This window comes from Azohydromonas aeria, assembly GCF_009760915.1.
Taxonomy (GTDB): domain Bacteria; phylum Pseudomonadota; class Gammaproteobacteria; order Burkholderiales; family Burkholderiaceae_C; genus Azohydromonas; species Azohydromonas aeria.
Window position 1 is genome coordinate 1 of record NZ_VIDQ01000026.1, and the last position, 54,329, is coordinate 54,329.

Genomic DNA, 54,329 nt, shown 5'->3' on the forward strand with positions numbered 1-54,329 from the left:
GCCGCAGCGCAGGACGGCGCCGCCGAGCGGCCGCGGGAGGGCGCCGAGCCGGCCGAGGCCGGCCCCGCGCTGCCGCCGCCGCCCGCGCCGGCGCCGCTGTTCTCGCACCTGCCCGAAGGCTGGGTGCTGGAGCTCTCCAGCTTCCAGCTCGACGGCGTGCAGGGCTTCGAGCCCGACGCGGCGGTGGTGCTCAACGTCACGCAGGACCACCTCGACTGGCACGGCGACATGGAGTCCTACGCCCGCGCCAAGGCCGCCATCTACGGCCGCCAGGCGGTGATGGTCGTCAACCGCGACGATCCCACCGTGCTGGCCATGGTGCCGCCGCCGACCGTGGTCAAGGCCAGCGTGCGCGGCGGTCGCCCGCGCGTGGTCTCGCGCGAGGTGGTGCGCTTCGGCCTGGACGAGCCGCGCGCGCCCAACGACTTCGGCCTGATCGAAGAGCGCGGCGTGGCCTGGCTGGTGCGCGCGCTGGGCGACGACGACCCGGGCCCGCGCCGGCGCCGCGACGAGCAGCCGCAGGTGCGGCTGCAGCGCCTGATGCCGGCGGACGCGCTGCGCATCCGCGGCCGCCACAACGCCGCCAACGCGCTGGCGGCGCTGGCGCTGGCCAGCGCCATCGGCTGCCCGATGGGCACCATGCTGCACGGGCTGCGCGAGTACCGCGGCGAGCCGCACCGCGTCGAGCCCGTGGGCCTGCTCGGCGGCGTCGAGGCCTTCGACGACAGCAAGGGCACCAACGTCGGCGCCACGGTGGCCGCGCTCAACGGCCTGGGCTCGGACCGCGACCCGGCCCGGCTGGTCGTGATCCTGGGCGGCGACGGCAAGGGCCAGGACTTCAGCCCGCTGGCCGAACCGGTGGCGCGCTACGCGCGCGCCATCGCCCTGATCGGCCGCGACGCGCCCGCGATCCAGGAGGCGCTGGCCGGCACCGACGTGCCGATGCAGGGCTTCGGCACGCTCGAAGCCGCCACTGCCTGGTGCTTCGGCCAGGCGCGCGCGGGCGACGCCGTGCTGCTGAGCCCGGCCTGCGCCAGCCTCGACATGTTCCGCAACTACGCGCACCGGGCCGAGGTGTTCGTGTCGGCCGTGGCCGCGCTGGCGGCCGAGCGGGGAGAGACGCTGTGAAGGCCGCCGCCTGGCTGCGCAAGTTCCTGCCCACGCGAGCCGCGGCGCGTGCCTACGCGCTGCCGGTGCGCGACTTCGTGCGCACCGCGCCGGCGCAGCCCGCGCGGCTGTCGGGCTTCGACCAGGGGCTGCTGTGGGTCACGGTGGGGCTGCTGGCGCTGGGGCTGGTGATGGTCTATTCGGCCTCGCTGGCGCTGCCCGACAACCCGCGCTTCGCGCGCTACGCGCCCACGCACTTCCTGGTGCGGCACGTGTTCGCGCTGGCCATCGCCTTCGTCGCGGCGCTGCTGACGGTGCAGGTGCCGGTGGCGCAGTGGGAGAAATGGGCGCCATACCTGTTCCTGGGCTCGCTGGCCGGGCTGGTGCTGGTGCTCATCCCGCACGTGGGCCTGTCGGTCAACGGCGCGCGGCGCTGGCTGCCGCTGGGCGTCATGAACTTCCAGCCCAGCGAGGCCGCCAAGCTCGGCATCGCCATGTACGCCGCGAGCTACATGGTGCGCAAGATGGACATCAAGGAGCGCTTCTTCAAGGCGGTGCTGCCGATGGCCGCGGCGCTGGCCGTGATCGGGCTGCTGCTGCTGGCCGAGCCCGACATGGGCGCCTTCATCGTCATCGCGGCGGTGGCGCTGGGCATCCTGTTCCTGGGCGGCGTCAACGGCCGCATGTTCTTCCTGAGCGTGGCGGTCCTGGTGGGCGCGTTCGTGCTGATGATCGTGTTCAGCGACTTCCGCCGCGAGCGCATCTTCGCCTACCTCGACCCCTGGGACGAGAAGTACGCGCAGGGCAAGGCCTACCAGCTCACGCACTCGCTCATCGCGCTGGGCCGCGGCGAGATCACCGGCCAGGGGCTGGGCAACAGCGTGGAGAAGCTGCACTACCTGCCCGAGGCGCACACCGACTTCCTGCTGGCCGTCATCGGCGAGGAACTGGGCTTCGTCGGCGTGGCCGCGGTGATCGTGGCGTTCTTCTGGCTGACGCGGCGCATCTTCCACATCGGGCGCCAGGCCATCGCGCTGGACCGCGTCTTTGCCGGGCTCATGACGCAGGGCATCGGCATCTGGATGGGCGGCCAGGCCTTCATCAACATGGGCGTGAACCTGGGCCTGCTGCCGACCAAGGGCCTGACGCTGCCGCTGATGAGCTACGGCGGCTCGGCCATCCTGATGAACCTGGTGGCGCTGGCCATCGTGCTGCGCGTGGACATCGAGAACCGCCAGCTCATGCGCGGAGGCCGCCCATGAGCCGCCACCTGGTGATCATGGCCGCGGGCACCGGCGGGCACGTCATTCCCGGCCTGGCCGTGGCGCGCGAGATGCAGCAGCGCGGCTGGAGCGTGAGCTGGCTGGGCACGCCTTCGGGCATGGAAAACCGGCTCGTGCCGCCCGAGGCCGAGTCGGGCATCGCGCTGGACCGCATCGGCTTTTCCGGGCTGCGCGGCAAGGGCTTGGTGCACACGCTCACCGGTGGCATGCGGCTGTTGAAGGCCTTTGCCGAGTGCCTGGGCATCCTGCGCCGCCGGCGCGCCGATGCCGTGCTGGGCATGGGCGGCTACGTCTGCTTTCCCGGCGGGATGATGGCCGCGGCGCTCGGAAAGCCGCTGGTGCTGGTCAATGCCGACGCGGCGCTGCTGCTGAGCAACAAGGCGCTGCTGCCGGTGGCCGACGGCGTGGCCTTCGGCTTCGACGGCCAGGCCGCCGCGCGGGTCAAGCACGCCACCGTCACCGGCAACCCGGTGCGCGCCGAGATCGAGGCGCTGCCCGCGCCCGAGGCGCGCTTCGCCGGGCGGCAAGGGCCGCTGAAGCTGCTGGTCGTGGGCGGCAGCCTGGGTGCGAAGGTGCTCAACGAGACGCTGCCCGCGGCGCTGGCGCTGCTGCCGCCGCAGCAGCGTCCGCAGGTCACGCACCAGACCGGCACGGCGCACATCGAGGCCGTGCGCGCGGCCTATGGCCAGGCCGGCGTGCAGGCCGAGCTGCTGCCCTTCATCGACGACATGGCGCGGCGCCTGGCCGATTGCGACGTGGTGCTGTGCCGCGCCGGCGCCGTGACCGTGAGCGAGCTGTGCGCCGCCGGCGTGGCCAGCATCCTCGTGCCGCTGATCGTCAGCACCACCTCCCACCAGCGCGACAACGCCGCCTACATGGCGCAGCACGGCGCCGCCGTCCACCTGCCGCAGGCCGAGCTCACGCCGGCCGCGCTGGCGCAGCGCCTGTCCGTGCTTGCGCGCCCGCAGCTGCTGGACATGGCGACCCGGGCCCGCGCGCTGGCCCGCCCGCGCGCCGCCGCGCGCGTGGCCGACACCATCGAAGAACTCGTCAAGACATGAAGCACGCGGTCAAGCACATCCATTTCGTCGGCATCGGCGGCGCCGGCATGAGCGGCATCGCCGAGATCCTGCACAACCTGGGCTACGTGGTCTCGGGCTCGGACCAGTCCGAGAGCGCCACCACGCGGCGGCTGCGCGAGCTGGGCATCCGGGTGCACATCGGCCACGAGGCCACGCAGGTCGAGGGCGCGCAGGCGGTGGTCACCTCCACCGCGGTGCGCGGCGACAACCCCGAGGTCATCGCCGCGCGCGCGAAGCGCGTCCCGGTGGTGCCGCGCGCGATCATGCTGGCCGAGCTGATGCGGCTCAAGGCCGGCATCGCCATCGCCGGCACGCACGGCAAGACCACCACCACGTCGCTGGTGACCAGCGTGCTGGCCGAGGCCGGGCTCGACCCCACCTTCGTCATCGGCGGCAAGCTCAACAGCGCCGGCGCCAACTCCGCGCTGGGCAAGGGCGAGCACATCGTGGTCGAGGCCGACGAGAGCGACGCCTCGTTCCTCAACCTCAGCCCGGTGCTGTCGGTGGTCACGAACATCGACGCCGACCACATGGACACCTACGGCCACGACTTCGCGCGGCTCAAGGGCGCCTTCGTCGAGTTCCTGCACCGCATGCCCTTCTACGGCGCGGCAGTCCTCTGTGGCGACGACCCCGGCGTGCGCTCGATCATGCCGATGGTGTCGCGCCCGATCGTGAGCTACGGCCTGGGCGAGGACGTGCAGGTGCGCGCCGTGGACGTGCAGGCGCTGCCCGGCGGGCAGATGCGCTTCACGGTGCGCCGGCGCAACGGCCGGCCGCTGCCGGACCTGCGCATCACGCTCAACCTGCCCGGCGAGCACAACGTGCGCAACGCGCTGGCGGCGATCGCCGTGGCCACCGAGCTGGAGATCCCGGACGAGCCCATCGTCGCGGCGCTGGCGAAGTTCGGCGGCGTGGGCCGGCGCTTCCAGCGCTGGGGCGAGCTGCAGGCGGCGCAGGGCCGCTTCACGCTCATCGACGACTACGGCCACCACCCGGTGGAGATGGCGGCGGTGCTGTCCGCGGCGCGCGGCGCCTTTCCGGGGCGGCGCCTGGTGCTGGCCTTCCAGCCGCACCGCTACACCCGCACGCGCGACTGCTTCGAGGATTTCGTGAAGGTCATGGGCCAGGCCGACGCGGTGCTGCTGACCGAGGTCTACGCCGCCGGCGAGAGCCCGATCGTGGCTGCCGACGGCCGCAGCCTGGCGCGCGCGCTGCGCGTGGCGGGCAAGGCCGACCCGGTGTTCGTGGACGACGTGGCGGCGCTGCCGCAGGCGATTGCCGACTTCGCGCGCGAGGGCGACGTCGTGATCGCCATGGGCGCGGGCTCCATCGGCGCAGTGCCGGCGCGGCTGGCCGAGCTGCTGCCGCGCGGCGAGTGAGGCGGGGGAATCAGGCGTGCAAACCGACGTGGGGATCGACGTGAGGATCGACGTGAAGGCGCTGGGCAAGGTGGCGGTGCTGATGGGCGGCAGCTCGGCCGAGCGCGAGATCTCGCTGCTGTCGGGCGGCGGGGTGCTGCAGGCGCTGCAGGCGCAGGGCGTGGACGCGCACGCCTTCGACCCGGCGCAGCGGCCCCTGGGCGAGCTCAAGGCCGAGGGCTTCGAGCGCTGCTTCATCGCGCTGCACGGCCGCCACGGCGAGGACGGCACGGTGCAGGGCGCGCTGGAGCTGCTGGGCATCCCCTACACCGGCTCGGGCGTGATGGCCAGCGCCGTCGCCATGGACAAGGTCATGACCAAGCGGGTGTGGGCCGCGGAAGGGCTGCCCATGCCGCGCCAGGCGCTGCTGCGCCGCCCGGAGTGCAGCCCCGAGCGGCTGGCCGCGGTGGTGGCGGAGCTGGGCCTGCCGCTGATCGTCAAGCCGCCGCACGAGGGCAGCTCCATCGGCATGACCAAGGTCGAGGAGGCCTCGCAGCTGGCCGCGGCGGTGGAGCTGGCCTCGCGCCACGACAGCGTGGTGCTGTGCGAGGAGTTCATCGACGGCGCGGAGCTGACCTGCCCGGTGCTGGGCGAGGGCGAGGCGGCGCAGGCGCTGCCCGTGATCCGCATCGTGCCGCCGGCCGCGGGCTACGACTACAACAACAAGTACTTCACCGACGAAGTGAAGTACCTGGTGCCCAGCGGCCTGGACGCCGCGCTGGAGGCGCGCGTGCAGCGGATCGTGCTGCAGGCCTACCGCACCCTGGGCTGCCGCGGCTGGGGCCGCGCCGACCTGATGCTGCGCCAGCGCGACAGCGAGCCGTTCCTGCTGGAGATGAACACCTCGCCGGGCATGACGGGGCACTCGCTGGTGCCGATGTCGGCGCGCGCGGCGGGCATCAGCTACGAGGCGCTGTGCCTGCGGCTGCTGGCGCAGGCGCAGCTCGACGGCGGCGCGCGGGGCTGAAGGGGCAAGGGCAGCAGACACCATGGTTGCGCGCGCAATGCCCCCGATGCCGCCGGACGTGCGGCTCACCAACGCGGTGGCTACGCTCATCTACCTGGCCGTGGCGCTGGCGCTGCTGGGCGCGGCCGTGCAGTGGGCGGCGCGGCTGCCCCTGTTCGCGCTGCGCGTGGTCAGCGTGGACGGCGAGATCGAGCGCAGCAACCCGGTGCAGATGCGCAACGAGGCCGTGCCGCAGCTCAAGGGCAACTTCTTCACGCTGGACCTGCAGGCCGCGCGCGAGGCCTTCGAGGCGCTGCCCTGGGTGCGCCAGGCGGTGCTGCACCGCGTCTTCCCGAACCGGCTGGAGGTGCGGCTGGTGGAGCACCGCGCCGCGGCGATCTGGAACAGCGACGACGAGGGCGGCGAGCCGCAGCTGGTGAACACGCAGGGCCAGATCTTCGAGGCCAACGTCGGCGACGTGGAAGACGAGGGGCTGCCGGTGTTCCAGGGCAGCGACGAGGCCAGCGCCGGCCGCATGCTGGGCCTGTACGAGCGGCTCAAGCCGGTGTTCGAGCCGCTGGGCGGCATCCGCTGCCTGCGCCTGAGCCCGGGCAACTCCTGGAGCGTGATGCTGGGCGGCACGGGCGACGCCAGGCAATGCAGGGTCAAGGGCAGCGCGCGCGTGGAGCTGGGGCGCGGCACGGACGTGGACCTGGCCGCGCGCGGCGAGCGTTTCGTGCGCACGCTGCCGCAGGTCACGGCGTTCTACGGGCGGCCGCTGCAGTATGCCGACCTGCGCCACAGGGACGCCTACGCGGTGCAGCTGCAGGGCGTCTCGACGACAACACCGGCCCCGGGGCCGGCAAAGAAAACGAAACCGGTCAGGTAGAGGGCGGGCAATGGCCAAGGAATACAAGGATCTTGTCGTCGGGCTGGACATCGGCACGGCCAAGGTGATGGCGGTGGTGGCCGAGGTGCTGCCCGGCGGGGAGCTGCGCGTGGCGGGGCTGGGCGTGGCCTCCTCGCACGGGCTCAAGCGCGGCGTGGTGGTCAACATCGACGCCACGGTGCAGAGCATCCAGCAGGCGCTCAAGGAGGCCGAGATGATGGCCGACTGCAAGATCGCGCGCGTCTACACCGGCATCACCGGCAGCCACATCCGCGGGCAGAACTCCACCGGCATGGTCATCGTGCGCGACAAGGAGGTCACGCCGGTGGACGTGTCGCGCGTGGTGGAGACGGCCAAGGCGATCAACATCCCCAACGACCAGAAGGTGCTGCTGGTCGAGCCGCAGGAGTTCGTGATCGACGGCCACGAGGTCAAGGAGCCCATCGGCATGAGCGGCGGGCGCCTGGAGGTGAAGGTGCACATCGTCACCGGCGCGCAGAGCGCGGCGGAGAACATCGTCAAGTGCGTGCGCCGCTGCGGGCTCGAAGTCGAGCAGCTGCAGCTCAACCCCAGCGCCTCCAGCGCCGCGGTGCTCACGGAGGACGAGCGCGCGCTGGGCGTGGCGCTGGTGGACATCGGCGCGGGCACCACCGACGTGGCCATCTTCACCGGCGGCTCGATCCGCCACACGGCCGTGATCCCGATCGCGGGCGACCTCATCACCAGCGACATCGCCATGGCGCTGCGCACCCCGACCAAGGACGCCGAGGAGATCAAGGTCGAGTTCGGCGTGGCCAAGCAGCTGCTGGCCGACCCGGCCGAGCAGGTCGAGGTGCCGGGGCTGGGCGACCGCGGCCCGCGCATGCTCAGCCGCCAGGCGCTGGCCGGCGTGATCGAGCCGCGCGTGGAGGAGATCTTCTCGCTGGTGCACCAGGTCATCCGCGACAGCGGCTACGAGGAATTGCTCTCCAGCGGCATCGTCATCACCGGCGGCAGCGCCGTGATGCCGGGCATGGTGGAGTTGGGCGAAGACATCTTTCTGAAACCCGTGCGCAAGGGGCTGCCGACCTATCACGGCGCCCTGCACGACATGGTGGCCAACCCGCGGTCGGCCACCGTGATGGGTTTGCTGGAGGAGGCACGGCTGGCCCGTGCGCGCGGTCTCAAGGCCGCTGCGCAGGCCGGCAGCGTGAAGACGATGTTCGGTCGCGCGCGCGACTGGTTTCTTGGGAATTTTTGACACCGGGCAGCAGTGCAGGGCTCCCGGCTGAGTCAACCTACAGACCATTGCACATCAGGAGGTGCAAACCATGGCTATCGAGATGATCGAGGAATTCGACCAGGGCACCCAGATCCGCGTGATCGGGGTCGGCGGCGGCGGCGGCAACGCCGTGGACCACATGATTGCCTGCGGCGTCCAGGGCGTTGAGTTCATCGTCGCCAACACCGACGCGCAGGCCCTCAACCGCTCGGCGGCGCAGCAGACGATCCAGCTGGGCGTCAGCGGCCTGGGCGCGGGCGGGCGGCCCGAGAAGGGCCAGGCTGCCGCGGAAGAGGCGGTGGAGACGATCAAGCAGCGCCTCGAAGGCGCGCACATGGTCTTCATCACCGCCGGCATGGGCGGCGGCACGGGCACCGGGGCCGCCCCGGTGATCGCGCGCGCGGCCAAGGAGATGGGCATCCTCACCGTGGGCGTGGTGACCAAGCCCTTCGAGTTCGAGGGCGCGCGCCGCATGAAGCAGGCCGACGCCGGCGTCGGCGAGCTCGAAGCCAACGTGGACAGCCTCATCGTCGTGCTCAACGAGAAGCTGCTGGAGACGCTGGGCGACGACGTGACGCAGGACGAGGCCTTCGCGCAGGCCAACGACGTGCTGCGCAACGCCGTGGGCGGCATCAGCGACATCATCCACATCCCCGGCCTGGTCAACGTCGACTTCGAGGACGTCAAGACCGTCATGAGCGAGCCGGGCAAGGCCATGATGGGCACGGCCACGGCCAGCGGCCCGGACCGCGCCAACAAGGCCGCCGACGCCGCGGTGGCCTGCCCGCTGCTCGAAGGCATCGACCTCTCCGGCGCGCGCGGCGTGCTGGTGCTCATCGCCGCGAGCAAGGCCACCTTCAAGCTGGCCGAGTCGCGCAACGCCATGAACACCATCCGCCGCTATGCCGCGGAGGACGCGCACGTGATCTACGGCACCGCCTACGACGAGAGCCTGGGCGACAAGCTGCGCGTGACCGTGATCGCCACCGGCCTGAGCCCGAGCAAGCGCGCCGCCGCCTCGATCAGCGTGGTGCACACCAACCAGCGCACCGGCACCGACAACCTGCCCGTGCTCAACACCGTGGCGGCCCCGGGCGGCGCCGCGGGCGCGGCCGACTACAGCGTGCCCAGCGTCTGGCGCCACGGCCGCAGCGCCGCGGCCAAGGTCGATGCGCTGGCCAGCAACGGCATGGACGAGATCGAGATCCCGGCCTACCTGCGCAAGCAGGCGGACTGAAACCGGGCCGCGGGCGTGCCGCCGCCGCCGTGGCGGCGCGCGCGCCTGGTCCCGGTCTCTCCTCCTGATGCCTGACACCTGCAAGCCGGGCCGCCGCGAGGCGGCCCTTTGCATTGCTTGACACGGCTTTGCGTTTCTTTGCGCGGCCCCACGCCGGCGCCGCCCCCCGGGTTCGGGGACAATCCGTGACATGGCCATGCTCAAGCAACGCACCCTCAAGTCGCTCACCCGGGCCGTCGGCGTGGGCCTGCACGGCGGCCACAAGGTGGAGCTGACGCTGCGCCCGGCGGCGCCCGACACGGGCATCGTGTTCCGCCGCATCGACCTGCCGGTGCCGGTGGACATCCCCGTCAATGCGCAGGCGGTGTGCGACACGCGGCTGGCCTCGACCATCTCGCCCGGCGGCGACCCCGGCGCCCCCAAGGTGCACACCATCGAGCACGTGATGTCGGCCTGCTGCGGGCTGGGCATCGACAACCTGCAGATCGACATCACCAACGAGGAAGTGCCGATCCTCGACGGCTCGGCCGCGAGCTTCGTGTTCCTGCTGCAAAGCGCCGGCATGGTCGAGCAGGACGCGCCCAAGCGCTTCATCCGCGTGCTCAAGCCGGTGGAGGTGCGCGAGGGCGAGGGCGCGGCGCTGAAGTGGGCGCGGCTGGAGCCCTACCACGGCTACAAGCTGAGCTTCGAGATCGAGTTCCGGCACCCGGCCGTGGACTCCACCGGGCAGCGCGTGGAGTTCGACCTGAGCTCCGGGCGCTACCAGCGCGACATCGCGCGCGCGCGCACCTTCGGCTTCACCAAGGACGTGGACGCCATGCGCGCGCGCGGCCTGAGCCTGGGCGGGAGCATGGACAACGCCATCGTCGTGGACGACACCCGCGTGCTCAATGCCGGCGGCCTGCGCTACGACGACGAGTTCGTCAAGCACAAGATCCTCGACGCCATGGGCGACCTCTACATCGCCGGCCACGCGCTGCTGGCTTCCTACAGCGCCTACAAGAGCGGCCACGCCCTCAACAACAAGCTGCTGCGCGCGCTGCTCGACGACGAGTCGGCCTGGGACATCGTCACCTTCCCCGACATGCGCCAGGCGCCGCAGGGCTTCGCGCAGCCCGTGCCGGCATGGTGACGGGGCAGCGCTGACGGCTTCGCGATGCTGATCTTCCGCCTCGTCTTCGGGCTGCTGCTGGTGGCCGGACTGCTGTGCTTCGCGATGTACATCGGCACGCGCGACCCGCGCTGGCGCCGGCGCGGCCTGGTCATCGTCAAGTGGACGGTGATCGCCGGCCTGGGCTTCTTCGGCGTCATCGCGCTGGAGCGGCTGACGCTGCTGCTGTAGCGCCCCGGGGCGCAGCGCGGCGCGGTGGCCATAGTTCACGCCGCGCCACGTTTCAAGCGCCGGAGTGTGCCGGGAGGTATCGGCACGGGCGCCGGCGTTTCATCCTGAAGCCGGCACCGGGCCGGCATGCCGATGCTGCCGGCATGACGATTTCCACCACCCCTCGATCCCCGCTTTCCCTGCCGTTCACCGGAGCGCTGACGCTGGTGCTGGCCGCCGCGCTCAGCGCCTGCGGCGGCGGCAGCGACGCCGACACCGACACCGCCGCCATCGAGGCCGCCTCCACGGTGGCCGCCGCCACCTCCGCCGAGGCGCTGGGCGAGACGGCGCCCGTGTTCATCGCCTCCGCCGGGATGGATGCGGCCGCCGCCACCGAGCAGGCGCAGGCCGTGGTCGCCGGCAGCGACTGCGCGCTGGCCAACTTCCAGGCCGAGCTGATGCAGCGCATCAACGCGTACCGCGCCAAGGGCGCGAGCTGCGGCAGCTACGGCAGCTTCGCGCCCACCACGGCGCTGGCCTGGAACGACCTGCTGCAGTCGGCCGCGGCGCGCCACTCGCGCGACATGGCCGGCAGGAACTTCTTCAGCCACACCGGCAGCGACGGCAGCAGCGCCGGCACGCGCATCACGCAGGCCGGCTACGCCTGGCGCACCTGGGGCGAGAACATCGCCGCCGGCCAGGGCACGGTGCAGGCGGTGGTGGACGGCTGGATGGCCAGCCCCGGCCACTGCGCCAACCTGATGAAGCCCGCCTTCAGGCACGTGGGCGTGGCCTGCGTCAGCAACAGCGCCAGCACCTACCGGAAGTACTGGACCATGGACCTGGCCGCGCCGCGCTGATCTCGGCCCTGCGCACCGCGCCCGGCGGGTGAGGGCGCAACCGCCGGCGTCCCGGCGCGCCGCGCATCGCCTACGATGGCTCCCGACACCGACACGCAAGGGGAGGGAGCCCGCCATGACATCGCCCGCATCCGGCGACCGGCGCGAGCTGCGCGTGCGCGGCGCGGCCTGGGCGCAGGCCGCCGCGCGCTGGCTGGCCGCGCGCGGCATCAGCCCCAACCAGATCTCCGTGCTGAGCATCGCCTTCGCCGCGGCCGGCGCGCTGGCGCTGTGGGCCGGCGGCGGGTGGTGGCTGCTCGTGGTGGCGGCCTGCATCCAGGGCCGGCTGCTGTGCAACCTGTTCGACGGCATGGTGGCCGTGGAGCACGGGCGGCAGACGGCGCTGGGCGCGCTCTACAACGAGTTCCCGGACCGCATCGCGGATTCGCTGCTGATCGTGGCCGCGGGCTACGCCGCCGGCTGGCCGGCGCTGGGCTGGTTCGGCGCGCTGGCCGCGGCGCTCACCGCCTACGTGCGCGTGTTCGGCGCGGCCTGCGGCTATGGCCACGACTTCCGCGGCCCCATGGCCAAGCAGCACCGCATGGCGCTGCTCACCGCGGCCTGCGTGCTGCAGCCCCTCGTGCCGGCAGCGTGGCCGCTGCAGGGCGCCGTGGCGCTGATCGCGCTGGGCAGTGTGCTGACCTGCATCACGCGCACCCGCGCCCTGGCGCGGCGGCTGCGCGGGCCGGGAGCCGCGCCATGAAGGCCTGGTATCGCCTGCAGCGCGACGCGCTGCTGACGCTGGTGCGCTGGATCGTGGGCGGGCGCGCCGCCTTCGACGCGCCGCTGCCGCTGCCCTGCGTCGTCTTCGCCAACCACAGCAGCCACCTCGACACGCTGATCCTGCTGGCGGCGCTCCCGCCACACCAGCGCGAGCACGTGCGCCCGGTGGCCGGCGCCGACTACTGGGACGCCACGCCCGCGCGCCGCTACGTCGCGCACCGCCTGCTGCGCGTGGTGCTGATCGACCGCGTGGCCGGCGGCGCGCAGGCGCTGGAGCCGCTGCACGCGGCGCTGGCCGCCGGGGACTCGCTGATCGTCTTTCCCGAGGGCACGCGCGGCACGCAGGCGCTGCCCGCGGCCTTCAAGTCGGGCCTCTACCACCTGGCGCAGGCGCACCCGGGCGTGGCGCTGGTGCCGGCCTACCTGCACAACCTCTACCGCACCTGGCCCAAGGGCGCACCGGTGCCGCTGCCGCTGCTGTGCCGGGTGCATTTCGGCGCGCCGCTCACGCCGGACGCGGGCGAGGCCAAGGAGGGTTTCCTGGCGCGCATGCGCGACGCGGTGTGCGCGCTGGCCCGGGACTGACACGCCATGCCGAACTTCAACCTCAGTCCCCAGTTCCTCAACACCGGCGCGCTGCTGCTGGCCATCCTGGTGCTGGCCTCCGTTGTCGGCGGCGTGCTGCACGCGCGCAGCGGCGGGCGCAGCGAGACGGTGCACAACCTCAATGCCCGCATCCGCGCCTGGTGGGTGATGGTGGCGGTGCTGTTCGTGGCGCTGGCGCTGGGCCGCGTGGCCACGGTGGTGGTGTTCGCCTTCTCCTCGTTCATGGCGCTGCGCGAGTTCCTCACGCTCACGCCCACGAAGCCCTCGGACTACTGGGCGCTGTTCCTGGCCTTCTTCGTGGCGCTGCCCATCCAGTACGTGCTGCTGGGGGTGCAGTGGTACGGGCTCTTCGCCGTGTTCATCCCGGTCTACATGTTCGGGCTGATTTCCTCCGCCTCGGCGCTGGCGCAGGACACGGAGGATTTCCTCTCGCGCAACGCGCGCATCGTGTTCGCGCTGATGGCCTGCGTCTACGGCGTGAGCCACGCGCCGGCGCTGCTGATGCTCGACACCCCGGGCTTCGAAGGGCGCGCGGTGGAGTTGCTGTTCTTCTTCACCTTCACGGTTCAGATCAGCGACGTGCTGCAGTACGTGTTCGGCAAGCTCTTCGGGCGGCGCAAGCTGGCGCCCAGGCTGAGCCCTTCGAAGACCTGGGAAGGCTTGATCGGCGGCGCGCTGGCGACCGTCGCGCTGGGCGCGGCGCTGCACGGCGTCACGCCCTTCGGCCCCGCGCTGGCGGCGCTGCTGGCGGCGCAGATCGTGGCCTGCGGCGTGCTGGGCGGGCTGGTGATGTCGGCGGTGAAGCGCTCGCTGGGTGCCAAGGACTGGGGCAGCGCCATCTCCGGCCACGGCGGCTACATGGACCGCCTGGACTCCATCACCTTCGCCGCGCCGGTGTTCTTCCACGTGGTGCGGTATTGGTGGACGGCGTAGCGGCGCCGGGTGCCGCGCCTCAGTACGCCCGCCCCTTGCGGTACATCGCGTGCTGGCGCCGCTCCAGCGCGCCGGCCGCCGTGGCCATGGCGGCCAGCGAGGTGCCGGCGTGCGCGTGCGCGATGGCGATGCCCAGCGCGTCGGCGGCGTCGGGCCCCGGCGGCGCGGGCAGCGCCAGCAGCCGCATCACCATGTGCTGCACCTGCTCCTTGCGCGCGTGGCCGCTGCCGACGATGGCCTTCTTCATCTGCAGCGCGGTGTACTCCGACACCGGCAGGCCGCCCGCCACCAGCGCCGCCAGCGCCGCGCCGCGCGCCTGGCCCAGCAGCAGCGTGCTCTGCGGGTTGACGTTGACGAACACGATCTCCACGGCCGCGCAGGTCGGCACGTAGCGGGCCTGAACCTCCTGGACCCCTTCGAAGATGATCTTCAGCCGCCCGGGCAGGTCGCCGCGCGCGGCGTCCTTGGTGCGGATGGTGCCGCTGGCGACATAGCTCAGGTGCGGCCCGTCGGCCTCGATGACGCCGAAGCCCGTGGTCTGCAGGCCGGGGTCGATGCCGAGGATGCGCATGAGGTCAGGTAAATGGAAGAGGAAGAAGGGGACGTGAAAACGCCGCCGCCCGGGGCCGCCTGGGGCCCGGCGCGGCGGCGTGGCTGTCAGCCTATCAGTGGCGGAAGTGGCGCGTGCCGGTGAACACCATGGCGATGCCGCGCTCGTCGGCCGCGGCGATCACCTCGTCGTCACGCACGCTGCCGCCGGGCTGGATCACGCAGGCCGCGCCGGCGTCCACCACCACGTCCAGGCCGTCGCGGAACGGGAAGAAGGCGTCGCTGGCCACGGCCGAGCCCTGCAGCGTGAGGCTCGCGTTCTCAGCCTTGATGCTGGCGATGCGCGCGCTGTCGATGCGGCTCATCTGGCCCGCGCCCACGCCCAGCGTCATGCCGCCGCCGCAGAAGACGATGGCGTTGCTCTTGACGAACTTGGCCACCTTCCAGGCGAAGAGCAGGTCCTGCATCTGCGCTTCAGAGGGCTGCAGCTTCGTGACGACCTTGAGGTCGGCCGGGTCGAAATCGCGGTTGTCGGCGGTCTGCAGCAGCAGCCCGCTGCCCACGCGCTTGGCGTCCATCAGGTTCAGGCCCTGTTCCCAGGCCGTGGCGCCGCCCGGGGGCAGGTCGATGTGCAGCAGCCGCGCATTGGCCTTGCTGGCGAACACGGCGCGGGCCTCGTCGGTGAAGCCCGGGGCGATCAGCACTTCCACGAACTGCCTGGCCACCAGCTCCGCGCCGGCTTTGTCCAGGGGGCGGTTGAAGGCGATGATGCCGCCGAAGGCCGAGGTCGGGTCGGTCTTGAAGGCCTTGCCGTAGGCCTCGGCGGGCGACGCGCCCACGGCCACGCCGCAGGGGTTGGCGTGCTTGACGATGACGCAGGCCGGCACGTCGAAGGACTTGACGCACTCCCAGGCCGCGTCGGCGTCGGCGATGTTGTTGTAGGACAGCTCCTTGCCCTGCAGCTGCTTCGCAGTGGCCAGCGAGCCGGGCGCGGGATGCAGGTCGCGGTAGAAGGCGGCCTGCTGGTGCGAGTTCTCGCCGTAGCGCAGGTCCTGGATCTTGACGAAGCGGCCGTTGCTCTGGCCCGGGAACGGGCTCTGCACGGGCTGCTGGCCTTCCTCGCCCAGGGTCAGCGAGGACAGGTAGTCGCTGATGGCGCCGTCGTACTGCGAGATGCGGTTGAAGGCGTCCACGGACAGCTTGAAGCGCGTGGCGCGGCTGACCTTGCCGTCGGCCTTGAGCTCGGCGAGCACTTGCGCGTACTGGCTGGCGTCGGTGAGCACGGCCACGTCGTTCCAGTTCTTGGCCGCGGAGCGCACCATGGCCGGGCCGCCGATGTCGATGTTCTCGATCGCGTCCTCCAGCGTGCAGCCGGGCTTGGCCACGGTGGCCTCGAACGGGTACAGGTTCACGACCAGCAGCTCGATGGTGTCGATGCCGTGCTCCTGGAGTGCGGCCATGTGCGCCGGCACGTCGCGCCGGGCCAGCAGGCCGCCGTGCACGCGCGGGTGCAGCGTCTTGACGCGGCCGTCGAGCATCTCGGGGAAGCCCGTGACCTCGGCCACCTCGGTGACGGGCAGGCCGGCGTCGGCCAGCAGCCTGGCGGTGCCGCCGGTGGACAGCAGCTTCACGCCCAGGGTGTTGAGCTGCTGCGCGAATTCGACGATGCCGGTCTTGTCGGAGACGGAAATCAGTGCGGTGGTCATGGGCGGGAGGTCGTTGTGAATCTGGTGACGGTGTCGGTGGCGGGGCGCCGCGCCGGCGCGCCGCGCGGCGCCGGGCTCGGCCGGGGACTCAGCCGGAGAGGGTCGTGGACGGGGCCGGGACGGCGTCGGAACCGGCGGCCACGGCGCCGTTGCCGCCGAGCAGCTTGTGCTCGACGAGCTTGCGCCGCAGGGTGTTGCGGTTGATGCCCAGCCATTCGGCGGCCTTGCTCTGGTTGCCGGCGGCGTGCTGCATCACCACCTCCAGCAGCGGCTTCTCGACGATGGTGATGATCATCTCGTGGACGGAGTGGGGCTGAGCGCCGTCGAGGTCCCGGAAATATTCCTCCAGGCTCTCGCGCACGCAGGCCTCGATCTGTTGCTTGCTCATGCGGTGAGTTCGAGTGTTTCTTCGTTGGCCGCCGCCAGCGGCAGGCGCTCGTGGCGCTGGGCGAGCGCGTCGAACCACTCGCCCACGGCCTGGAGCTGCGTTTCGCAGCTCTCGATGAGATTCATGCGGGCGCGGAAGTCCTCGCCGCCGGGCAGGGCGCGCACGGCCCAGCCGATGTGCTTGCGCGCGCTGCGCACGCCGCTGTACTCGCCGTAGAGGCCGTAGTGGTCCTGCAGGTGCTCCAGCAGCCAGCCGCGCGCCTCGGCCACCGTCGGCGGCGCCAGCAGCTCGCCGGTGGCGAGGAAGTGCGCCACCTCGCGGAAGATCCACGGTCGGCCCTGCGCGGCGCGGCCGATCATCAGCGCGTCGGCCTTCGTGTAGTCCAGCACCTGCTTCGCCTTCTGCGGCGAGTCGATGTCGCCGTTGGCGACCACGGGGATGTTCAGTGCCGCCTTGACCGCGGCGACGGTGTCGTACTCGGCCTGGCCCTTGTAGCCCTGCTCGCGGGTGCGGCCGTGCACGGTGAGCATGGCGATGCCCGCAGCTTCGGCCGCGCGCGCCAGCCGCAGCGCGTTCTTCTCGGCGGCGCACCAGCCGGTGCGCATCTTCAGCGTCACGGGCACGCCCAGCGGGGCGCAGGCCGCGACCACCGCCTCGACGATGGCAATGGCCAGCGGCTCGTCCTGCATCAGCGCGGAGCCGGCCCAGACGTTGCAGACTTTCTTGGCCGGGCAGCCCATGTTGATGTCGATGACCTGCGCGCCGCGGTCGATGTTGTAGCGCGCGGCCTCGGCCATCTCGGCCGGATCGACGCCGGCGATCTGCACCGCGATGGGCTCGACCTCGCCGGCATGGTCGGCGCGGCGCGAGGTCTTGAGCGAGTTCCACAGCTCCCGCTTGGAGGTGACCATCTCCGAGACCGCGTAGCCCGCCCCCAGCCGCTTGCACAGCTGGCGAAAAGGGCGGTCCGTCACACCCGCCATGGGGGCGACGAACAGCGTATTCGGCAGCGTGAGCGCTCCGAGTCTCATGGTCAGGCGGGGGGGAGGTGCTGAAAAAGGAGGCAGGAGTATAGCGGCGGCGCCGGGCGCGCCCGCCCGGGCGGCAGCCGTGCCCGGCATCGGGCGTGACGTGGAGCGCGGCCGTGCGCGGGAGTCCCGGGCCCGTCCCGGGGCTGGGCCGGGCGCAGCCCATAAGATGGGCCGATGGAAGCGTGGATGCAGTCCCTTTTGGCCGCCCTGGCCTTGCCCGAGTTCGGGCTGAGCACGGTGTTCGTCGTGGCGCTGGTGTCGGCCACGCTGCTGCCCATGGGCTCGGAGCCCGCGGTGTTCGGGCTGGTCAAGCTCGATCCAACGCTGTTCTGGCCCGCGGTGCTGGTGGCCACCGCCGGCAACACGCTGGGCGGGGCCATCAGCTGGTGGATGGGCTACGGCGCGGAGATCGTGGTCGAGCACGCGCGCCACAAGCCCACCGAGCACCGGGTGCTGGGCTGGCTGGAGCGCTTCGGCCCCAAGGCCTGCCTGCTGAGCTGGCTGCCCATCGTGGGCGACCCGCTGTGCGCCGTGGCCGGCTGGCTCAAGCTGCCGTTCTGGCCCTGCATGCTCTACATGGCCATCGGCAAGTTCGGCCGCTACCTGGTGATGACGGCGGCGCTGCTGTGGTGGTTTCCGGGGCGGTTCACGCCCTGACCGCGCCGGTGGGCGTGCTGCGCGCCACCAACCGTTGCGCCAGCAGGCTTCGTGGCCGCAGCGCCGCGCGCTCGACGGCCAGGCCCCGCGCCAGGGCCCGGTCGCCGGCACGCAGCGCGGCCTCGATCAGCGTCAGGTCCAGCAGGTCGCGCTGCGCATGGCTGCCGCCGAAGCGGTGCGCGCGGTGGCGGATCGGGCGCAGCAGCGCCACGCAGCGCGCGTGGTCGCCGTCGCCGAAGGCCATCACGGCCCGCGTCGCCGCGCCGCCGACCTCGCGGATGAAGCCCGCGTTGTCGTCGCCCGCCTCCAGCGCAGCAGCCTGCGCCTGCAGCAGCCGCTGCTGCTCGTCCACGCGGCCGGCGCCCGTGAACGCCAACATGGCGTGTAAATCGTTGAAGGCGTAGCGGCTCTCGCGCACCAGCGGCGCCCAGCGCTCGGCCAGCGGCTGCCAGCGCGCGCCCACGTCCAGGCCACGCAGCTGCAGCCGCCACAGCATGGCGCTGGCGTCGATCAGGTCCAGCAGCTGCGGCAGCCCCGAGCCGGCGATGGCCTCGTCGTAGAGCCGCAGCACCTCGTCGTGGTGGTCCAGCTCCAGGTGGAAGAGGGCCAGGTGCCACCAGTTGTGCACGCCCAGGAAGCTCCCTGGCGCCCAGCTCGCGGCGTTGGGCTCCAGCCAGGCGATGCCGTCGGCCGGCTGGTTGCGCATCTCCAGCGTGTGCGCCACGGCGTGCCAGGCCCAGCTGTCGCGCGGCTCCAGCGCCACGGCGCGCCTTCCCTGCGCCTCGGCCTGGGTGTAGTCGCCGGTCTCCTCCAGCCCGAAGGCGTGCATGCCCAGCACGGCGTGGAAGCCGGGCGTGGCCGCGTCCCAGGCGGGCAGGGCGCGGGCGATGCGGTCGCGCAGCATGCGCGAGTCGCCGGTGAAGAAGTCCACCTGGTGCCCGGCCTGCAGCGCCAGCGCGTCGCGCGGGTATTGCAGGGACAAGTCCTCCAGCGCGCGGGCGGCCTCGAACCAGCGCCCCTGCGCCAGCAACCCGGCGGCATGCAGGTGGGCGCGCTCGCGATCGTTGGCCGGCAGCGCCGTGCCCGCTGCCACGGCGGCGCGGGCCACGGGCAGGCCCTCGGGCTCGGTGCCGAGCAGGAACAGCCAGGCCTTGAAGGCGTGCGCCATGGGCATGTCCGGCGCGGCTTCCAGCGCGCGGTCGATGCTGGCGGCCGGGTCGCCGGCGAGGCAGCGCAGCTCGTGCGCGGCCTGCTCGAAGGCATCCAGGGCGGCGGGGGTGGCGCCGGTGAGGGCGTGGCCGGCGGCGTCGTGCAGCGTGGTCATGGCGTCGTCTCCTGTGGTTTCAGACTGCGCGTACCGTGCGCCCGGGGCGGGCACACAATCGCGAGGCGCCACTGTGGGCCGGGAGGCTCCCGGACACCGCAGCCATTCGTGCAAGAAAACGGACGTTTCTGCCATGGCCGAATCCGCCGCTTCGCCGATCACCGTGGCCCTGCTGGCCACGCCCGACAGCACCGCCTCGACGCTGTACGGCTTCCTCGACTGCCTGGCCAGCACCCGGCGCGACTGGAGCCTGCTGCACGGGCAGCCGCTGGTCGCCTCCCCGTTCCGGCCGCTGCTGGTGGGCCGCGGCCGGGACACCTTCACGGCGGCCAACGGCGTGCGCATCACGCCCGACGCGACGCTGGCCGAGTGCCCGGCGCCGCAGGTGCTGTGCATCACCGACCTGGTGGTGGCGCCGGGCGAGCCGATCGCCGATCGCTACGCCGAGGAGGTGCGCTGGGTGCGCGAGGCGCACGGCCGCGGCGCGCTGGTGTGCAGCGCCTGCTCCGGCGCGGTGCTGCTGGCCTGCACCGGGCTGCTCGACGGCCTGGACGCCACCTCGCACTGGGCCTACTGCGACGCGCTGCGGCGGCTGCACCCGCGCACGCGCTGGCACCCCGAGCGCGGCCTGGTGACGGCGGGCGAGCGGCTGCTGATGGCCGGCAGCGGCGTGGCCTGGCACCTGCTGGCGCTGGCGCTGATCGCGCGCTTCGCCGGCCCGCAGGAGGCCATGCAGGTGGCGCGCATCTACCTGATGGACCCGGCCGAGACGGCGGCCACGGCCTACGCCTCGCTCACGCACGGCGGACGCGCGGCCGACCCGCTGGTGGCGCGCTGCCAGGCCTGGGCGGCGCAGCACTACCCGAGCGAGTCACCGGTGGCGCAGATGGTGGCGCTCTCGGGCCTGGCCGAGCGCACCTTCAAGCGCCGCTTCACGCAGGCCACCGGCATGACGCCGCTGGAGTACGTGCACACGCTGCGGCTGGAGGAGGCCAAGCAGATGCTGGAGTCCGGCGACGCGCCGGTGGAGGCGGTGGCGCAGGAGGTGGGCTACCAGGACGCCGGCTTCTTCGGCCGGCTGTTCCGCCGCCACGTCGGCCTGACGCCGGCGCAGTACCGGCGCCGCTTCGGCCAGCTCTCGCGCCGGCTGCACGATTTACAGGGCTCGCCCCGCCTGGCGGCTCCGTCCCGCCACTTCGATACCCTGGCGCCATGAACACCAAGACCCCCGCCTACGACGACCTCGCCGCCGCCAACCGGCGCATCCACCGCCTGGAGCACCTGCAGTCCATCGCCTACTGGGACCAGGCCGCCGTGATGCCGCCCAAGGGCAGCGAGGCGCGCGCCGCGGCGCTGGCCGAGCTGGGCGTGCTGATCCACGGCCAGCGCTGCGAACCGGCGCGGCGCGACCTGATCGGGCGCGCCGCGCAGGAGCCGCTGGACGACGACCAGCAGGCCAACCTGCGCGAGACGCGGCGCGAGTTCGAGATGGCGACCGCGCTGCCCGCGGCGCTGGTGGAGGCGAAGCAGATCGCCGGCTCGCGCTGCGAGCACGCCTGGCGCCGCCAGCGCCCGGCCAACGACTGGCCCGGCTTCGCCGAGAACCTGCGCGAAGTCGTGAGCCTCGCGCGCCAGGAGGCCGAGCTGCTGTCGCAGCACTTCGGCTGCTCGCGTTACGACGCGATGCTGCAGCGCTACGAGCCGGGCATGAGCAACGCCGAGCTGGAGCGGCTGTTCGGCGACCTGGCGTCGTGGCTGCCGGGCCTCGTCACGCAGGTGCGCGAGAAGCAGTCGCGCGAGGACGTGATCGAGCCGCAAGGGCCCTTCGACATCGGCGCGCAGCGCGCGCTGTGCGAGCGGGTGATGCGGCGCCTGGGCTTCGACTTCGAGGCCGGGCGGCTGGACGTGAGCGCCCACCCGTTCTCCGGCGGCGTGCCCGAGGACGTGCGGCTGACCACGCGCTACCGCGAGGACGAGTTCATCACCAGCCTGATGGGCACGATCCACGAGACCGGTCACGGCCGCTACGAGCAGAACCTGCCGCGCCCGTGGCTGGGCCAGCCCATGGCGCAGGCGCGCTCGATGGCGATCCACGAAAGCCAGAGCCTGAGTTTCGAAATGCAGCTGGGCCAGCACCCGGGATTCGTCGCCCAATTGGCGCCGCTGCTGGTGGAAACCTTCGGCGACCAGCCGGCATTCGAAACGGAAAACCTGCAGCGGCTGCTCACGCGCGTGAAGCCGGGTTTCATCCGCGTCGATGCCGACGAATTGACCTACCCGGCGCACGTGCTGCTGCGCTGGGGCATCGAGCGCGCGCTGATCGAGGGCGACATCGAGGTCGCCGACATCCCGGCGCTGTGGGACGAGCAGATGATGAAACTCCTGGGCGTCGATACGCGCGGCAATTACCGCGACGGCCCGATGCAGGACATCCACTGGACCGACGGCAGTTTCGGCTATTTTCCTTGCTACACCCTGGGCGCGATGTACGCGGCGCAGTGGTTCGCGGCGATGCGCCGGGCGCGGCCGGCGCTGGACGAGGACATTGCCCAGGGCAATTTCACGCCGATATTCGACTGGCTGCGCGAAAACATCTGGCAATCGGCCAGCCGCTGGACCACCGCCGAGTTGACGCAGCGCGCCAGCGGCGGGGCGCTGGATACCGTGCATTTGAGGCGGCATCTGGAGTCGAGGTATCTGGGTGAATGATCATGGAATTGATTTCTGAATACTACATTTTCAGATTCTCAGAATGGGCCTGAAATGAATTCGCAAGCTCCCGATCGTGCGCAGGTGATGGCGCTGTTGCGTCAGGCGGAACCTCGAATTCGCGGATTCGGTGTGTCCCGGTTGGCCCTGTTCGGCTCCGTGGCCCGCGGCGAGGCCCGGCCCGGGAGCGACGTGGACCTGCTCGTGGAATTTGGGCCCGGACAAAAATCCTTTGACCGGTTCATGGCGCTGACCGATTTCCTGGAAGACCTGTTGGGACACCCGGTGGAAGCGGTCACCACCGAGGCGTTGAGTCCGTACATCGGGCCGCACATTCTCTCGGAGGCCGCGGATGTCCTTCGAGCCGCTTGAATACTTGCGCCATATTCTCATCGAGGCGGCGTACCTTGATGCTCAAAGCTCGAAAACGGATCGGGATTCCTTTCTTGCCGACCTTACGCTGCAACGTGCATTCGTTCGCAGTCTGGAAATCATCGGGGAAGCCTCAAAAAAAATTCCGGATGAATGGCGGTCTCGTCATTCGGAAATAGAGTGGCGTGCCATGGCCCGCATGAGAGATCGTCTGATTCATGCCTATTTCGGCGTTGACCATGAGTTGATCTGGGATGTGGTCATCAACAAGATCCCCACACTGAGAATGCAAGTCGAGCGCATTCTCGATGAAAATAATGGTGCTGCGGCCAAGGCTCCTGAGTGAGTGCGGGTGTAATAAAACATTTCACAAACCTGAAACCATCTTTTCAGCGGCCTGCTTTCCAATGACGCTGGGTGGTGCTGCGCGGTGGGTGTGCAGGGGCCTTGAGGGTTCCTGCATTTTCCGCCGGCAGCCAGTTTGTTTGCGTCATGAACCCGGTTCGCAGCCGAACCGGCAAAACGGAAGGTTGGCAAGGATGTTCGCCATCGACCTGAGCCTGGAAGAGCAACTGCACGTCGAGCACGGCGGGCGCGTCTTCATCGTCGAGGAGATTCCCGGCCCGCTGTGGCGGGTGGTGTCGGTATCGAAGCACGGGCCCGAGATCGTCGTGAAACCCGACGACGCCGAAGGTTTCAATTTTCAGCGCGAAGCGCACATGAATGCCGTGGCCGCGGCCCGCGCCAGCCATGGCCCGGTCCTGCTGCGGGAAAGCCGGCTCAGCTACGAGATCGATTTCAAGTGCGTCAACACCGGCGTGGCCTGGCGGCTGCGCATGCTCGAAGACCACCAGGCGGTGGGCGAGGAATTGTTCCCGCTGAATTACGAGCTCAAGGATTCCCAGGAAGCCTTCTATGCGGCGCACGAGGCGGCACTGATGGCAGGGGAGAGCTGGATGGCGGCGCAGGCCTGATCTCTTGTTCGTGATCCATGGGCCCAGCGGCTGATGGCGTCGGCCGCTGGGCCCATTTCATTGCCGGTGGTAATGATCGAACCAGTGATTCAAGCCGCGCCCCGGCACCGGTGCACCTCCACCGTCACGTGCCGCAGTGACTGCAGATGCTCCAGCCGCGCCCGGTATACCGCCGGCGCCAGCGGCGCGTCGGCCACCACCGACGCCACCACCGACCACGCATCCGGCCCCACCTGCCACACGTGCAGGTCGGCCAGTTTCGCGTCGCCGTCGCTTTCGATGGACTGGCGCACCTGGGTGCGCAGTTCGGTGCTGGCGGTGGCGTCCACCAGGGCGTGCGCCGACACCTTCAGCACCCCGACCGCCCAGCGCGAGATGACGGCCGCGCCCAGCAGCGCCACCAGCGGGTCCAGCCAGCGCCAGCCGTAGAGCAGCCCGCCGGCCAGCGCCGCGATCGCCAGCACCGAGGTCACCGCGTCGGCCAGCACGTGCAGGTAGGCGGCGTTGAAGTTGTGGTCGTGGTGGCCGTGGCCGTGGCCGTGGCCGTGTGCATGGCCGTGTCCGTGCGAGTGCCCGTGGGAGTGGGCGTGGCCATGGTGGTCATGGCCGTGGTGTTCGTGCTCGTGGCCGTGGTGCTCGTGGTCGTGATCGTGGCCATGCCCGCCGTGCGCGCCGCGGTGCAGCAGCCAGGCGCTGCCCAGGTTCACCAGCAGGCCCAGCACGGCCACGGCCATGGCCTCGCCGTAGGCGATGGGGTGCGGATGGAGCAGGGTGCTGATGCCGTCCACCACCAGCCAGGCCGACACGGCCAGCAGCAGCAGCCCGCTGGTGTAGGCGGCCAGCACCTCGATCTTCCAGCCGCCGAAGGCGTAGCGCTCGTTGCGGTGCGCGCGCTGCGCCAGCCGCGCGGCCAGCAGCGCGCCGCCCAGTGCCAGGGCGTGCGTGCCCATGTGCCAGCCGTCGGCCAGCAGCGCCAGCGACCCGCTCCAGGCGCCGGCGATCAGCTCGGCGGCCATGGTGGCCAGGGTCAGCACCGTCACCGCCAGCAGGGCGCGGGATCGGCTCTCGGCGCCGGCGTCCTGCCAGTCGTGGCTGTGGTGGAACGGGGAGAGGTCGTGGGTGTGCTGCCGGGACATTCCGCCATCGTAGGCGGGCGCACTGACCCCGCCGGCAGCGGCGGCTTGGAGCGGCGTCTCAGGCGTTGTGCGTGGCCCAGACGCGGCTGCTGCCGTCGCGCCGGACCAGCAGCACGTCGAAGCGGTCGCGGCGGCCGCCGTACTCGGGGCCGTCCATGCCGGGCGAGCCCACCACCATGCCCGGCACGGTCAGCGCCAGCGCGTCGGCCGGGCGCTCGCGCAGCAGGCGGCGCACGTCGGCGGCGGGCACGTGGCCCTCCAGCACGTAGCCCTCGACCACGGCGGTGTGGCAGGAGGCGAACTTCGCGTCCAGCCCCAGCTTCGTGCGCTGCACGCCGGGGTCGGGCACCTCGGTCACGCGCAGCTCGAAGCCGGCGCCCTGCATGTGCGCCACCCAGTCCTTGCAGCAGCCGCAGGTGGGCGATTTCCAGACCTGCACCGGCGTCGCGGCCGCAGCGGGCGTGGCGGCGCGCGCGCCGCGGCTGGCGCAGGCGGCAGCCAGCAGGAGGAAACCGCTGCCGTGCAGGAAGCGGCGGCGGGCGGCGTGGACGGTGTCGGCGGGAGCGGCGAGGTGCTTCATGGAGGCCAGTGTGGGGGAGGGGGTGCCGCGGCGTCCTTGACGTTTTTCAAGGCCGCCGGGCTTGCGCCGCAGCACGGGCGCGAAGCTTGCCGCAGCGCGGCGAACGCGTGCAGCACCCGCAGTCAAGACCTCGGTCGGGGGCCGGAAGTTCCCCACCTACAATGCGCGCCGCCCGACGGCGCCCCGGCGGCGCTTCTTCCTTGTCTCTGCGGACCCAGCATCCAGGACCGAACCCCCATGAGCACTTCCGACCCGAGCACCCCCGACCTGTCGCACGTCGCCCCGCGCGAGAAGGCCGAGATCCTGGCGCAGGCGCTGCCCTACATCCGCCAGTTCCACGGCAAGACCATCGTCATCAAGTACGGCGGCAACGCCATGACGGACCCGGCGCTGCAGCAGGACTTCGCCGAGGACGTGGTGCTGCTGAAGCTCGTCGGCCTGAACCCGGTGGTGGTGCACGGCGGCGGCCCGCAGATCGACGAGGCGCTCACGCGCGTGGGCAAGAAGGGCCAGTTCATTCAGGGCATGCGCGTCACCGACGAGGAGACCATGGAGGTCGTCGAGTGGGTGCTGGCCGGCCAGGTGCAGCAGGACATCGTCGGCCTGATCAACGCCGCCGGCGGCAAGGCCGTGGGCCTGACCGGGCGCGACGGCGGGATGATCCGCGCGCGCAAGCTCAAGATGGTGGACCTCAACGACCCCGAGAAGCTGCACGACGTGGGCCAGGTCGGCGAGATCGAGAGCATCGACCCCAGCGTGGTCAAGGCGCTGCAGGACGACCAGTTCATCCCCGTCATCAGCCCCATCGGCTTCGGCAAGGACAACGAGTCCTACAACATCAACGCTGACCTGGTCGCCGGCAAGCTCGCCGAGGTGCTGCGCGCCGAGAAGCTCGTCCTGCTGACCAACATCAAGGGCGTGCTCGACAAGCAGGGCCAGCTGCTGACCGACCTCACCGCCAGGCGCATCGACGAGCTCTTCGCCGACGGCACCATCTCCGGCGGCATGCTGCCCAAGATCGCCTCGGCGCTGGACGCCGCCAAGAACGGCGTGCATGCCGTGCACATCATCGACGGGCGCGTGCCGCACGCCATGCTGCTGGAGATCCTGACCGACCAGGCCTACGGCACCATGATCCGCTCGCATTGATGGCGGCCAGGTCGGGCGCGGCGCCGCGCGCCGCGCCGCGGGTCTGGCTGTTCGACCTGGACAACACGCTGCACGACGCCTCGGCGGCGGTGTTCGGCGTGCTCAGCCCGGCCATGACGGACTACATCGCGCGCGAGCTCGCCCTCACGCACGCGGAGGCCGACGCGCTGCGCCGGCGCTACTGGCAGCGCTACGGCGCGACGCTGCTGGGGCTGATCCGGCACCACGCCGTGAAGCCCGCGCATTTCCTGCACGACACGCATCAGCTGCCCGGGCTGGAAGAGCGGCTGCGCAAGCACGCGCACGACGCGGCGGCGCTGCGGCGGCTGCGGGGCCGCAAGTACATCCTGACCAACGCGCCGCGCGCCTACGCGCTGCGGGTGCTGGGCGCGCTGGGCCTGCGCGACCTGTTCGACGGCGTGCTCAGCATCGAGGACATGCGCGTCTTCGGCCAGTGGCGGCCCAAGCCGGACACGCGCATGCTGCGCCGCGTCTGCGTGCGCCTGGGCGTGGCGCCACGGCACTGCGCGCTGGTGGAGGACACGCTGGAACACCAGAAGGGCGCGCGGCGCATCGGCATGCGCACGGTGTGGATGCAGCGCTGGCTGCACCGCGCCGGCGCGCCGTGCTCGGCACGCCCGCCCTACGTGGACAGGCGCGTGCGGCGGCTGTCGGCGCTGTGTCGCTGAAACCACACCGCGCGGCGCCGTAAACCTGCGGCGCCGCCTCGGCAACCCGTTGTTCCGATGGATTTCCCGGACGGCCCGGCCGGCGCCGGGCTGCACAGAATGGCCCGATCACCACTTGTCGGGGGATCGCCACCATGTCGGAACCGAGTCCAGCCGCCATCGCGGGCGACCGCCTTCCCCTGGCCCTGGTGGCGCGCAAGCCGCGTCCGCGCCCGGGCGAGCGGCGCACGCAGATCCTGCAGGCGCTGGCCGCCATGCTGGAGCAGCCCGGCAGCGAGCGCATCACCACCGCGGCGCTGGCGGCGCGGCTGGAGATCAGCGAGGCGGCGCTGTACCGCCACTTCGTGAGCAAGGCGCAGATGCTGGAGGCGCTGATCGAGTTCATCGAGACCAGCGTTTTCACATTGCTGAACCAGGTCGCGGAGCGCGAGAGCGCCGGCCTGCCGCAGGCGCGGCGCTCGCTGGCGGTGGTGCTGCAGTTCGCCGAGCGCAACCCGGGCATGGCGCGGCTGATGGCCGGCGACGCGCTGGCCTACGAGGACGAGCGGCTCAACGCCCGCATGAACCAGTTCTTCGAGCGGCTGGAAAGTCAATTGCGCCAGAGCCTGCGCCAATCAGGCGCGCCCGGCGCCGCGGCCGACGCGCAGGTGCAGGCCTCGCTGCTGTGCGCCTTCGCGCTGGGGCGGCTGCAGCGCTTCGCGCGCTCGGGCTTCAACCGCGCGCCCACCGAGCACCTGGAAGCCGCGCTGGCGCTGGTGCTGCGCTGAGGGACGCACACTGCTGCCGCGATGAGTGGCGGTGAAGGAAGCATCGAAGAAGGCATCGAGCGCGGCGGCGAGCGGTTGATGCCGCTGGCCGAGCGCGCGCTGTGGTGGCCGGCGCGGCAGGCGCTGCTGGTGGCCGACGCGCATTTCGGCAAGGCCGCCGCGTTCCGGCAGCTGGGCGTGCCGGTGCCGCAGGGCACCACGGCGCGCAACCTGGAAGTCCTTTCAACATTGATTGAGCGCCACGGCGCGCGGCGGCTGCTGGTGCTGGGCGACTTCCTGCACTCGGCGCATGCGCACGACGCGCCGGACACGCTGGCGGCGCTGGCCGCCTGGCGCGCGGCGCACACCGACCTGGCCATCACGCTGGTGCGCGGCAACCACGACGACCGGGCCGGCGACCCGCCGCTGTCACTGGCCATCGAGGTGGTGGACGAGCCGCTGCGCCTGGGCGGCCTGGCGCTGTGCCACCACCCGCGCGCCGTGCCCGGCGCGTACGCGCTGGCCGGGCACCTGCACCCGTGCGTGACGGTGGGCCGCGGCTTCGAGCGGCTGCGGCTGCCGTGCTTCCATTTCGGGCCGAAGGTCGGCGTGCTGCCGGCCTTTGGTGCCTTCACCGGCATGCACCCGGTGCGGCCCGCGCGCGGCGACGCGGTGTTCGCGGTGGCGGGGGAAGTGGTGCGGCGGGTGTAGGCGGCGCCACCGGAGCGGGCCGCGGCCTTGCTGCGCCTTGCCCGGCGCGCCGAAGGCGGCCGGCGAGCGCTGGCTACACTGCGCAGCCCTCCCGGGGAAACCGCTTTCAGACCCGCTTTCAACTCCGTTTCACGACCCGTTCGCCATGTCCAACCTCGACACCCTGATCGCGCGCGCCGAGGCGCTGCTGAACCGCCTGGAGGCCGTGCTGCCGCAGCCGCTGGGCGCGCCGGACTGGGACGCCTCGGTGGCGTTCCGCTACCGCCGCCGCCGCGGCGCGGGGGTGCTGGAGCCGGTGCGGCACGTGGCGACGATCCGGCTGTCGGATCTCAAGGAAGTCGAGCCGCAAAAGGAGCGGCTGCTGCGCAACACGATGCAGTTCGTGGCCGGCAAGCCCGCCAACAACGCGCTGCTCACCGGCGCGCGCGGCACGGGCAAGAGCTCCCTGGTGAAGGCCTGCCTCAACGAGCTGTCGCCGCAGGGCTTGCGGCTGATCGAGGTGGACAAGGCCGACATGGTGGACCTGCCCGACTTGGTCGAGCTGATCGCCACGCGCCCCGAGCGCTTCATCGTCTATTGCGACGACCTGAGCTTCGACGAGGGCGAGCCGGGCTACAAGGCGCTGAAGTCGATCCTGGACGGCTCCGTGGCGCAGGCCAGCGACAACGTGCTGATCTACGCCACCAGCAACCGCCGCCACCTGCTGCCCGAGTACATGAAGGAGAACCTGACCTACAAGCACACCGCCGACGGCGAGGTGCATCCGGGCGAGGTGGTGGAGGAAAAGATTTCCCTCTCCGAGCGCTTCGGGCTGTGGGTCAGCTTCTACCCGTTCAGCCAGGGCGAGTACCAGGCGATCGTGGCGCAATGGCTGCGCAACCTGGAGGTGCCCGAAGACCAGATCCCGGCCGCGCAGAAGGCCTCCCTGGTCTGGGCGCTGGAGCGCGGCTCGCGCTCGGGCCGGGTCGCCTACCAGTTCGCGCGCGACTGGGCCGGGCGCTCGCATGAGGGCGACGCGGCCGCGCCGGCACCGGCGCCGGCCGCCGGCGACGACGACGCGCCGCAGGGGCTGGACCATGTCTGAGGCGGCGAATGCCGGCGGCCAGGCCGTCGTGCAGGGCGCGGCGCTGAACGGGCGCACGCCGGTGGACGTGGCCGTGGGCGTGCTCATCGAGCGCGACGCCGCGGGCAGCGAGGGGCGCTTCCTGCTCACGAGCCGGCCCGAAGGCAAGGTCTACGCCGGGCACTGGGAGTTTCCGGGCGGCAAGCTCGAAGCCGGCGAGACGGTGGAGGAGGCGCTGCGCCGGGAACTCCACGAGGAGCTGGGCATCGACATCGACGTGGGCTCGGTGCGGCGCTGGCACGAGGAAATCTTTGATTACCCGCACGCGCTGGTGCGGCTGCACTTTTGCAAGGTGTTTGCCTGGCGCGGCGAGTTCGAGATGCGCGAGGCGCAGCAGATGGCGTGGCAGACGCTGCCGGTGCAGGTGCGGCCGGTACTGCCGGGCACCATCCCGGTGCTGCGCTGGTTCGCGCAGGAGCGCGGCCACGCCGGGCCGACCCATACCGACTGAGTACACTGAAACGATGGATTGGCTGGACGAAGTGAAGTGGGATCGCGACGGCCTGGTGCCGGCGATCGCGCAGGAGGCCGGCAGCGGCGACGTGCTGATGGTGGCGTGGATGAACCGCGAGTCCCTGGCGCTGACCCTGGAGCGCGGCGAGGCGGTGTACTGGAGCCGCTCGCGGCAGCGGCTGTGGCACAAGGGGGAGGAATCGGGCCACGTGCAGCAGGTGCACGAGATCCGCCTGGACTGCGACGCCGACGTGGTGCTGCTGAAGGTGACGCAGCGCGGGCACGAGCCCGGCATCGCCTGCCACACCGGGCGCCATTCCTGCTTCTACCGGCGCCTGGAAGACGGCGCCTGGAGCGCCGTGGACCCGGTGCTCAAGGACCCGGAGCGCATCTACAAATGAGCGAAGAACAACAGCAAAGCCCCTTCAACGACGCGGTGCTGGCGCGGCTGGCCGAGGTGATCGAGTCGCGGCTGCCGGCCAACGGCGGCGACCCGGCCAAGAGCTACGTCGCCAAGCTCTCGGCCAAGGGCCTGGACGCGGTGCTGAAGAAGGTGGGCGAGGAGGCGGTCGAGGTCGTGATGGCGGCCAAGGACGGCGCCCGCGACAAGGTGATCTACGAGGTGGCGGACCTGTGGTTCCACAGCCTGGTGGCGCTGGCGCAGTTCGGGCTGCGTCCGTCGGACGTGCTGGCCGAGCTGGCGCGGCGCGAGGGGCTGTCGGGGCTGGAGGAGTTCGCCAGCCGCCCGGGCTGACACGGCGCCGGGTCTCTTTCATCCATTCACAGGAGATCCGCCATGGCGCTGCCGCCGGAGCTTTCACCGCAGACCGTGCCCGACTGGGAGCGCGACCGGCACCTGCGCACCGTGGGCCAGATCAGCTACGCGCTGCACGCCATCGTGGCCGTGGGCGCGGTGCTGCCGGCCTTCCAGCCCAGCGTGCTGCTGCTGGTGGCGGCCTTCATCCTGGACCTGGTGAAGAAGGACGACGCGGCGGGCACCTGGCAGCAGTCGCACTTTCGCTGGCGCATCCGCAGCGTGCTGTGGGCCGCGGGGCTGTACCTGTTGACGTCGCCGCTGTGGCTGCTGTTCCTGGCGCCGGGCTGGGTGGCCTGGGGCGTCATTTCCATCTGGTTCCTCTACCGCGTGGTGCGTGGCTGGCTCGCCCTCAACGAGCGCCGGCCCATGCCCGACTGAAGACAACAAACGAAGCGACACGCCGACCATGAGCACCGATCCGAACTGCATCTTCTGCAAGATCGCCGCGGGACAGATCCCGTCGAAGAAGGCCTACGAGGACGAGGAGATCCTGGCCTTCCACGACATCCAGCCCTGGGCGCCGGTGCACCTGCTGCTGGTGCCCAAGGCGCACATCGCGTCGATGGTCGAGGTCGGGCCGGAGCACGCGCCGCTGCTGGGCAGGATGATGGCGCTGGGCCCGCGGCTCATGCGCGAGCAGGGCGTGACCAACGGCTTCCGCACCATCGTCAACACCGGCGCCGACGGCGGGCAGGAGGTACCGCACCTGCACATCCACTTCATCGGCGGCCCCAGGCCGTGGAACAAGGGCTGAGCCGGCGGCTCCAACTGCACGCAAGCGTGATTTCAGGCAAGCCCGGGCGGGCGGGGCAGGCATGCGCCGCCGCCTAGAATCTCGGGATTGAACAAGGAGTTCCGGACATGGGTTCTTTCAGCATCTGGCATTGGCTGATCGTGCTGCTGGTGGTGGTGCTGATCTTTGGCACCAAGAAGCTCAAGAATTTGGGCGGCGACCTCGGCGGCGCGGTCAAGGGTTTCAAAGACGGCATGAAGGGCGCGATGGATTCGGAGACGCCCGCGCCTCCGCAGCAGGTGACGATCAACAAGTCCACCGACCCCAACACGGTGGACGTCGAGGCCAAGACCAAGTCTTGAGCCCCGGGCGGCGCGGCCGCGGCTCCCGTGCCTGGCGCGGGGCGCCGGCCGCGCTTCTTCTTTGTCCCCCTGCGGCGCCGCGGCGCCGCATACTGTTTTCAGCCGGATGATTGATCTTGGAATCGACAAGCTGGCGCTCATCGGCGCGGTGGCGCTGATCGTCATCGGCCCGGAGAAGCTGCCGAAGGTCGCGCGCACGCTGGGCCACCTCGTGGGCAAGGCGCAGCGCTACGTGGCCGACGTCAAGGCCGAGGTCAACCGCTCCATCGAGCTCGATGAACTCAAGAAGATGAAGACGCAGTTCGAGGATGCGGCGCGCAACGTCGAACAGAACGTGAGCCAGGAACTGCACGACACCACGCGTGACCTGGAGCAGAGCTGGAAGCAGGCCACCACGGGCCTGGAAGGCGGCGCCGGCGATACCGGTTCCAGCTACGAGCCCCCGCCGCCGCAGTACCAGCATCCGCGCAAGAACTGGCGGCTCAAGCGTGGCGCCATGCCGCAGTGGTACAAGCAGCGCAACGGCGTGCGCACGCGCGCGCAGTCGGGCGCGGCACGGGTGGCGCGCTTTCGCCCGCCGCGTGCGTCCTCATGAGCAGCCCGAGCCCCAACAAGGACGAACTGGAAGGCACCGAGCAGCCGTTCGTCGAACACCTGGTCGAGCTGCGCGACCGCCTGATCAAGGCGCTGCTGGCCGTGGGCATCGTCTTCGGCGTGCTGGCCCTCTATCCGGGCCCCGGCGCGCTGTACGACCTGCTGGCCCAGCCGCTGGTGGCCAACCTGCCGGAGGGCGCGACGCTGATCGCCACCAGCGTCATCTCGCCGTTCCTGGTGCCGCTCAAGATCACGATGATGGCGGCGTTCCTGATCGCGCTGCCGGTGGTGCTCTACCAGGTCTGGGCCTTCGTGGCGCCGGGCCTGTACTCGCACGAAAAGCGGCTGGTGCTGCCGCTGGTGCTGGCCAGCACGGTGCTGTTCGCCATCGGGGTGGCGTTCTGCTACTTCTTCGTGTTCGGGCAGCTGTTCAAGTTCATCCAGAGCTTCGCGCCCAAGAGCATCACCGCGGCGCCGGACATCGAGGCCTACCTCAGCTTCGTGCTGACCATGTTCCTGGCCTTCGGCGTGGCCTTCGAGGTGCCGGTGGCGGTGGTGGTGCTGGCGCGCGTGGGCGTGGTGAGCCTGGATCAGCTCAGGGCCTGGCGCGGCTACTTCATCGTGCTGGCCTTCGTCATCGCCGCCATCGTGACGCCGCCGGACGTGGTGTCGCAGCTGGCGCTGGCGGTGCCGATGTGCCTGCTCTACGAGCTGGGGATATGGGCGGCGAAGCTGTTCATCAAGGCCACCAAGGCGCCCGACGAGGAGGAAGCCGGCAACGGCAGCGACAAGGCAGCCTGAAGCGGTGCACTCCCCAACGAAAAGGCGGCCCCGACCGGGCCGCCTTTTTCATGGCCATGGGCCCTGAGCCGCTTGCGGATCAGGGCTCCCGCTGGCCCGGCCTGGGCCGCTGGCCCACGGTCAGCTTGAGCTCCAGCGCCTGGTTGCCGCGCTGCACGCCGATGACGGCGTCGCTGCGCGGCTTGAGCGCGGCCACGGCGCCGAGCAGCTGCGCGGTATTGGCCACCGGCCGCTCGCCGACCTTGGTGACCACGTCGCCGGGCTTCATGCCGGCCTTGCCGGCCGGGCCGTTCTGCAGCACGCCGGAGATGAGCACGCCCTCGCGCACGGGCAGGTTGAAGCTCTGGACGAACTCGGGCGTGAGGTTCTGCGGCTCCACGCCGATCCAGCCGCGCGTGACCTGGCCGTCGCGGATGAGGCTCTCCATCACCTGGCGCGCGGTGTCGGAGGGAATGGCGAAGCCGATGCCCAGGTTGCCGCCGCTGCGCGAGAAGATGGCGGTGTTGATGCCCACGAGCTGCCCGCGCGTGTCCACCAGCGCGCCGCCGGAATTGCCGGGGTTGATGGCGGCATCGGTCTGGATGAAGTTCTCGAAGGTGTTGATGCCCAGCTGGTTGCGCCCCAGGGCGCTGACGATGCCCGAGGTCACCGTCTGCCCGACGCCGAAGGGGTTGCCGATGGCCAGCACCACGTCGCCGACCTGCAGCGCCTCGGTGGCGCCGAAGGTGATGGCGGGCAGCCGCGGCAGGTCGATCTTGAGCACGGCCAGGTCGGTTTCGGGGTCGGCGCCCACGAGCCGCGCCTGCGCCTGGCGGCCGTCGGGGAGCTGTACCTCGATGTCGTCGGCATCGTCGATGACGTGGTTGTTGGTCAGCAGGTAGCCGGCGCTGGAGACGATCACCGCCGAGCCCAGCCCCTTTTGCTGCGGCATCGGGCCCTGGCCGTCGCGGAAGAAGAAGCGGAACCAGGGGTCTTCGCCGTGCGGATTCGGCTGCCGGCCGCCCTGGCGCGTGGCGGCGCTCTTGCGCGCCACGACGCTGGCCACCGTGGGCGCGGCCACGCGCGCCGCGGCGCTGTAGCCGGCACCGCCCGGCACCGAGGCGCCCGGCGCCGGCGGCGTGGCGCTGGCAATCGCCACGACTTCGGGCGCGACCTGGCCCGGCGCATGCTGCAGCCATTGCGGCTTGAGCGTGTTCACGACGAACAGCGCCGCGACGGCCACGGTGGTGGCCTGCGAGAAAATCAGCCAGGTTCTGCGCAGCATTGAAAGGAAGCGGGCAATGGGCAGCGTGCAGCGTGCCGAGATGGAGCAATACCTGAACCAGGCACTGGCGGCGGACCGCTTCAAGGATTATGGGCCGAACGGGTTGCAGGTCGAGGGCCGGGCCGAGGTGCGCCGACTGGTGTCGGGCGTGACCGCCAGCCGCGCCCTGATCGAGGCGGCGATTGCCGACGGCGCCGACGCGATCCTGGTGCACCACGGCCTGTTCTGGCGCGGCCAGGACGGCCGGCTCACCGGCTGGCTGGCCGAGCGCGTGCGGCTGCTGATGGCGCACGGCATCAACCTCTTCGCCTTCCACCTGCCGCTGGACGCGCATGCCGAGTGGGGCAACAACGCGCAGCTCGGCCTGCAACTGGGCCTGGCGGCCGACGCGCGTTTCGGCGAGCAGGACCTGGGTTTCATCGGCGACGGCGGTGGCGTGCCGCTGCAGGCGCTGGCTCGGCGTGTCCAGGACCGGCTGGGCCGCGCGCCGCTGGTGCTGCCCGGCGACGGGCGGCCGCTGCGGCGCATCGCCTGGTGCACGGGCGGGGCGCAGGGCTGGTTCGAGGCGGCCATCGCCGCCGGCGCCGACGCCTTCCTCACCGGCGAGGTGTCGGAGCCACAGGCGCACCTGGCACGCGAGACGGGCGTGGCCTTCCTGGCCTGCGGCCACCACGCCACCGAGCGCTACGGCGCGCCGGCGCTGGCCGCGCACGTGGCCGAGCGCTTCGGCTTGCAGCACCGCTTCATCGACATCGACAACCCGGCCTGACACCCATGCCCATCGACGACACGAGGGAGCAGCAGCCGCTGCTCGTGACCATGGGCGACGCGGCCGGCATCGGCCCGGAGATCGTGCTGCGCGCACTCATGCGCGAGGACGCGCCCGCGGCGCTGGTGCTGGGCTGCCCGCAGGCGCTGCGCCGCGCCGCGGCGCTGCTGGCGCCGGGCTCCGCCTGGCCGATCGCGGTGCTGGAGTCGCCCGCCGACTTCGCCGCCTGCCCGCCGCGCTGCATTCCGGTCTGGGCGCCGCCGGGCCTGCCCGGAGGGTTGGAGGCGCTGCCCTGGGGTCAGATCGACGAGCGCGCGGGCCGGGCGGCGGCCGCGTGCATCGAGGCCGCGGTGCGGCTGCTGCAGGCGGGCACGGGACGCGCCATCGTCACCGCGCCGATCCACAAGGAGGCGCTCTCGGCCGCCGGCGTGCCCTATCCCGGCCACACCGAGATGCTGCAGGCGCTGGCCGCGCCCGCGGGCGGCGCGGCGCCGCCGGTGCGCATGATGCTGGCCAACGAGGAGCTGCGGGTGGTGCTGGTCACCATCCACATGGCGCTGCGCCGGGCGCTGGAGGTGCTCGACTTCGACGCGGTGCTCTCGACCATCCGCATCGCGCATGGCGCCGCTGCGGCCTGGGGCCAGGCGGCGCCGCGCATCGCGGTGGCGGGCTTGAACCCGCATGCCGGCGAGGGCGGGCTGTTCGGCGACGAGGAAGTGCGCTTCATCGCGCCGGCGGTGCAGGCGGCGCGCGCGGAAGGCATCGACGCGCGCGGGCCCTACGCCCCTGACACCGTGTTCATGCGCGCGCGCCACGCGCCGCCGCGGCACCCGGGCGAGTTCGACCTGGTGGTGGCGATGACGCACGACCACGGCCTGATCCCGGTGAAGTACCTGGGCGTGGAGGAGGGCGTCAACGTCACGCTGGGGTTGCCCTTCGTGCGCACCAGCCCGGACCACGGCACGGCCTTCGACATCGCCGGGCGCGGCGTGGCCGACGACGCCAGCCTGCGCGCGGCGCTGCGCATGGCGCTGGCGCTGAGCGCCGGCGGCTGAAGCCGGCGGCGTTCCTTCAGCTTCAGCGCGGCGTCTCAGGCGCGGCGGGCCGCTGCAGCGCGTCGCGGATCTCGCGCAGCAGCACGATGTCCTCGGGCGCGGCGTCGGGCGTGGCGGCCGGCGGCGGGGCGGGCTCCTCGCGGCGCAGCCGGTTGATCTGCTTGACCATCAGGAAGATCACGAAGGCCAGGATCAGGAAGTTCAGCGCCACCGTGATGAAGCTGCCGTAGGCGAACAGCGGCACGCCGGCCTTGGTCAGCGCCTCGTAGGTCATGGGGCCGCTGTAGCCGGGCGGCGGGTCGCCCAGCCGGATGAAGTAGTTCGTGAAGTCCAGCCCGCCGACCAGGCGGCCGACGATGGGCATGAACAGGTCCTTGACCGCCGAGTCGACGATGCGCTGGAACGACGCGCCGATGATCACGCCGACCGCCAGGTCGACCACGTTGCCCTTCATGGCAAAGGCGCGGAACTCGGAAACGAAACTCATCGGCTGGCCCTTTCTTGTTGCCCACGTTGTAGCGCCGGGGCGACGCCCGGCGGCAGGGAGTTTGGCCCGGGGTTGACGCGCGTCAAAGCGCCCGTCGCGAAACGTGACAGATGTCGGGCGCGTCAGCCATCCGAAAGGCTTTGTGTCAATCCTCGCCCGCTAGAATCTAGGGTTGCCCCTGAAAGTCCGGACAAGTTCCCGAGGAAGCTATGACAAAGCCTGAAGTCGACCAAGGCCGCCGCACGTGGGTGGCGATTGCCTGTGGCGCGGGTGCTGTTGGCGGTGTGGCCGCAGCCGTGCCGTTCGTCAGCACCTTCGCGCCCTCCGAGCGTGCCAAGGCCGCTGGTGCCGCCGTCGAGGTGGACATCAGCGCGCTCAAGCCCGGCGAGAAGATGACCGTGGAGTGGCGCGGCAAGCCGGTGTGGATCGTCAAGCGCACGCCGGAGCAACTCGCGGGCCTGAAGAAGGTCGAGGCGCAGGTGGCGGACCCGAAGTCCCAGCGCAACCCGGCGGAACTCACGCCCGAGTACGCGCGCAACGAGCACCGCTCGATCAAGCCGGAGATCCTGGTGGCCGTGGGCATCTGCTCGCACCTGGGCTGCTCGCCCAGCGACAAGTTCCAGCCCGGCGCGCAGCCCTCGCTGCCCGACGACTGGCTGGGCGGCTTCCTGTGCCCCTGCCACGGCTCGACCTTCGACATGGCCGGACGCGTCTTCAAGAACAAGCCGGCGCCCGACAACCTGGAGGTGCCGCCGCACATGTACCTGTCGGACACCAAGCTGTTGATCGGCGAGGACAAGAAGGCCTGACGCTCAGGCTCCCGGAGAACACCTCATGGCTGAATTCAAGACCGTTCCCGCCGACGCGCCGGCCGCCCAGAAGCTGTTGAACTGGGTGGACAACCGCTTCCCGGCCTCCAAGCTCTACAAGGAGCACCTGGCGGAGTACTACGCTCCCAAGAGCCTGAACTTCTGGTACATCTTCGGCTCGCTGGCGCTGCTGGTGCTGGTGATCCAGATCGTCACCGGCATCTTCCTGGTGATGCACTACAAGCCCGATGCGAACGTTGCCTTCGCATCGGTCGAGTACATCATGCGCGACGTGCCCTGGGGCTGGCTGGTGCGCTACATGCACTCCACCGGCGCCTCGGCCTTCTTCGTGGTGGTGTACCTGCACATGTTCCGCGGGCTGCTCTACGGCAGCTACCGCAAGCCGCGCGAGCTGGTGTGGATCTTCGGCTGCGCCATCTTCCTGGCGCTGATGGCCGAGGCCTTCATGGGCTACCTGCTGCCCTGGGGCCAGATGAGCTACTGGGGCGCGCAGGTGATCGTGAACCTGTTCGCCGCCGTGCCCTTCGTCGGCCCGGACCTGGCGCTGCTGATCCGCGGCGACTACGTCGTGTCGGACGCCACGCTCAACCGCTTCTTCAGCTTCCACGTCATTGCCGTGCCGCTGGTGCTGCTGGGCCTGGTGGTGGCGCACATCATCGCGCTGCACGAGGTGGGCTCCAACAACCCCGACGGCGTGGAGATCAAGGCCAAGAAGGACGCGCTGGGCCGCCCGCTCGACGGCATCCCGTTCCACCCGTACTACACGGTGCACGACATCTTCGGCGTGAGCGTGTTCCTGATGGCCTTCAGCGCGGTGGTGTTCTTCGCGCCCGAGTTCGGCGGCTACTTCCTGGAGTACAACAACTTCATCCCGGCCGACCCGCTGAAGACGCCTGCGCACATCGCGCCGGTGTGGTACTTCACGCCGTTCTACTCGATGCTGCGCGCAACCACCGACCCGATGGTCAACGTGCTGGCCGTGATCATCGCCGCGGCCGCGGTGCTGGCCGTGCTCAAGGGCCGTCTGCCGGGCAAGGCCAAGGTCGGCGTGCTCGTGGGCGCCCTGGTGGCCGTGGCCCTGCTCAAGACCTTCGACGCCAAGTTCTGGGGCGTGGTGGTGATGGGCGGCGCCGTGATCATCCTGTTCTTCCTGCCGTGGCTGGACTACAGCCCGGTCAAGTCGATCCGCTACCGCCCGACCTGGCACAAGGCGCTGTACGCCGTGTTCGTGGTCTTCTTCGTGGTGCTGGCCTACCTGGGCATCCAGCCGCCGTCGGACCTGGGCACCCTGGTGGCGCAGGTCGGCACGCTGTTCTACTTCGGCTTCTTCCTGCTGATGCCGTGGTGGAGCCGTATCGGTGAATTCAAGCCGGTGCCCGAGCGCGTCGTGTTCAAGGCGCATTGAGGCGGCAAGCCGGAGAAGCTCGAATGAAAAAGTTCATCCTTTCCCTCCTGGCCTCGCTGGCCATGGCCTCCTCGGCCTTTGCCGCCGGCGGCGGCATCGCCTGGGACAAGTTCCCGGCCGAGAAGGTCAACGACGTGGCGGCGCTGCAAAACGGCGCCAAGCTCTTCGTCAACTACTGCCTCAACTGCCACTCGGCGGCGTTCATGCGCTACAACCGCATGCGCGACATCGGGCTGACCGACGAGCAGATCAAGGGCAACCTGATGTTCGCCTCCGACAAGGTGGGCGACCTGATGAAGGTGTCGCTCGACGCGCGCCAGGCCAAGGAGTGGTTCGGCGCCACGCCGCCGGACCTGACCGTCATCGCGCGCTCGCGCGCCGACGGCTCCAAGGGCAGCGGCGCGGACTACCTCTACACCTACCTGCGCACCTTCTACCGCGACGACACCAAGGCCACCGGCTGGAACAACCTGGCGTTCCCCAGCGTGGGCATGCCCCACGTGCTGTGGGAGCTGCAGGGCCAGCGCGTGGCCAAGTACGCCGACGAGAAGGACCCGCACGACGCGACCAAGACCGTGCACGTGTTCAAGGGCTTCGAGCAGGTCACCCCGGGCAAGATGAGCGCCACCGAGTTCGACAGCGCCATGGGCGACCTGGTGGCCTACCTGCAGTGGATGGGCGAGCCGGTGCAGAAGCAGCGCGTGCGCCTGGGCGTGGTGGTGCTGCTGTTCCTGGGCCTGTTCACCTTCATCGCCTGGCGCCTGAACGCCGCTTACTGGAAGGACATCAAGTAAGTCCGCCGCGGTAGCGAATAATCCGGCCCTCGCAAGCCGAACCAGTCCGCGCAGTGGGTGGCGTCGCCGCCCACTGCGCTTCATCATTTTCTGAAGAGCCAAACCTAGGAGCCGCTAGCCATGATGGTGCTCTACTCCGGAACGACCTGCCCCTACTCGCACCGCTGCCGTTTCGTGCTGTTCGAGAAGGGCATGGACTTCGAGATCCGCGACGTCGACCTCTTCGCCAAGCCCGAAGACATCGCGCTGATGAACCCGTACAACGAGGTGCCGATCCTGGTCGAGCGCGACCTCATCCTGTACGAGTCGCACATCATCAACGAGTACATCGACGAGCGCTTCCCGCACCCGCAGCTCATGCCCGGCGACCCGGTGGCGCGTGCGCGCGTGCGGCTGTTCCTGCTCAACTTCGAGAAGGAGCTGTTCACGCACGTCAACGTGCTGGAGGGCCGCGGCCAGGCCGTCAAGCCCACCGACAAGCAGCTGGAGAAGGCGCGTGCGCAGATCAAGGACCGGCTCACGCAGCTGGCCCCGATCTTCGTGAAGAACAAGTACATGCTCGGCGACGACTTCTCGATGCTCGACGTGGCCATCGCGCCGCTGCTGTGGCGCCTGGACTACTACGGCATCGACATGTCCAAGAACGCCGCGCCGCTGCTGAAGTACGCCGAGCGCATCTTCTCGCGCCCGGCCTACATCGAGGCGCTGACGCCGTCCGAGAAGGTGATGCGCAAGTAACGCCATGAGCGAGACGGCCTCCACCGACCAGGGCTCCAGCACGCGCCCGTACCTGATCCGGGCGCTGCACGACTGGTGCACCGACAACGGCTTCACGCCCTACCTGGCGGTCTTCGTCGATCGCAGCGTGCAGGTGCCGCTGGAGTACGTGAAGAACAACGAGATCGTGCTCAACATCGGCTTCGAGGCCACCTCGGGGCTGAAGCTGGGCAACGAGTTCATCGAGTTCAAGGCCCGCTTCGGCGGGCGCGCGCGCGAGATCGTGGTGCCGGTGGACCACGTGGTGGCCATCTACGCCCGCGAGAACGGGCAGGGCATGGCCTTCCCGGCGCCGACCGCTTCGGCCGACATCGCGCCGGTGCCGCCGGCCGAAGCCGGCACGCCGGCGGCCGCGCCGGCGCAGGGCCTGCGCCTGGCCTCGACCGAGGCTGCCGAGGAGCCGGCCGCTCCGGCAGCGCCCGAAGGCGAGGCGAGCGCCCCCGAGACGCCGCCGGAGCCGCCGGCGCCGGGCCGGCCGTCGCTCAAGCGCATCAAGTGATCGCGTGAAGGCCCGGCGGCTAGAATGGCCGCCGGTGCCCGTGCCGGCTTAGCTCAGTTGGTAGAGCAGCTGCCTTGTAAACAGCAGGTCATCCGTTCGATTCGGATAGCCGGCACCAACAGATCCGCAACGACGGCGCGTGCTCGCGAGAGCACGCGCCGTTTCCCTTTCACGGCGCGCGCGGCTCCCGGCGCCGGCGCCTCGGGGCGGGGCTTCAGGGCCGCAAGTGGATCCGCACCCGCTTGTCGCCGTAGCCCGCGTCGCGCAGCTGCTGCTCGATGCGCGGCAGCAGCTGGCGCAGCTTGGCGGCCACCGCCGCGCTGGACACCAGCAGCGTCCAGCCTTCCTCGTCCACGGGGCCGGCGCGCAGCTGCTGGCGCAGCGCCAGCGGCAGCGCGCGCGTGGCGACCTCGAAGCGCTGGTTCGACTCGCGCAGCCGCTGCGCCAGGCGCTGCAGCGCGGCGTTCTCGTTGAGCACCTGCGACAGCGGCAGGGCGGGCGGCAGGGTGGTGGCCATAGGCCGCCGAGTGTAGCCAGCGCCATGCCGGCTCCCCCTTCGGGGTGCGGCAAAGCCACCTTCGGGGGCCTTGACATCCCGGCCGGCGCGGGGCTTGCCGGCACCGGGCGCCCTGGACCCGGGTGATAAACTGCCCGGCTTGCCCGCCGCGGCGATTCGCGGCTCATTTCCCCAATTTCCAGCGCATGTTGCCCAAGCTCCTGACCCAGATTTTCGGCAGTCGCAACGACCGCCTCCTGAAGCAGTACCGGCGCGTGGTGGAGCAGATCAACGCCCTGGAGCCCCAGTTCGAGAAGCTCGACGACGCGGCGCTGCAGGCCAAGACGGGCGAGTTCCGCCAGCGCCTGGCCCAGGGCGAGACGCTGGACGCGCTGCTGCCCGAGGCCTTTGCCACCGTGCGCGAAGCCGGCAAGCGCGTGCTCAAGATGCGCCACTTCGACGTGCAGCTCATCGGCGGCATGACGCTGCACGCGGGCAAGATCGCCGAGATGCGCACCGGCGAGGGCAAGACGCTCATGGCCACGCTGCCGGTGTACCTCAATGCGCTGCCCGGCAAGGGCGTGCACGTGGTCACGGTCAACGACTACCTCGCGCGCCGCGACGCGGAGTGGATGGGGCGGCTCTACAACTGGCTGGGCCTGAGCGTGGGCGTGAACGTCCCGGGCCTGGGCCGCGAGGAGAAGCAGGCCGCCTACGCCGCCGACGTTACCTACGGCACCAACAACGAGTTCGGCTTCGACCTGCTGCGCGACAACATGGTCTACGAGGTCGCCGACCGCAGCCAGCGCGGGCTGAACTACGCCATCGTCGACGAGGTGGACTCGATCCTCATCGACGAGGCGCGCACGCCGCTGATCATCAGCGGCCAGGCCGAGGACCACACCGAGCTGTACGTGCGCATCAACGCCGTGGTCCCGAAGCTCAAGAAGCAGATCGGCGAGGCCGACCCGCGCACCGGCGAGGGCGTGATCGAGCCCGGCGACTTCACGGTGGACGAGAAGACGCACCAGGTGTACCTGACCGAGGACGGCCACGAGCATGCCGAGGCCATCCTCACCGAGGCCGGGCTGCTGGCCGAGGGCGCGAGCCTCTACGACCCGGCCAACATCACGCTGATGCACCACGTGTACGCGGCGCTGCGGGCGCGCCACCTCTACAACCGCGACCAGCACTACGTGGTGCAGAACGGCGAGGTGGTGATCGTCGACGAGTTCACCGGCCGCCTCATGACCGGGCGGCGCTGGAGCGACGGCCTGCACCAGGCGGTGGAGGCCAAGGAAGGCGTGCAGATCCAGAGCGAGAACCAGACGCTCGCCTCGATCACGTTCCAGAACTACTTCCGCATGTACGCCAAGCTCGGCGGCATGACCGGCACGGCCGACACCGAGGCCTACGAGTTCCAGGAGATCTACGGCCTGGAGACCGTGGTGATCCCGCCCAACAAGCCCACCATCCGCAAGGACGAGCTCGACCTGGTCTACAAGACCACGCCCGAGAAGTACAACGCGGTCATCGAGGACATCAAGGACTGCCACCAGCGCGGCCAGCCGGTGCTCGTGGGCACGACCTCGATCGAGAACTCCGAGATCGTCTCCAGCCTGCTGCAAAAGGCCCAGCTGCCGCACCAGGTGCTCAACGCCAAGCAGCACGCCAAGGAGGCCGAGATCGTGGCCCAGGCCGGCCGCCCGGGCGTGATCACGATCGCCACCAACATGGCCGGCCGCGGCACCGACATCGTGCTCGGCGGCAACGTCGAGAAGCAGGTGCAGTTCCTCGAAGCCGACGACAGCGTCCCGGCCGACGAGAAGGCGCGCCGCATCCAGCAGCTGCGCGACGAGTGGGCGGGGCTCAACGCCCAGGTCAAGGCCGCCGGGGGCTTGCGCATCATCGCCACCGAGCGCCACGAGAGCCGGCGCATCGACAACCAGCTGCGCGGGCGCTCCGGCCGCCAGGGCGACCCGGGCAGCTCGCGCTTCTACCTGAGCCTCGATGACTCCCTGATGCGCATCTTCGCGGGCGACCGCGTGCGCGCCATCATGGACCGGCTGAAGATGCCCGAAGGCGAGGCGATCGAGGCCGGCATCGTCACCCGCTCCATCGAGAGCGCGCAGCGCAAGGTCGAGGCCCGCAACTTCGATGTGCGCAAGCAGCTGCTGGAGTACGACGACGTCGCCAACGACCAGCGCAAGGTCATCTACCAGCAGCGCAACGACATCCTCGAAGCGCAGAACCTGGACGACCAGATCGCCAACCTGCGCCGCAGCACCATGACGTCGCTGGTGCGCGAGCACGTGCCGCCGGAGAGCCTGGAAGAGCAGTGGGACCTGGCCGCCCTGGAGCGCGCGCTGCGCGACGAGTGGCAGATCGAGCTGCCGCTCAAGTCCATGGTCGAGGGCAGCCAGTCCGTCACCGACGAGGACATCGTCGAGAAGGTGGTGGTCGCCGCCGACCAGGCCTTTGCCGCCAAGGTGGCGCTGGTGGGTGCGGAGCAGTTCACGCCCTTCATGCGCATGGTGCTGCTGCAGTCCATCGACACGCACTGGCGCGAGCACCTCGCGGCGCTGGACTACCTGCGCCAGGGCATCCACCTGCGCGGCTACGCGCAGAAGAACCCCAAGCAGGAATATAAGCGCGAGGCCTTCGAGCTCTTCAGCCAGCTGCTCGACGTGGTCAAGACCGAGGTCACGCGCGTGCTCATGACGGTGCGCATCCAGTCGCAGGAGCAGGTCGCGCAGGCGGCCGAGGCCATCGAGGAGCGTGCCGGCCACGTCGGCAACGTGACCTACACGCACCCCAACGACGACGGCTCGGTGTCGCAGGACACGGCCGTGGCCGAGGTGCCCAAGGTCGGCCGCAACGATCCCTGCCCCTGCGGCAGCGGCAAGAAGTACAAGCAGTGCCACGGCAAGCTCAACTGAGCCGGGCCGCCCCCTGAAGGAATCGAACCCATGCCCGTGAACCTGACCGCGCCCGATCCCGCCACGCTCGCGCCCGTGCCGGGGGTGCGCATCGGCACCGCCATGGCCGGCGTGCGCAAGGCCAATCGCCGCGACCTGACCGTGATGACGCTGGCCGAGGGCTCGGCCGTGGCCGGCGTGTTCACCAGCAACCGCTTCTGCGCCGCGCCGGTGCAGGTCTGCCGCGAGCATCTGGCCGCGGGCAGCGGCGTGCGCGCCATCGTCATCAACACCGGCAACGCCAACGCCGGCACCGGCGAGGACGGCCTGGTGCGCGCGCGGCGCAGCTGCATCGCGCTGGCGCGCCAGCTCAGCCTGGCGCCCGAGCAGGTGCTGCCGTTCTCCACCGGCGTGATCATGGAGACGCTGCCGGTGGAGCGCATCGAGGCCGGGCTGCCGGCGGCGCTGGACGCTCTGCAGGAGGACGCCTGGGCGCTGGCGGCCGAGGGCATCATGACCACCGACACGCTGCCCAAGGCCGCGTCGCGGCAGGTGAGCATCGGCGGGCGTACCGTCACCGTCACCGGCATCAGCAAGGGCGCCGGCATGATCCGGCCCAACATGGCCACGATGCTGGGCTTCGTCGCCACCGACGCCGTGATCGCCCCGGCGCTGCTGCAGCCGCTGGTGAAAGAGGCCGCCGACGCGAGCTTCAACCGCATCACCATCGACGGCGACACCTCCACCAACGACTCGTTCATCCTGATCGCCACGCGCCAGGCCGGCCACGCCGAGATCACGGCGCTGGACTCGGCCGAGGGGCAGGCGCTGCGCGAGGCCGTGGTCGCCGTGTCGCAGCAGCTGGCGCAGGCCATCGTGCGCGACGGCGAGGGCGCCACCAAGTTCATCACCGTGCGCATCGACGGCGGGCGCAGCGAGGACGAGTGTCGCCTGGCCGCCTATGCCATCGCGCACTCGCCGCTGGTCAAGACCGCCTTCTTCGCCAGCGACCCGAACCTGGGCCGCATCCTGGCCGCGGTCGGCTATGCCGGCATCGACGACCTCGACCAGGGCCTGATCGACCTGTTCCTGGACGACGTGCACGTGGTGGTGCGCGGCGGCCGTCATCCCGAGTACCAGGAAGCCGACGGCCAGCGCGTGATGAAGCAGTCCGAGATCACGGTGCGGGTGGACCTGCACCGCGGCGGCGCCAGCGCCACCGTCTGGACCTGCGACCTGTCGCACGACTACGTCAGCATCAACGCCGACTACCGCTCCTGACGCAGCCCGCGCCCGCGGCCGGCCTCGCGCCGCCGCCGGGCTGACGGCATCTCTCCAGCCGGCGCCGCTTCCCTGGCGCCCCGCGCCCCGCCTGTCCCCTCCATCCCGGGGGAAACCCTGTGCGGGGTACAGTCCTTTTTTTCGCGCTCACACCGGGTGCGAACCGCGCGCCCGCCTTTCATGAACGCACCGATTCCCGTCAACACCCTGGCCGGCGCCGCCGTGGCGGCCGCCGTCGAAGACGCGCCGCGACTGCGCGAGATTCCCTACAACTACACCTCGTTCTCCGACCGCGAGATCGTGGCGCGGCTGCTGGGCGAGCGCGCGTGGGAGCTGCTGCTGCAGTTGCGCGAGCAGCGCCAGACCGGGCGCTCGGCGCGCATGCTCTACGAGGTGCTGGGCGACGTGTGGGTGGTGCAGCGCAATCCGTACCTGCAGGACGACCTGCTCGACAACCCCAAGCGGCGCGAGGCGCTGATCCAGGCGCTGCACCACCGCCTGGGCGAGATCGGCAAGCGCCGCGATCCGCACATCGATCCGCAGCGGGACGCGCTGGTGGGCGAGCTGCTGGCGCTGGCCGGCCGGGCGGTGGCGGACTTCGGCGCCTCCTTCACCGAGGTGGACGAGCTGCGCCGGCGCGCGCGCCGCGTGCTCGGCCGGCACACGGCCAAGGACAACATCAAGTTCGACGGCCTCTCGCGCGTCTCGCACGTGACGGACGCCACCGACTGGCGCGTGGAGTACCCCTTCGTCGTGCTCACGCCCGACACCGAGGCCGAGATGGCCGCGCTGGTGGCCGGCTGCGTCGAGCTGGGCCTGACCATCATCCCGCGCGGCGGCGGCACCGGCTACACCGGCGGCGCCGTGCCGCTGACCTGGAAGAGCGCGGTCATCAACACCGAGAAGCTGGAGCAGATGACCGAGGTCGAGCTGGTCGACCTGCCCGGCGTCGCGCACAAGGTGCCCACCATCTGGACCGGCGCCGGCGTGGTCACGCAGCGCGTGGCCGACGCCGCCGAGCGCGCGGGCTACGTCTTCGCGGTGGACCCGACCTCGGCCGAGGCCAGCTGCGTCGGCGGCAACATCGCCATGAACGCCGGCGGCAAGAAGGCGGTGCTGTGGGGCACGGCGCTGGACAACCTGGCCTCCTGGCGCATGGTCACGCCCGAAGCGAAGTGGCTGGAGGTGGTGCGCCTGGAGCACAACCTGGGCAAGATCCACGACGCGCCGCAGGTGCGTTTCGAATTGCGCTATTTCGACGCCAGCGGCAAGCACCTGGAGCGCACCGAGACCATCGAGGTGCCGGGCAGCATCTTCCGCAAGGAAGGCCTGGGCAAGGACGTCACCGACAAGTTCCTGGCCGGCATTCCCGGCATCCAGAAGGAAGGCTGCGACGGCCTGATCACCAGCGCGCGCTGGGTGGTGCACCGCATGCCCGCGTACACGCGCACCGTATGCCTGGAGTTCTTCGGCAACGCCAAGGAGGCGGTGCCCTCGATCGTCGAGATCAAGGACTACATGTTCGCGCAGGCCAAGGCCGGCGGCGCGATCCTGGCCGGCCTGGAGCACCTGGACGACCGCTACCTCAAGGCCGTGGGCTACGCCACCAAGAGCAAGCGCGCGGTGGCCAACGGCACCGGTAGCGCTGCCGGGCTGCCCAAGATGGTCCTCATCGGCGACATCGTCGGCGACGACGACGCGGCCGTGGCGCGCGCCACCAGCGAGGTGGTGCGCCTGGCCAACGGCCGCAGCGGCGAGGGCTTCGTCGCCGTCAGCGCCGACGCGCGCAAGAAGTTCTGGCTGGACCGCAAGCGCACCGCGGCCATCGCCCGGCACACCAACGCCTTCAAGATCAACGAGGACGTGGTGATCCCGCTGGAGCGCATGGGCGAGTACACCAACGGCATCGAGCGCATCAACATCGAGCTGAGCCTGCGCAACAAGCTGCAGCTGATCGATGCGCTGGAAACCTTCTTCACCCGCGGCAACCTGCCGCTGGGCAAGAGCGACGATGCCAGCGAGATCCCCAGCGCCGAGCTGCTGGAGGACCGCGTGCAGCAGGCGCTGCAGCTGCTGCGCGAGGTGCGCGCGCTGTGGTCGCAGTGGCTCACGCAGCTCGACGCGGCGCAGCCCGAGGGCATCCGCAGCTTCTTCGAGCTGATCCAGGACGGCACGCTGCGCGCGTCGTGGAAGACGCAGGTCTACAAGCCGCTGCAGGGCCTGTTTGCCGGCGCCTCCTTCGCGCCCATCCTGGCCGAGTGCCGCCGCATCCACCAGCAGGTGCTGCGCGGGCGGGTGTGGGTGGCGCTGCACATGCACGCCGGCGACGGCAACGTGCACACCAACATCCCCGTCAACTCCGACGACTACCAGATGCTGCAGGCCGCGCACGAGGCGGTGGCGCGCATCATGGTGCTGGCGCGCAGCCTGGGCGGCGTGATCTCGGGCGAGCACGGCATCGGCATCACCAAGCTGGAGTTCCTCACCGACGAGGAGCTGCAGGGCTTTGCCGACTACAAGCGGCGCGTCGATCCGCAGGGGCGCTTCAACAAGGGCAAGCTGCTGCGCGACCCGCATGCGCTGGGGCCCGACGTGCGCGCCGCCGACCTCGCGCATGCCTACACGCCCAGCTTCGGGCTGATGGGGCACGAGTCGCTGATCATGCAGCAGAGCGACATCGGCGCCATCAGCGACTCGATCAAGGACTGCCTGCGCTGCGGCAAGTGCAAGCCCGTGTGCGCCACGCACGTGCCGCGCGCCAACCTGCTCTACAGCCCGCGCAACAAGATCCTGGCCACCTCGCTGCTGGTCGAGGCCTTCCTGTACGAGGAGCAGACGCGCCGCGGCGTGTCGATCAAGCACTGGCAGGAGTTCGAGGACGTGTCGGACCACTGCACGGTGTGCCACAAGTGCGCCACGCCCTGCCCGGTGAAGATCGACTTCGGCGACGTGTCGATGAACATGCGCAACCTGCTGCGCAAGATGGGCCAGAAGAGCTTCAGGCCCGGCAACGCCGCGGCGATGTTCATGCTCAACGCCACCAACCCGGCCACCATCAACCTGGCGCGCAGCGCCATGGTGGACATCGGCTTCAAGGCGCAGCGCTTCGCCAATGACCTGTTCAAGCTGCCCGCGCGCAAGCAAACCAGCGCGCCGCCGGCCACGCATGAAAAATCGCCCGTGCGCGAGCAGGTGATCCACTTCGTCAACAAGAAGCTGCCCGGCGGCCTGCCGAAGAAGACGGCGCGGGCGCTGCTGGACATCGAGGACAAGAACTACGTCCCGATCATCCGCAACCCGAAGGCGACCACGGCCGACTCCGAGGCGGTGTTCTACTTCCCGGGCTGCGGCTCGGAGCGCCTCTTCAGCCAGGTGGGCCTGGCCACGCAGGCCATGCTCTGGCACGCGGGCGTGCAGACGGTGCTGCCGCCGGGCTACCTGTGCTGCGGCTACCCGCAGCGCGGCAGCGGCCAGTTCGAGAAGGCCGAGAAGATCATCACCGACAACCGCGTGCTGTTCCACCGCGTGGCCAACACGCTCAACTACCTCGACATCAAGACCGTCGTGGTGAGCTGCGGCACCTGCTACGACCAGCTCCAGGGCTACGAGTTCGACAAGATCTTCCCCGGCTGCCGCATCGTGGACATCCACGAGTTCCTGCTGGAGAAGGGCATCAAGCTCGACAACGCCGGCACCTACCTCTACCACGACCCCTGCCACACGCCCATGAAGCAGCAGGAGCCGATGAAGACGGTCAAGGCGCTGCTGGGCGATGGCGTCACGAAGAGCGAGCGCTGCTGCGGCGAGAGCGGCACGCTGGGCGTGACCCGGCCCGACATCGCCACGCAGGTGCGCTTCCGCAAGACCGAGGAACTGCGCAAGAGCGAGGCCGCGCTGCGCGCCTCGGGCCAGGTCGGCGCCGGCGAGGACATCAAGATCCTCACCTCCTGCCCGAGCTGCCTGCAGGGCCTCAGCCGCTACGGCGAGGACCTCGACAGCGGGCTGCTGCAGGCCGACTACATCGTCATCGAGATGGCCCGCAAGATCCTGGGCGAGAACTGGATGCCCGAGTACGTGGCCCGCGCCAACGCTGGCGGCATCGAGCGCGTGCTGGTCTGAGGCCCGACGCCGCCGCTGCCCGCGCTGTCGCTGCCGTCACGCCTCCTCGTCGGTGGCGTCCGTGGCGCGGCGCCGGGGCCGCGGCGGCGGGGCAGTGTCGGCCTCGGTGACGGCCGTGGCGTCGCGCTGCGACTGGTACACCTCCATGCGCGCCACCACGCCCAGGATCATCAGCACGATCAGCGTGGCCAGCAGCCCGGTGGCCTCGCGGCCGGAGCCCACCGCCACGCCGATGGCCGCGGTGGCCCAGATGCTCGCCGCCGTGGTCAGGCCGCGGATCTCGCCCTGGTCGCTGAGCTTGAGCACCGCGCCCGCGCCCAGGAAGCCGATGCCCGAGATCACGCCCTGCAGCACGCGGCTCATGCCGTCCGCATCCAGCCCGGACTGCGCCGGCGCCACCACGAACAGCGCCGCGCCCAGCGCCACCAGCATGTGCGTGCGCAGCCCCGCCGCGCTGTGCCGGCGCTCGCGCTCCCAGCCGATGGCCGCGCCCAGCAGCACCGCCACCACCAGCCGCGTGCTCACCCGCGTCAGCTGCTCCACGTCGTTGAGGTCGGCGAACTCCGAGCGCAGCGTCTCCATCACTTGTGTCCAACTCATGACGTCAGCGTAGCGTCACGGGCCGCACCGTCCATGCCGTGCCTGCACGTGCGCGCGGGCAGGGCTTGCAGCCGGCGGGATAATCGAAGGCTTGTTGCGCCGCGCGGCGCCCCGTCAGCCCAAGAGTCCCGAGAGTCCCCATGAGCAGCCAAGCCCAGCACCAACCCACCGCACTGACCGTGCACCAGCAGTCCCGGCAGCTGGAGGTCAGCTTCGACGACGGCTCGACCTTCCGCATCCCCTTCGAGCTGCTGCGCGTGTATTCGCCCTCGGCCGAGGTGCAGGGCCACGGCCCGGGCCAGGAGGTGCTGCAGACCGGCAAGCGCCACGTCGAGATCACCGCCGTCGAGGCCGTGGGCCACTACGCCGTGCAGCCCACCTTCTCCGACGGCCACGACTCCGGCATCTTCACCTGGGAGTACCTGTACTTCCTGGGCTCGCAGCAGGACAAGCTGTGGCAGGACTACGAGGCGCGGCTGCAGGCCGCGGGCGTGGAGCGCGACGCGCCCATGGCCGAGAAGTCCGGCGGCGCCTGCGGCCATCACCACTGACCCGACCCGACACGACACGAGGCCTTCCCACCCCATGAGCCAGACCCATTTCGGTTTCCAGACCGTCGAAGAGCAGGAGAAGGCGCGCCGCGTGCGCGGCGTGTTCGATTCCGTCGCTTCCAAGTACGACGTGATGAACGACTTGATGTCCATGGGCCTGCACCGCGCCTGGAAGGCCTATGCCGTGGCGGTGGCCAACCTGCGCGAGGGCCAGCGCGTGCTCGACATCGCCGGCGGCACCGGCGACCTGGCGCGCGCCTTCGCGCCCAGGGTCGGCACGAGCGGCCTGGTGGTGCACACCGACATCAACGAGGCCATGCTGCGCACCGGGCGCGACCGGCTGCTCGACTCCGGGCTGGTGCTGCCCACGACCATCTGCGACGCCGAAAAGCTGCCGTTTCCCGACGGCAGCTTCGACCTGGTGAGCGTGGCCTTCGGCCTGCGCAACATGACGCACAAGGACGCCGCGCTGGCCGAGATGGCGCGCGTGCTCAAGCCCGGCGGCCGGCTCATGGTGCTGGAGTTCTCCAAGGTGGCCGCGCCGCTGCAGAAGGCCTACGACTGGTACTCGTTCCAGGTGCTGCCGCGCCTGGGCAAGCTCGTGGCCGGCGACGCCGACAGCTACCGCTACCTGGCCGAGTCGATCCGCATGCACCCGGACCAGGCCACGCTCAAGGCCATGATGAAGACGGCCGGCTTCGGCCACGTGGACGTGCACAACCTCAGCGCCGGCGTGGTGGCGCTGCACGTGGGCATCAAGTGCTGAGCTGAGAGGTCAGGAACTGCCCGATGCGCTGGGCCAGCCGCTGCGGCGCGGCCACGCGCTGGCGCGGCTCGAAGCCGCGCAGCGCCTGCAGCTGCGCCGGGATCTGGTCCAGCTCGTACGCCACCAGCACGTGCTGCAGCTCCTCGAAGCGGCGCGCAGTGGCGATCTGGTGGTCGTTGACATGCTCGCCGTGGCGCGCCAGCCGCGGCACCACCAGCAGCCGCTTGCCGTGCTGCAGCGCCATGGCGATCGTGCCGGCGCCCGCATGGCTGACCAGCCGCTCGGCGCGGCCGAACAGGCCCTCGAACTCGCGCCGCGACAGGAAGCGGTGGAACGGCATGTGCCGCGGCTCGTACCGGCCATCGCCGATCTGCGCCACCACCTCGTCGTCGAGCCGGCCCGCGCCCGCGAGTTCATCGACCTCGCGCACCAGCCGGTCGAAGGGAAACATGCTGCCGACGGTGAGCAGGATCACAACACCTCCCCGGCGTACTCCACGCCCGGATAGCGCGCCGCCACCGCCGGCCACTGCGCCAAGCACAGGTCGGCGACGCGGCGCATCAGCCGCCCGCTGACCGACAGCGCCTCGATCTGCGCCACGCTGTCGATCCACACCACCTTGGCGCCCAGCAGCTTCGACCAGATGCAGAACAGCGCCAGCGGCATGGAGCCGGTGGTCACCACCACGTCCGGGCGCTCGCGCCAAGCCAGCCACAGCGTGCGGCCCAGCACCGCCACCGCCTGTAACGGCTTGCGCCGGTCGCACTCGCCCACCACATGCACCGGGCAGCCGCCAGCCTCGAAGCCCGAGGCCGCGATAGCCATGGTCGTGACGTAGGCGGCGGGCTGCGCCGGCCAGGCGTCCTGGGCATGGCGCAGCAGGATCTGCAGTTCATTGGCATGCCCGCCCGCCGAGGCGCCGACCACCAGCTTCATGCCAGCGCCATGCTCATCTGGTCGATGAGCTGCTTGGTGTGACGGATATTGGCGCGCGACGACGCGCCGAACACGATCGATTCGATGCGCGGCTGGCCGCAAACGTAGGCCACGGCCTCCTCGGGTGGAATGGCGCCCGAGGCCAATACCGACATCGCCACCGGCCGGAAACGCCGCTGCGCGATGGCCTGCTCGTAAGCGGGAATGCCGCCGCACATGCGAAAACCGATCTTGTTGATGTTGGCGCAGACGATCGGGTTCTCGATGCCCAATTCGTCGAGCACGTCCAGCAGCCGAGGCAGGTTCATGGTGATGTAGCCCGGCTCGGCACCATAGGCCTTGCGCACATGGTCGTGGAACATGCGCAATACCGGTTTCAGATTCAAGCCTAGGAAAAGATCGGTGATCACGTTCTGAAGAAAGATCACCGGCGTGTTCAGGCCGCGGAACATTTTCATTTCCGCATCGACCAGCAACTGCAAAATCTTTTCGATGTCCTTGTTGGCCAGCGCCATGCCGCCCTTGAGCATCGCGCCCAGCGAGTTTTCCTCGGGCAAGAACTTGCGCAGCGCTTCGAGCATGCCATGCTCGGTCACGGCATTGGCATACTTGTGCGCATAGGGCATGCAGGGGTAGAACGTGTAGTCCGGATATTTTTCCCGGTTGGCACGGAAATGATCGCAAACTTCCGCCACGCGGTCATGCGTGGTGCACATGAAGGTGCGAATGCCCTCCTGGTAAGCCGCATCCAGCACCTGGATGATGGCGGCCGTGTCCTGAAAACGCATGGCCTGCGCCCGCGCCTTTTCCTCGGACATGTGGTTCACGCCAAAAAACTGGTTGTCGCCAAAAAGCACCCGATCCATGCCATTCACTCCGGCCCGAGGTTTCAAAAGGGGTTGAACGTCACCGCGCGGCGTGCTCATGGCCGCTCCCCGACCAGGCGGGCCCAGAGTTTTCCGCGCCGTGCCGGCGTGGGCGTGGGGGTGGAGTGAATTCCCGCGGCGCGCTGCGCGGCCGGCACATTCTCGGCTTCGAGCAGCATGGCCACCAGCCGGTCGGTTTCCAGGGCGGAGCGGAAGGAATTCTCGCCGTCAAGCCGGCCGTGCTTGATGTTCTGCACGAAATGGTCCACCTGCGCCGAATACTCCTCGCCGCGCAGGTAGTACCAGACCTCCTGCGTCAAATCCGTGGTGTAGCGCACCGACCAGCCCTTGGGCGCGCCGGGAAGGGCGTCGTGCGGCTCGCGCAGGTAAATCTGGCATTCCTGCCGGTCGGCCGTGAGGCGGCCGCGCGTGCCCCATACCGACAGGGTCGTGGACATTTTCCGGTGGCTGTCGTCGCTCCAGTTGACGCTGAGTTGCGCGCTGGCGCCATTGGGATACCGGAACAGCGCGTAAACCTCGTCGTCCACGTCGCGCGAGAACACGCTGTGGCGCGCCACGCCCTGCACGCCGGCGGGCGTGCCGG

The 54,329-nt window shown here is 70.5% G+C and carries 59 protein-coding genes, 1 tRNA gene and 1 pseudogene (1 of these 61 running past the window's edge); 46 read left to right on the forward strand and 15 right to left on the reverse strand.

The window, feature by feature from the left end:
- The 14 genes from murD to FJ694_RS16405 all read left to right on the forward strand — a co-directional run.
- Positions 1-1,128 (forward strand): UDP-N-acetylmuramoyl-L-alanine--D-glutamate ligase (murD, locus tag FJ694_RS16340; RefSeq protein ID WP_157268309.1); only part of this gene is annotated, 1,128 nt, incomplete at its 5' end.
- A gap of 14 nt (positions 1,129-1,142) precedes the next feature.
- Complete coding sequence (ftsW, locus tag FJ694_RS16345) at positions 1,143-2,369, forward strand: putative lipid II flippase FtsW (protein WP_375140227.1); 1,227 nt, start codon at positions 1,143-1,145, stop codon at positions 2,367-2,369.
- On the forward strand, positions 2,366-3,451 hold the full coding sequence (gene murG, locus FJ694_RS16350) for an undecaprenyldiphospho-muramoylpentapeptide beta-N-acetylglucosaminyltransferase (protein ID WP_157268310.1): 1,086 nt from the start codon (positions 2,366-2,368) through the stop codon (positions 3,449-3,451). Before ftsW ends, murG begins: the two co-directional genes overlap by 4 nt.
- Entirely contained in the window at positions 3,448-4,854 is a 1,407-nt protein-coding gene (murC, locus tag FJ694_RS16355) for a UDP-N-acetylmuramate--L-alanine ligase (RefSeq protein ID WP_157268311.1), read from the forward strand. The genes murG and murC overlap by 4 nt, the downstream gene beginning before the upstream one ends.
- A 16-nt stretch (positions 4,855-4,870) precedes the next feature.
- Positions 4,871-5,860, forward strand: coding sequence for a D-alanine--D-alanine ligase (locus tag FJ694_RS16360; protein ID WP_375140226.1), 990 nt, complete (start codon positions 4,871-4,873; stop codon positions 5,858-5,860).
- Between the two features lie 22 nt (positions 5,861-5,882).
- Entirely contained in the window at positions 5,883-6,728 is an 846-nt protein-coding gene (locus FJ694_RS16365) for a cell division protein FtsQ/DivIB (RefSeq protein WP_157268312.1), read from the forward strand.
- A 10-nt stretch (positions 6,729-6,738) separates the two neighbouring features.
- Positions 6,739-7,968 carry a cell division protein FtsA gene (gene ftsA / locus FJ694_RS16370; RefSeq protein ID WP_157268313.1) on the forward strand — a complete coding sequence of 410 codons (1,230 nt, stop codon included), beginning with the start codon at positions 6,739-6,741 and terminating at the stop codon, positions 7,966-7,968.
- Positions 7,969-8,038: 70 nt separating this feature from the next.
- A complete protein-coding gene (gene ftsZ, locus FJ694_RS16375; RefSeq protein WP_157268314.1) occupies positions 8,039-9,226 on the forward strand; it encodes a cell division protein FtsZ in 1,188 nt (395 codons plus the stop codon).
- 196 nt (positions 9,227-9,422) lie between these two features.
- Positions 9,423-10,358, forward strand: coding sequence for a UDP-3-O-acyl-N-acetylglucosamine deacetylase (gene lpxC, locus FJ694_RS16380; RefSeq protein WP_157268384.1), 936 nt, complete (start codon positions 9,423-9,425; stop codon positions 10,356-10,358).
- A gap of 24 nt (positions 10,359-10,382) precedes the next feature.
- Positions 10,383-10,568, forward strand: a complete 186-nt coding sequence (locus tag FJ694_RS16385) for a hypothetical protein (RefSeq protein ID WP_157268315.1) — start codon at positions 10,383-10,385, stop codon at positions 10,566-10,568.
- Between the two features lie 143 nt (positions 10,569-10,711).
- The gene (locus FJ694_RS16390; RefSeq protein ID WP_232540072.1) at positions 10,712-11,407 is read left to right on the forward strand and encodes a CAP domain-containing protein; all 696 of its coding nucleotides are present in this window, start codon (positions 10,712-10,714) and stop codon (positions 11,405-11,407) included.
- Between the two features lie 115 nt (positions 11,408-11,522).
- Entirely contained in the window at positions 11,523-12,149 is a 627-nt protein-coding gene (locus tag FJ694_RS16395) for a CDP-alcohol phosphatidyltransferase family protein (RefSeq protein WP_157268316.1), read from the forward strand.
- Entirely contained in the window at positions 12,146-12,754 is a 609-nt protein-coding gene (locus FJ694_RS16400; RefSeq protein ID WP_157268317.1) for a lysophospholipid acyltransferase family protein, read from the forward strand. Before FJ694_RS16395 ends, FJ694_RS16400 begins: the two co-directional genes overlap by 4 nt.
- Positions 12,755-12,760: 6 nt before the next feature.
- Positions 12,761-13,708, forward strand: a complete 948-nt coding sequence (locus FJ694_RS16405) for a phosphatidate cytidylyltransferase (protein ID WP_157268318.1) — start codon at positions 12,761-12,763, stop codon at positions 13,706-13,708.
- A 19-nt stretch (positions 13,709-13,727) separates the two neighbouring features.
- On the opposite strand, the gene ruvC is transcribed toward FJ694_RS16405, so the two are convergent.
- The 4 genes and pseudogenes from ruvC to dusB form a co-directional block, all read right to left on the reverse strand.
- Positions 13,728-14,279, reverse strand: coding sequence for a crossover junction endodeoxyribonuclease RuvC (gene ruvC / locus FJ694_RS16410; protein WP_157268319.1), 552 nt, complete (start codon positions 14,277-14,279; stop codon positions 13,728-13,730).
- 94 nt (positions 14,280-14,373) lie between these two features.
- A complete protein-coding gene (gene purH, locus FJ694_RS16415) occupies positions 14,374-15,963 on the reverse strand; it encodes a bifunctional phosphoribosylaminoimidazolecarboxamide formyltransferase/IMP cyclohydrolase (RefSeq protein WP_157268320.1) in 1,590 nt (529 codons plus the stop codon).
- A 157-nt stretch (positions 15,964-16,120) separates the two neighbouring features.
- A pseudogene (locus FJ694_RS16420) lies at positions 16,121-16,351 on the reverse strand (Fis family transcriptional regulator); the annotation flags it as partial.
- Entirely contained in the window at positions 16,348-17,382 is a 1,035-nt protein-coding gene (gene dusB / locus FJ694_RS16425) for a tRNA dihydrouridine synthase DusB (protein WP_157268322.1), read from the reverse strand. The gene dusB and the pseudogene FJ694_RS16420, both read right to left, overlap by 4 nt.
- Before the next feature lie 174 nt (positions 17,383-17,556).
- On the opposite strand from dusB, the gene FJ694_RS16430 reads away from it, so the two are divergent.
- The gene (locus tag FJ694_RS16430; protein WP_157268323.1) at positions 17,557-18,039 is read left to right on the forward strand and encodes a YqaA family protein; all 483 of its coding nucleotides are present in this window, start codon (positions 17,557-17,559) and stop codon (positions 18,037-18,039) included.
- On the opposite strand, the gene FJ694_RS16435 is transcribed toward FJ694_RS16430, so the two are convergent.
- Positions 18,029-19,363 (reverse strand): tetratricopeptide repeat protein, encoded by a 1,335-nt coding sequence (locus FJ694_RS16435; protein ID WP_157268324.1) that lies wholly within the window; start codon positions 19,361-19,363, stop codon positions 18,029-18,031. The genes FJ694_RS16430 and FJ694_RS16435 overlap by 11 nt on opposite strands.
- A gap of 133 nt (positions 19,364-19,496) precedes the next feature.
- Here FJ694_RS16435 and FJ694_RS16440 point away from each other — a divergent pair, with 133 nt between their 5' ends.
- From FJ694_RS16440 to FJ694_RS16460, 5 genes are all read left to right on the forward strand, one after another.
- A complete protein-coding gene (locus FJ694_RS16440) occupies positions 19,497-20,579 on the forward strand; it encodes a GlxA family transcriptional regulator (protein WP_157268325.1) in 1,083 nt (360 codons plus the stop codon).
- Positions 20,576-22,072, forward strand: a complete 1,497-nt coding sequence (locus FJ694_RS16445) for a carboxypeptidase M32 (protein WP_157268326.1) — start codon at positions 20,576-20,578, stop codon at positions 22,070-22,072. Before FJ694_RS16440 ends, FJ694_RS16445 begins: the two co-directional genes overlap by 4 nt.
- Before the next feature lie 54 nt (positions 22,073-22,126).
- Positions 22,127-22,444 (forward strand): nucleotidyltransferase family protein, encoded by a 318-nt coding sequence (locus FJ694_RS16450; protein WP_157268327.1) that lies wholly within the window; start codon positions 22,127-22,129, stop codon positions 22,442-22,444.
- Positions 22,425-22,790 carry a HepT-like ribonuclease domain-containing protein gene (locus FJ694_RS16455; RefSeq protein ID WP_157268328.1) on the forward strand — a complete coding sequence of 122 codons (366 nt, stop codon included), beginning with the start codon at positions 22,425-22,427 and terminating at the stop codon, positions 22,788-22,790. The genes FJ694_RS16450 and FJ694_RS16455 overlap by 20 nt, the downstream gene beginning before the upstream one ends.
- Positions 22,791-22,983: 193 nt before the next feature.
- Positions 22,984-23,418, forward strand: coding sequence for a hypothetical protein (locus FJ694_RS16460; RefSeq protein ID WP_157268329.1), 435 nt, complete (start codon positions 22,984-22,986; stop codon positions 23,416-23,418).
- Positions 23,419-23,507: 89 nt separating this feature from the next.
- Here FJ694_RS16460 and dmeF read toward each other — a convergent pair whose 3' ends face one another.
- Both dmeF and FJ694_RS16470 read right to left on the reverse strand, forming a co-directional pair.
- Positions 23,508-24,554, reverse strand: a complete 1,047-nt coding sequence (dmeF, locus tag FJ694_RS16465; protein ID WP_157268330.1) for a CDF family Co(II)/Ni(II) efflux transporter DmeF — start codon at positions 24,552-24,554, stop codon at positions 23,508-23,510.
- Between the two features lie 58 nt (positions 24,555-24,612).
- A complete protein-coding gene (locus FJ694_RS16470) occupies positions 24,613-25,134 on the reverse strand; it encodes a DUF411 domain-containing protein (RefSeq protein ID WP_157268331.1) in 522 nt (173 codons plus the stop codon).
- 237 nt (positions 25,135-25,371) lie between these two features.
- Here FJ694_RS16470 and argB point away from each other — a divergent pair, with 237 nt between their 5' ends.
- The 13 genes from argB to tatC all read left to right on the forward strand — a co-directional run bounded on the left by argB (position 25,372) and on the right by tatC (position 33,312).
- The gene (gene argB / locus FJ694_RS16475) at positions 25,372-26,283 is read left to right on the forward strand and encodes an acetylglutamate kinase (RefSeq protein WP_157268332.1); all 912 of its coding nucleotides are present in this window, start codon (positions 25,372-25,374) and stop codon (positions 26,281-26,283) included.
- The gene (locus FJ694_RS16480) at positions 26,283-26,972 is read left to right on the forward strand and encodes a pyrimidine 5'-nucleotidase (RefSeq protein ID WP_157268333.1); all 690 of its coding nucleotides are present in this window, start codon (positions 26,283-26,285) and stop codon (positions 26,970-26,972) included. The genes argB and FJ694_RS16480 overlap by 1 nt, the downstream gene beginning before the upstream one ends.
- Before the next feature lie 134 nt (positions 26,973-27,106).
- Complete coding sequence (gene slmA, locus FJ694_RS16485) at positions 27,107-27,739, forward strand: nucleoid occlusion factor SlmA (protein WP_157268334.1); 633 nt, start codon at positions 27,107-27,109, stop codon at positions 27,737-27,739.
- Between the two features lie 21 nt (positions 27,740-27,760).
- A complete protein-coding gene (gene pdeM, locus FJ694_RS16490; RefSeq protein WP_157268335.1) occupies positions 27,761-28,429 on the forward strand; it encodes a ligase-associated DNA damage response endonuclease PdeM in 669 nt (222 codons plus the stop codon).
- Positions 28,430-28,574: 145 nt separating this feature from the next.
- Positions 28,575-29,513: an ATP-binding protein gene (locus tag FJ694_RS16495; RefSeq protein ID WP_157268336.1), complete on the forward strand. Its 939-nt coding sequence runs from the start codon at positions 28,575-28,577 to the stop codon at positions 29,511-29,513.
- Positions 29,506-30,003 carry an NUDIX domain-containing protein gene (locus FJ694_RS16500; protein WP_157268337.1) on the forward strand — a complete coding sequence of 166 codons (498 nt, stop codon included), beginning with the start codon at positions 29,506-29,508 and terminating at the stop codon, positions 30,001-30,003. Before FJ694_RS16495 ends, FJ694_RS16500 begins: the two co-directional genes overlap by 8 nt.
- 13 nt (positions 30,004-30,016) lie before the next feature.
- The gene (gene hisI / locus FJ694_RS16505; protein ID WP_157268338.1) at positions 30,017-30,406 is read left to right on the forward strand and encodes a phosphoribosyl-AMP cyclohydrolase; all 390 of its coding nucleotides are present in this window, start codon (positions 30,017-30,019) and stop codon (positions 30,404-30,406) included.
- Positions 30,403-30,759 carry a phosphoribosyl-ATP diphosphatase gene (locus tag FJ694_RS16510; protein WP_157268339.1) on the forward strand — a complete coding sequence of 119 codons (357 nt, stop codon included), beginning with the start codon at positions 30,403-30,405 and terminating at the stop codon, positions 30,757-30,759. Before hisI ends, FJ694_RS16510 begins: the two co-directional genes overlap by 4 nt.
- 42 nt (positions 30,760-30,801) lie before the next feature.
- On the forward strand, positions 30,802-31,200 hold the full coding sequence (locus FJ694_RS16515; RefSeq protein ID WP_157268340.1) for a DUF4870 family protein: 399 nt from the start codon (positions 30,802-30,804) through the stop codon (positions 31,198-31,200).
- A 28-nt stretch (positions 31,201-31,228) separates the two neighbouring features.
- Entirely contained in the window at positions 31,229-31,576 is a 348-nt protein-coding gene (locus FJ694_RS16520) for a histidine triad nucleotide-binding protein (RefSeq protein ID WP_157268341.1), read from the forward strand.
- A 107-nt stretch (positions 31,577-31,683) separates the two neighbouring features.
- Positions 31,684-31,917, forward strand: coding sequence for a Sec-independent protein translocase subunit TatA (gene tatA, locus FJ694_RS16525; protein ID WP_157268342.1), 234 nt, complete (start codon positions 31,684-31,686; stop codon positions 31,915-31,917).
- Positions 31,918-32,023: 106 nt separating this feature from the next.
- A complete protein-coding gene (tatB, locus tag FJ694_RS16530) occupies positions 32,024-32,512 on the forward strand; it encodes a Sec-independent protein translocase protein TatB (protein WP_157268343.1) in 489 nt (162 codons plus the stop codon).
- Positions 32,509-33,312 (forward strand): twin-arginine translocase subunit TatC, encoded by an 804-nt coding sequence (tatC, locus tag FJ694_RS16535; RefSeq protein WP_157268344.1) that lies wholly within the window; start codon positions 32,509-32,511, stop codon positions 33,310-33,312. The genes tatB and tatC overlap by 4 nt, the downstream gene beginning before the upstream one ends.
- Before the next feature lie 79 nt (positions 33,313-33,391).
- Here tatC and FJ694_RS16540 read toward each other — a convergent pair whose 3' ends face one another.
- A complete protein-coding gene (locus tag FJ694_RS16540) occupies positions 33,392-34,576 on the reverse strand; it encodes a S1C family serine protease (protein WP_157268345.1) in 1,185 nt (394 codons plus the stop codon).
- A 16-nt stretch (positions 34,577-34,592) separates the two neighbouring features.
- Here FJ694_RS16540 and FJ694_RS16545 point away from each other — a divergent pair, with 16 nt between their 5' ends.
- Entirely contained in the window at positions 34,593-35,345 is a 753-nt protein-coding gene (locus FJ694_RS16545; protein WP_157268346.1) for a Nif3-like dinuclear metal center hexameric protein, read from the forward strand.
- Between the two features lie 5 nt (positions 35,346-35,350).
- Positions 35,351-36,400: a 4-hydroxythreonine-4-phosphate dehydrogenase PdxA gene (pdxA, locus tag FJ694_RS16550; protein WP_232540073.1), complete on the forward strand. Its 1,050-nt coding sequence runs from the start codon at positions 35,351-35,353 to the stop codon at positions 36,398-36,400.
- A gap of 22 nt (positions 36,401-36,422) precedes the next feature.
- Here the strand turns inward: pdxA and mscL are convergent, their stop codons facing one another.
- Positions 36,423-36,887 carry a large conductance mechanosensitive channel protein MscL gene (mscL, locus tag FJ694_RS16555; RefSeq protein ID WP_157268347.1) on the reverse strand — a complete coding sequence of 155 codons (465 nt, stop codon included), beginning with the start codon at positions 36,885-36,887 and terminating at the stop codon, positions 36,423-36,425.
- 209 nt (positions 36,888-37,096) lie between these two features.
- On the opposite strand from mscL, the gene petA reads away from it, so the two are divergent.
- From petA to FJ694_RS16585, 6 genes are all read left to right on the forward strand, one after another.
- On the forward strand, positions 37,097-37,696 hold the full coding sequence (gene petA / locus FJ694_RS16560) for a ubiquinol-cytochrome c reductase iron-sulfur subunit (protein WP_157268348.1): 600 nt from the start codon (positions 37,097-37,099) through the stop codon (positions 37,694-37,696).
- 25 nt (positions 37,697-37,721) lie between these two features.
- Positions 37,722-39,122, forward strand: a complete 1,401-nt coding sequence (locus FJ694_RS16565) for a cytochrome b (protein WP_157268349.1) — start codon at positions 37,722-37,724, stop codon at positions 39,120-39,122.
- A 23-nt stretch (positions 39,123-39,145) separates the two neighbouring features.
- Complete coding sequence (locus tag FJ694_RS16570; RefSeq protein WP_157268350.1) at positions 39,146-39,916, forward strand: cytochrome c1; 771 nt, start codon at positions 39,146-39,148, stop codon at positions 39,914-39,916.
- A 120-nt stretch (positions 39,917-40,036) separates the two neighbouring features.
- Positions 40,037-40,654 carry a glutathione S-transferase N-terminal domain-containing protein gene (locus tag FJ694_RS16575; protein WP_066331796.1) on the forward strand — a complete coding sequence of 206 codons (618 nt, stop codon included), beginning with the start codon at positions 40,037-40,039 and terminating at the stop codon, positions 40,652-40,654.
- Positions 40,655-40,658: 4 nt separating this feature from the next.
- Positions 40,659-41,192, forward strand: a complete 534-nt coding sequence (locus FJ694_RS16580) for a ClpXP protease specificity-enhancing factor (RefSeq protein ID WP_157268351.1) — start codon at positions 40,659-40,661, stop codon at positions 41,190-41,192.
- Between the two features lie 42 nt (positions 41,193-41,234).
- Positions 41,235-41,310, forward strand: a tRNA-Thr gene (locus FJ694_RS16585).
- Positions 41,311-41,406: 96 nt separating this feature from the next.
- Here the strand turns inward: FJ694_RS16585 and FJ694_RS16590 are convergent.
- Positions 41,407-41,709 carry a hypothetical protein gene (locus FJ694_RS16590; RefSeq protein WP_157268352.1) on the reverse strand — a complete coding sequence of 101 codons (303 nt, stop codon included), beginning with the start codon at positions 41,707-41,709 and terminating at the stop codon, positions 41,407-41,409.
- Between the two features lie 185 nt (positions 41,710-41,894).
- On the opposite strand from FJ694_RS16590, the gene secA reads away from it, so the two are divergent.
- From secA to FJ694_RS16605, 3 genes are all read left to right on the forward strand, one after another.
- Positions 41,895-44,627: a preprotein translocase subunit SecA gene (gene secA, locus FJ694_RS16595; protein WP_157268353.1), complete on the forward strand. Its 2,733-nt coding sequence runs from the start codon at positions 41,895-41,897 to the stop codon at positions 44,625-44,627.
- 30 nt (positions 44,628-44,657) lie between these two features.
- The gene (argJ, locus tag FJ694_RS16600) at positions 44,658-45,887 is read left to right on the forward strand and encodes a bifunctional glutamate N-acetyltransferase/amino-acid acetyltransferase ArgJ (protein ID WP_157268354.1); all 1,230 of its coding nucleotides are present in this window, start codon (positions 44,658-44,660) and stop codon (positions 45,885-45,887) included.
- Positions 45,888-46,067: 180 nt separating this feature from the next.
- The gene (locus FJ694_RS16605; RefSeq protein WP_157268355.1) at positions 46,068-50,006 is read left to right on the forward strand and encodes a DUF3683 domain-containing protein; all 3,939 of its coding nucleotides are present in this window, start codon (positions 46,068-46,070) and stop codon (positions 50,004-50,006) included.
- A gap of 36 nt (positions 50,007-50,042) precedes the next feature.
- Here the strand turns inward: FJ694_RS16605 and FJ694_RS16610 are convergent, their stop codons facing one another.
- Positions 50,043-50,606 (reverse strand): MgtC/SapB family protein, encoded by a 564-nt coding sequence (locus tag FJ694_RS16610; protein WP_157268356.1) that lies wholly within the window; start codon positions 50,604-50,606, stop codon positions 50,043-50,045.
- A gap of 140 nt (positions 50,607-50,746) precedes the next feature.
- Here FJ694_RS16610 and FJ694_RS16615 point away from each other — a divergent pair, with 140 nt between their 5' ends.
- Together FJ694_RS16615 and ubiE are read left to right on the forward strand one after the other, a co-directional pair.
- Positions 50,747-51,157 (forward strand): gamma-butyrobetaine hydroxylase family protein, encoded by a 411-nt coding sequence (locus FJ694_RS16615; RefSeq protein WP_157268357.1) that lies wholly within the window; start codon positions 50,747-50,749, stop codon positions 51,155-51,157.
- Positions 51,158-51,191: 34 nt separating this feature from the next.
- Entirely contained in the window at positions 51,192-51,923 is a 732-nt protein-coding gene (gene ubiE, locus FJ694_RS16620; protein WP_157268358.1) for a bifunctional demethylmenaquinone methyltransferase/2-methoxy-6-polyprenyl-1,4-benzoquinol methylase UbiE, read from the forward strand.
- Here the strand turns inward: ubiE and FJ694_RS16625 are convergent.
- The 4 genes in view from FJ694_RS16625 to FJ694_RS16640 are tightly spaced (each overlapping or abutting the next) and all read right to left on the reverse strand, a layout consistent with a single transcriptional unit that may run on beyond the window.
- Positions 51,913-52,398, reverse strand: a complete 486-nt coding sequence (locus tag FJ694_RS16625) for a glycosyltransferase (protein ID WP_157268359.1) — start codon at positions 52,396-52,398, stop codon at positions 51,913-51,915. The two genes, ubiE and FJ694_RS16625, sit on opposite strands and share 11 nt — an antisense overlap.
- Positions 52,395-52,859 (reverse strand): glycosyltransferase family protein, encoded by a 465-nt coding sequence (locus tag FJ694_RS16630; RefSeq protein ID WP_157268360.1) that lies wholly within the window; start codon positions 52,857-52,859, stop codon positions 52,395-52,397. Before FJ694_RS16630 ends, FJ694_RS16625 begins: the two co-directional genes overlap by 4 nt.
- On the reverse strand, positions 52,856-53,785 hold the full coding sequence (locus tag FJ694_RS16635; RefSeq protein ID WP_232540074.1) for a hypothetical protein: 930 nt from the start codon (positions 53,783-53,785) through the stop codon (positions 52,856-52,858). The genes FJ694_RS16630 and FJ694_RS16635 overlap by 4 nt, the downstream gene beginning before the upstream one ends.
- On the reverse strand, positions 53,782-54,329 hold the 3' end of the coding sequence (locus FJ694_RS16640) for a Gfo/Idh/MocA family protein (RefSeq protein WP_157268361.1). It continues 565 nt past the right edge of the window; 548 of the gene's 1,113 nt are visible here — the last part of the coding sequence; its start codon lies beyond the right edge, outside the window; its stop codon occupies positions 53,782-53,784. The genes FJ694_RS16635 and FJ694_RS16640 overlap by 4 nt, the downstream gene beginning before the upstream one ends.

Coding starts and splice junctions, on each gene's coding strand:
- FJ694_RS16390 (WP_232540072.1), top strand. CDS start 10,712: ATGACGATTTCCACCACCCCTCGATCCCCGCTTTCCCTGCCGTTCACC.
- FJ694_RS16400 (WP_157268317.1), top strand. CDS start 12,146: ATGAAGGCCTGGTATCGCCTGCAGCGCGACGCGCTGCTGACGCTGGTG.
- FJ694_RS16580 (WP_157268351.1), top strand. CDS start 40,659: ATGAGCGAGACGGCCTCCACCGACCAGGGCTCCAGCACGCGCCCGTAC.
- FJ694_RS16430 (WP_157268323.1), top strand. CDS start 17,557: ATGGAAGCGTGGATGCAGTCCCTTTTGGCCGCCCTGGCCTTGCCCGAG.
- dusB (WP_157268322.1), bottom strand. CDS start 17,382: ATGAGACTCGGAGCGCTCACGCTGCCGAATACGCTGTTCGTCGCCCCC.
- hisI (WP_157268338.1), top strand. CDS start 30,017: ATGGATTGGCTGGACGAAGTGAAGTGGGATCGCGACGGCCTGGTGCCG.
- FJ694_RS16570 (WP_157268350.1), top strand. CDS start 39,146: ATGAAAAAGTTCATCCTTTCCCTCCTGGCCTCGCTGGCCATGGCCTCC.
- purH (WP_157268320.1), bottom strand. CDS start 15,963: ATGACCACCGCACTGATTTCCGTCTCCGACAAGACCGGCATCGTCGAA.
- mscL (WP_157268347.1), bottom strand. CDS start 36,887: ATGAGTTTCGTTTCCGAGTTCCGCGCCTTTGCCATGAAGGGCAACGTG.
- FJ694_RS16405 (WP_157268318.1), top strand. CDS start 12,761: ATGCCGAACTTCAACCTCAGTCCCCAGTTCCTCAACACCGGCGCGCTG.
- ruvC (WP_157268319.1), bottom strand. CDS start 14,279: ATGCGCATCCTCGGCATCGACCCCGGCCTGCAGACCACGGGCTTCGGC.
- lpxC (WP_157268384.1), top strand. CDS start 9,423: ATGCTCAAGCAACGCACCCTCAAGTCGCTCACCCGGGCCGTCGGCGTG.
- tatA (WP_157268342.1), top strand. CDS start 31,684: ATGGGTTCTTTCAGCATCTGGCATTGGCTGATCGTGCTGCTGGTGGTG.
- FJ694_RS16575 (WP_066331796.1), top strand. CDS start 40,037: ATGATGGTGCTCTACTCCGGAACGACCTGCCCCTACTCGCACCGCTGC.
- argB (WP_157268332.1), top strand. CDS start 25,372: ATGAGCACTTCCGACCCGAGCACCCCCGACCTGTCGCACGTCGCCCCG.
- FJ694_RS16540 (WP_157268345.1), bottom strand. CDS start 34,576: ATGCTGCGCAGAACCTGGCTGATTTTCTCGCAGGCCACCACCGTGGCC.
- tatC (WP_157268344.1), top strand. CDS start 32,509: ATGAGCAGCCCGAGCCCCAACAAGGACGAACTGGAAGGCACCGAGCAG.
- FJ694_RS16365 (WP_157268312.1), top strand. CDS start 5,883: ATGGTTGCGCGCGCAATGCCCCCGATGCCGCCGGACGTGCGGCTCACC.
- FJ694_RS16565 (WP_157268349.1), top strand. CDS start 37,722: ATGGCTGAATTCAAGACCGTTCCCGCCGACGCGCCGGCCGCCCAGAAG.
- FJ694_RS16495 (WP_157268336.1), top strand. CDS start 28,575: ATGTCCAACCTCGACACCCTGATCGCGCGCGCCGAGGCGCTGCTGAAC.
- FJ694_RS16455 (WP_157268328.1), top strand. CDS start 22,425: ATGTCCTTCGAGCCGCTTGAATACTTGCGCCATATTCTCATCGAGGCG.
- FJ694_RS16605 (WP_157268355.1), top strand. CDS start 46,068: ATGAACGCACCGATTCCCGTCAACACCCTGGCCGGCGCCGCCGTGGCG.
- tatB (WP_157268343.1), top strand. CDS start 32,024: ATGATTGATCTTGGAATCGACAAGCTGGCGCTCATCGGCGCGGTGGCG.
- FJ694_RS16385 (WP_157268315.1), top strand. CDS start 10,383: ATGCTGATCTTCCGCCTCGTCTTCGGGCTGCTGCTGGTGGCCGGACTG.
- petA (WP_157268348.1), top strand. CDS start 37,097: ATGACAAAGCCTGAAGTCGACCAAGGCCGCCGCACGTGGGTGGCGATT.
- FJ694_RS16460 (WP_157268329.1), top strand. CDS start 22,984: ATGTTCGCCATCGACCTGAGCCTGGAAGAGCAACTGCACGTCGAGCAC.
- pdxA (WP_232540073.1), top strand. CDS start 35,351: ATGCCCATCGACGACACGAGGGAGCAGCAGCCGCTGCTCGTGACCATG.
- murC (WP_157268311.1), top strand. CDS start 3,448: ATGAAGCACGCGGTCAAGCACATCCATTTCGTCGGCATCGGCGGCGCC.
- FJ694_RS16450 (WP_157268327.1), top strand. CDS start 22,127: ATGAATTCGCAAGCTCCCGATCGTGCGCAGGTGATGGCGCTGTTGCGT.
- FJ694_RS16395 (WP_157268316.1), top strand. CDS start 11,523: ATGACATCGCCCGCATCCGGCGACCGGCGCGAGCTGCGCGTGCGCGGC.
- FJ694_RS16445 (WP_157268326.1), top strand. CDS start 20,576: ATGAACACCAAGACCCCCGCCTACGACGACCTCGCCGCCGCCAACCGG.
- FJ694_RS16440 (WP_157268325.1), top strand. CDS start 19,497: ATGGCCGAATCCGCCGCTTCGCCGATCACCGTGGCCCTGCTGGCCACG.
- FJ694_RS16610 (WP_157268356.1), bottom strand. CDS start 50,606: ATGAGTTGGACACAAGTGATGGAGACGCTGCGCTCGGAGTTCGCCGAC.
- FJ694_RS16510 (WP_157268339.1), top strand. CDS start 30,403: ATGAGCGAAGAACAACAGCAAAGCCCCTTCAACGACGCGGTGCTGGCG.
- murG (WP_157268310.1), top strand. CDS start 2,366: ATGAGCCGCCACCTGGTGATCATGGCCGCGGGCACCGGCGGGCACGTC.
- slmA (WP_157268334.1), top strand. CDS start 27,107: ATGTCGGAACCGAGTCCAGCCGCCATCGCGGGCGACCGCCTTCCCCTG.
- dmeF (WP_157268330.1), bottom strand. CDS start 24,554: ATGTCCCGGCAGCACACCCACGACCTCTCCCCGTTCCACCACAGCCAC.
- ftsZ (WP_157268314.1), top strand. CDS start 8,039: ATGGCTATCGAGATGATCGAGGAATTCGACCAGGGCACCCAGATCCGC.
- FJ694_RS16520 (WP_157268341.1), top strand. CDS start 31,229: ATGAGCACCGATCCGAACTGCATCTTCTGCAAGATCGCCGCGGGACAG.
- FJ694_RS16615 (WP_157268357.1), top strand. CDS start 50,747: ATGAGCAGCCAAGCCCAGCACCAACCCACCGCACTGACCGTGCACCAG.
- pdeM (WP_157268335.1), top strand. CDS start 27,761: ATGAGTGGCGGTGAAGGAAGCATCGAAGAAGGCATCGAGCGCGGCGGC.
- FJ694_RS16635 (WP_232540074.1), bottom strand. CDS start 53,785: ATGAGCACGCCGCGCGGTGACGTTCAACCCCTTTTGAAACCTCGGGCC.
- argJ (WP_157268354.1), top strand. CDS start 44,658: ATGCCCGTGAACCTGACCGCGCCCGATCCCGCCACGCTCGCGCCCGTG.
- FJ694_RS16435 (WP_157268324.1), bottom strand. CDS start 19,363: ATGACCACGCTGCACGACGCCGCCGGCCACGCCCTCACCGGCGCCACC.
- FJ694_RS16500 (WP_157268337.1), top strand. CDS start 29,506: ATGTCTGAGGCGGCGAATGCCGGCGGCCAGGCCGTCGTGCAGGGCGCG.
- FJ694_RS16480 (WP_157268333.1), top strand. CDS start 26,283: ATGGCGGCCAGGTCGGGCGCGGCGCCGCGCGCCGCGCCGCGGGTCTGG.
- FJ694_RS16590 (WP_157268352.1), bottom strand. CDS start 41,709: ATGGCCACCACCCTGCCGCCCGCCCTGCCGCTGTCGCAGGTGCTCAAC.
- FJ694_RS16545 (WP_157268346.1), top strand. CDS start 34,593: ATGGGCAGCGTGCAGCGTGCCGAGATGGAGCAATACCTGAACCAGGCA.
- ubiE (WP_157268358.1), top strand. CDS start 51,192: ATGAGCCAGACCCATTTCGGTTTCCAGACCGTCGAAGAGCAGGAGAAG.
- FJ694_RS16630 (WP_157268360.1), bottom strand. CDS start 52,859: ATGAAGCTGGTGGTCGGCGCCTCGGCGGGCGGGCATGCCAATGAACTG.
- FJ694_RS16515 (WP_157268340.1), top strand. CDS start 30,802: ATGGCGCTGCCGCCGGAGCTTTCACCGCAGACCGTGCCCGACTGGGAG.
- secA (WP_157268353.1), top strand. CDS start 41,895: ATGTTGCCCAAGCTCCTGACCCAGATTTTCGGCAGTCGCAACGACCGC.
- ftsA (WP_157268313.1), top strand. CDS start 6,739: ATGGCCAAGGAATACAAGGATCTTGTCGTCGGGCTGGACATCGGCACG.
- FJ694_RS16470 (WP_157268331.1), bottom strand. CDS start 25,134: ATGAAGCACCTCGCCGCTCCCGCCGACACCGTCCACGCCGCCCGCCGC.